Source organism: Thiosocius teredinicola, assembly GCF_002009425.1.
GTDB lineage: Bacteria > Pseudomonadota > Gammaproteobacteria > Chromatiales > Chromatiaceae > Thiosocius > Thiosocius teredinicola.
This window is the reverse complement of the sequence record NZ_CP019936.1, coordinates 514,859-571,051: the sequence shown is the minus strand read 5'-3', so window position 1 is coordinate 571,051 and position 56,193 is coordinate 514,859. Positions and strand designations below refer to the sequence as shown.

Genomic DNA, 56,193 nt, shown 5'->3' with positions numbered 1-56,193 from the left:
TCTCAGGCGTACAGCTCGCCGCCTTCGCTGCCTACCAACACCATGTCGACGGGATCGAGCGCATCGGCGGCTTCACCAACCCCTTGTTCTTTGCGATGTTCGCCTTCAGCGTCGGCAGCCTGAACCTGTTCCTGTCGACGACAGCCACAGCGCGTTGGTCGAGAATTGGTTTCCTGATCGCAATGCTCGGCGCCTTCTATGCGGTCGCCCTGACCCAGAGTCGCGGCATCGCGATCGCCGTGGTTGTCGTCGTACCGTTGTTTATCGCCTGCGTGGCGCGCCAGACCGCTCGACGACGCCATGCGGCAGGTTACATGGCCGTCGTCGCCCTCCTGCTGACCGTGCTCGCCGTAGGCGGAATCACCGAACGCTTCCGGCTGGGGCAGGAAAACCTGCAGGTCGCCGGCGAGTCGGCACAGTCATCGCTGGCCGATCAGAAAAACTCTGTCGGCTTCCGCCTGATGATGTGGCGGTTCGCCTTCGACCAGTACCTGCACCATCCATTGTTCGGCCTGGGCAAACAGGGATTCGAAGACGCCAGGGCCGACTATGTGCAGCAAGGCGCCGTGCATCCGGCCATGCACGAGCTGTTCATCGTCGCCCACACCCACAACCAGTACCTGCAGGAACTGGTCATGCGCGGCATCCCCGGCCTCGCCGCGCTGCTGTTCCTGTTCGGCTCCTGGCTGGCGTTGAGCCGCGATCTGGCACGACAGGCCCGCTGGGCCGGTTTTGCCCTGGCCGGGCTGGTGCTCGGTTTCGCCGTGTTCGGCCTGACCGAGGTCACGCTCAAGCACCCCTACAAGATCTACACCCTGGTGTTCCTGGTGTTGACCATCTATCAGATGGTCCGGCCATCGGGCAGTGCGCGAGCCGCGCAGAGCACAGGCGATGCCTGACCGTTCCGCGATGCGACCGGCCAACTTCATCTGCCTGAAGTGGGGCACCAAGTATCCCGCAGCCTACGTCAATCGCTTGTACCGCATGGTCGAGCGCAACTTCCCCGGGCCTTTCCGCCTGCATTGCCTGACCGACGACGACACGGGGCTGGATCGCAACATCGTTGCCTTGCCCCTGGCACCTGAAGAACTGGTCGGCTACTGGAACAAGCTGGCGCTGTTCAAACGCGAGCTGCACGGTCTGAGCGGCAACCTGATCTATCTCGACCTCGACCTGGTCATCGTTGGCGACATCGGCTTTCTGGCCGAACAGCCGGGTGAATTCATCATTGTCCGCAACTGGTCGCGACGACCGATGTGGAACAGTTCAGTGATGCGTTTCCCGGTCGGGGCCTATGCCCATATCTGGGACGAGTTCAGTCGCAATCGAACTCAGATTCTGGATGCCATGAACGGCGATCAGGAATGGATATTCGAATGCGTGCCGAATGCCGCCACCTGGCCTGCCGAGCGTATCCTGTCTTACAAAAAGAGCTTGGCGTCCAAGGCGTTTCCGGCATTGCACAAGCTCGGGCTCGGGCGCCTCGGACTGAGGGCACCGGCCTGGATGGACACCCCGCTACCCGACCAGGCCGCCATCGTGCTGTTTCACGGCAAGCCCGACCCGGAAGACGTCGCCGGCGCACCGTTCGGCCCGTGGAAACGCGCCTCGTTCGTCGCGCGTTGCTGGAGATAGCGGGCAGCGTCGCACTTCAAGCCGCTGCCGAGGCCTGGGTTGTATGCCTCGCGTGCAGCCGTTCATACATCGCAATCTCCCGACTGAGCGATGTCGAGAGCTTGAAAGGGTTCTCGGCGACCGGCTGCGGGCGCTCGCGCAGCACCCAGGCGATCTTCTCGGCCACCGCCGCTTCGTCGCCCACACCGACCCCGCCGGCCGGAAACATCTGCGCCAGCACCTCGGCAACCCCGCCATGGGCGTAGCCAACCACCGGAATGCCGAGGCTGAGCGCCTCGAGTACGGTTCGACCGAAGGCCTCCGGTTTCTCCGACAGCGACAAGACAACGTCCGACATCGCCAGCACATAGCGCAGGTCGTCGCGATTCTCGGTGAACAGCACGTGTTGCCCGAGCTGTTGCTCGGCGACAGTGGCACGCAGTGCTTCGGCGTATCCGCGTCTTCGCGGGTCCTCGCCGCCGACGATCAAGCCGGCGACATCCTTTCCCTGCCGACGCAGGCGGGCGATCACGCGGATGAAGGCCCGGTGCCCCTTGAGCCGGGTGATCCTCCCGGGCAGGGTAATGACCTGCTTGCCGCGCAGTTGGGGGAAACTCGCAAACCAGTCCGCCAGCCAGCCGGCCGGAGGCACCACGCCGGGCCGGTACAGGCCGGTATCGACGCCACGCTGAATCACCTCGATCGCAGCGGCATCCGCACCCGGGTAGTTCTGCTCGACATACCGTTTGGCGCTCTCCGACACCGCCGTGACCTGGTCGCCGCGGGTCATGATCGCGCTGTAGCGGTTGACCGAGTAGAAGCCGTGAATCGTGGTGACGAAGCTCGGGCGCACGGCCGCCGACATGGGGCGTAATGCCGAATAGGCCAGCCACGCAGGCAAGCGCGAGCGCGCATGCACCACCTGGACGGATTCAGCCGTGAACAGTTCGCGCAGCCGGCGTCGGCACAACAGGCTGCGCAACGACTTTTCGCCGACCGGCAAGGTGATGTGCTCGCTACCCTGATCGAGCAGCGGCTTAAGCAGGCGGCCGCCGCGCGAGATCACGATCGATCGGTGATTACGCTCTACCAGCGCCGCGGCAACTTCGAGCGTGCCCCGCTCGACCCCCCCGGCATCCAGGGCCGGCAGCAGTTGAACGACCGTCAGTCGCTGTGAGTTCGGAGCAAAGTTCGGCGCGGACACACGGTACCATCGGCAAGATTCGTCGCCGAATGATCGTGCCGGCAGATTGCAGGAAAATGAAACCGGAACAGGTCGTGCCGGCGAGCGTTTTCGCTGGTGTCCGCCACCGACCGTGCTACTCGATGTTCTGCACTTGCTCGCGCATCTGCTCGATAAGCACCTTCATCTCGACCGACACCGCGGTGGTCTCGCTGTCGGCCGACTTCGAACCAAGGGTATTGGCCTCGCGGTTGAGTTCCTGCATCAGGAAGTCGAGCCGGCGGCCGACGGGCTCGTTTTGCTTGAGCACCCGCTTGACCTCGTCCAGATGGGTGCGCAGCCGGTCCATCTCCTCGTCGACATCGAGCCGCTGCGCCAGCAGGGCCATTTCCTGCTCCAGGCGCTCTTGGTCGAGATTCTCAGCCACTTCGGCGAGCCGGTTCTTCAGGCGGTCGCGCACCGCGGCGATGACCTGCGGCATGCGTTCACGGGCGATCTTCACCTGTTCGCCCATCGATTTGAGGCGTTGGGAAATTAAATCCGCCAAGCGCGCGCCTTCGCGCTCGCGTGCCTCGACCAAGCTATCCAGGGCCAGCTCGAACTGCGTCATGGCGGCCTCCTGGATGGGTGTGAAGTCCTGTTCGCCGCTCTCCATCACCCCCGGCCAGCGCAAAACATCCATGATGCTGGGGTGGTGCGAGCTGTGCAGGCGATGCGCCATTTTGTCGGCGGCCGCAAGAATTTGGTCAACCAGCCGCTCATTAATCTGCAGCTCGACTGCACCTTTGGAGGCAGGCTTGAAACGTAGATTACATTCGACCTTACCGCGGCCCAGTCGGGCGGTTACGCGCTCACGTACGGCCGGCTCGATGCCGCGCAGTTCTTCGGGCAACCTGACCGTGGCCTCCAGGAACCGATGGTTGACGGAACGAATCTCCCACGTGAGTTCACCGTTCTCATCGTGTCCTTGTTGGCGCGCAAACGCCGTCATGCTTCGAATCATGCTTACCTCAGGTCCTGCGGCGACATCCCATCGATGCCGGGCAATGGGTGTATGATACGGGCCAACGCTTAGCAACGCACAGATATCCATTTCGTAGCATGTCCCCTCGCCCACGTGACAGTCTCCCGATCGGCACCGTGCTCGACTGTTACCGCATCACTAAGCTGATCGGCAGTGGGGGGTTCAGTCTGATCTACCTCGCCGAAGACGAGGACAACCACGACGAAGTCGCGATCAAGGAGTATCTGCCCAAGCGCTTCGGCGTGCGCAACACCGGTATGCAGGTCAGCGTCGCCAAAGAGGAAAAGCACGAAAGCTTCCAGCGCGGACGCCGCCTGTTCTACCAGGAAGCGCGCGTACTCGCCGACATGCGGCACCCGAACATCGTTCACGTACGCAACTGTTTCTTGGCGAACAACACCGCCTACCTGGTCATGAACTACGAGCCGGGCAAGAACCTCGGCCGCTACATCAAGAAGCGCCAAGGCGGCTTGAGCACCAACTTTCTGATGACGGTGTTCCCGCCGCTGCTCGACGCGCTCGAGCTGATTCACAGCCGCAACCACCTGCACCTCGACATCAAGCCGAGCAATATCCACCTGCGCCCGGGCGGCAACCCGCTGCTGCTGGATTTCGGCGCCGCCTATCACCTCGATGATGTCGGCCAGAAGAAGGCCCAGGTGGTCACTCCCGGCTTTTCGCCGATCGAGCAATATTACGCCGCCGCGCAGGTCGGCCCGTGGACCGACGTCTACGCCATCGGCGCCACGATGCGCGCCTGTATCGAGGGCAAACCGCCACCCACCGCGGTCGAGCGCCACGCCAACGATACGCTGATTCCGGCCTTCGAGATCTTCGGCGAACGCTACCCGCGCGAGATCCTCGAAGCGATCGATTGGGCCATGCGGCTCAACCCGGACGAACGCTGTCGCACCGCGGCAGACTTCAGAGATGCGCTTCTCGGCCGCACACCTATACCGAAAGCCACTTCTAGTACGAAGCAGAAAGCCGGATGAACGTACCAGAAAAACCATTTGACCTGGCCAAAGCATCCGTTGTCGGAGACCGCAGCGGTAACCAGGATCGTTGTGTCGTCTTGTATACGGGCGACACCGTCGTGCTGTGCCTGGCCGACGGCCTGGGCGGCCATCCACGCGGTGAAGTCGCCGCGCAGCTGCTGGTCGACGTCTGTGAATCGATGTTCCGCCAGGTACCGGTACCACTGGCCGATCCGGAGCAGTTCATCCTGCAGGTGATCGGCAAGGCGCATCACGCGATCGTACGTTTCGGGCGTCGCCAGAACCCGCAGATCGCACCGCGCACCACTGCGGTGATCGCCGTGATCCAGCGTGGCGTCGCACATTGGGCGCATGTCGGCGACAGCCGCCTCTACCTGCTGCGCGACCAACAGATCCACGCCCAGACGCGCGATCACGCCTTGATCCGCTTCGTGCGCCAGAGCGCCAGCGAGACCTCGCGACCGCGTTCGAGCCTGACACGCTGCCTCGGCGGCGTGCCGCAGCCACCGACCACGACCTACGGCATCCCGACCCCGTTGCAGCCCGGCGATACAATCCTTCTGTGTTCCGACGGCTTGTGGGGACAGGTATCCACCCAGGCGCTGGTGCAGTCGGTCAGCGATTCGTCGGTGACCCTGGCGGATGGCCTGAACGGCATCGTTGGCGAGGCCGTCAAGGCGCCGCGCAGCGACAATGTATCGGCTGTAGCCCTGCGCTGGCGCGGTTTCCGCACCCAGGTGGACGAGGCGCAGGCCGATGCCGAAACCGACGACGCGCCGCCGCAGGCGACGCAGTCGAGTTCCTGATATCGCCACCCCGATCGCGACACCCAATCTCATACATTAAGGAAAAGCCATGCGACCCAGTGGACGTCAGCCCGATCAGATGCGGCCGGTTTCATTCACACCCAACTTCACGATGCATGCGGAAGGCTCGGTGCTGGTTGCCTTCGGCAACACCAAGGTGATCTGTACCGCGAGTGTTGAGAACCGCCAGCCGCGCTGGCTCAAAGACGAGAACCAGGGCTGGGTGACTGCCGAATACGGCATGCTGCCGCGTTCGACCCACAGCCGCATGGGCCGCGAGGCCGCCCGTGGCGGCCAGGGCGGGCGCACCATGGAAATCCAACGCCTGATCGGCCGCGCACTGCGCGCGTCGGTCGACCTCGGCAAGCTCGGGCCGCGCACCGTCACGCTCGACTGCGACGTGATCCAGGCCGATGGTGGCACCCGTACCGCATCGATCTCCGGCGCCTTCGTCGCGTTGAACATGGCGCTGCGCAAGCTGCGCGTCGATGGCGAGCTCGAAGTCGACCCGGTGATCGGCAATGTTGCCTCGGTGTCGGTCGGCATCTACGGCGGCACCCCGGTACTCGACCTCGACTACGCCGAGGACGCCAGCGCCGAGACCGACATGAATGTCGTCATGAACGATCAGGGGCATTTCATCGAGGTGCAGGGCACCGCCGAAGGTGCGCCCTTCAGCAGCGACGAGATGGCGGCGATGATCGATCTGGCCAACCAGGGCATCCAGCAGATCATCGAAGCACAGAACAAAGTGCTCGAAGACTGATAACCTCTGCCCGGTGCGCGGCGATAATGCCGCGTGCTGCAAACCCCAACTTCAAATCCAACGATGCGGAGCGGACGCATGTCTCAGCGCGTGGTGCTGGCGAGCAGCAACAAGGGCAAGGTCAAGGAATTCAGCGAACTGTTGGCCGATCAATCGATCCTGGTCGTGCCGCAGTCGGATTTCGGCATACCCGATGCCGACGAAACCGGCCTGTCATTCGTCGAGAATGCGATCCTCAAGGCACGCAATGCCGCGGCACACACCGGCCTGCCGGCGATTGCCGACGACTCCGGTCTCGAGGTCGACTACCTCAACGGCGCACCCGGCATCTACTCGGCACGCTATGCCGGCGAACATGGCGGGAGCGATGCGAACAATCGCAAATTGCTGGAGGCACTCGACGGCGTCGATGAGGCGCAACGCACGGCGCGTTTCCAATGCCTGCTGGTCTTCCTGCGCCATGCCGACGATCCCACGCCGCTGATCTGTCAGGGCACCTGGGAAGGCCGTATCCTGAACGCGCCGCAAGGTGAGGCCGGGTTCGGCTACGACCCGCTATTCTATGTGCCGGGTGAAGGTTGCAGCGCGGCCGAACTCGCGGCGGAGCGCAAGAACAGCATGAGTCACCGCGGCCAGGCGCTACAGTGCCTGCTGGCGAAACTGCGTCAGGTCGGTTGACGCGTCACCACTGAAACAGGATCCACTGGTTGACGTTGTCGCGCACCGGTTCGCCGGGGCGATACTCGAGTTCGCCGTCGCCATCGAGATCGACAAAGTGGTAGGGCGGACCGACGACCGGCTTGACGCGCACCAACACCAACTGACCGTTGCGCCGATACTCGTAGATCGTTTCCTTGTCGGTGCGGCGAATCGTTACCTCGGGTTCGAGCGGTTCGCCGTCCTGCAACGGCGGCGGGGGCGGCGGTGCATCGATGACCTCTTGCGATTCACCTTCATCGGCAGCCCAAACACCACCGGCAAGCAGCATTGCGGCCAGTACGGACAGCCAGTGTTTCCCGATTGTTTTTCTGTGCAGCAAGCGCCCCACTCCAGTTTCTACCAAGTGACTCTTCATCCGTATTCAGTTTGACACGATTTGGTGCAGTGAAACGAGTTCCAGTTCGCCGGAACCCGGATTGTGCCGCGACGCCAAAGGCTGCGCACGCCCTTTCGGCAACGCACGCCAACCGTGCCGAGTCCAATCAAAGTTCGAGCAGTATCTCTTGCTCCGCCGCGGACGGTTCCAGGCTGCGTGATTCGTAGTGAGCGAAGATCGCCTTGACGATGGCCTCCGGCTCGTCGCACACGATCATCAGATCGAGGTCGGATGCCTCGATGGTGCCCTGGGCCACCATCGCGTGGCGGAACCAGTCGAGCAATCCCGCCCAGAATGACGAACCCACCAGGATGATCGGAATCTTCCTGCTCTTGCCCGCCTGAACCAGGGTGAGAATCTCGGCCAGTTCATCGAGCGTACCGAAACCGCCGGGCAGAACGACATAGGCCGACGCGTACTTCACGAACATGACCTTGCGCGCAAAGAAGTGACGGAAGTGCAACGAGATATCCTGGTAGGCATTCGGCGTCTGCTCGCGCGGCAACTCGATGTTGACCCCGATGCTTGGCGACTTGCCGCTCTGCGCCCCCTTGTTGGCCCCCTCCATGACACCGGGCCCACCGCCGCTGACCACCGAAAAACCGGCATCGGACAACTGCCGCCCGATCTCCTCGGCCAGTTGGTACCAGCGGTTGTCGGGGGCGATCCGCGAGGAGCCGAAGATACTCACTGACGGGCCCACCACGCTCAGGCGCTCAAATCCCTCGACGAATTCGGCCATGATCTGGAATATCCGCCAGGATTCATGCTGCAGGCTTGCGCCGGTGGCGCGCCGCTTCATTCTCGAGTTGACGACATCGTTCATAGCCGGTTTTCGGTTCCTTTTCGTAGCCCAAACACCCGGGTTAACTATGACATACCTGCGGTGCGTGCGACGCGCTCGAACAGCCGCCCAACGTGTGCCTTGGCCGGCCGCCGGCACGTCGGTAGGATGTAGTGCTTTGCACCTCCACCGGCCGACCCGGCCGTCGACATCGAGGACGACTATGAAAGCCACCGTTATCGGGCTCGGCGCCATGGGCGCGGGCATCGCCGGCAATCTGTTTCGCGCCGGCCACCTGAGCCACGCCTGGAACCGCTCAGCGCAGCGCGCCGAGGACGCCGCATCGCGGCATGGCTTTGCCGTCGCCGACTCACTGGAATCGGCCGCGTCGCAGGCCGACCTGGTGATTACCTCGGTCTCCGCCGACAACGACCTGATGGAGGTAATCGACCGCCTGGGCAAATGCATGACCGCCGGCAGTGTCGTCATGGACACCTCGACCGTCAGCATCCATACCGCCCAGGAGGTCTCCGACCGCCTTGGCGCACATGGCATCCACTTTCTCGACGCCCCCGTGTCCGGCGGCAAGGAAGGCGCCGAGAAGGCGACGATGGTGATGATGGTCGGCGGTGACGCGGCGATACTCGACCAGGTACAACCGGTGCTATCGAGCATCAGTCGCAAGGTCGTGCACATGGGGCCGGTCGGCAGTGGCCAGGCCACCAAAGCGGTCAACCAGATCATGTGCGCCGGCATCAACCAGGCGGTCACCGAGGCACTGGCGTTCGGCCAGCACCAGAAACTGGATATGGACAAAGTGGTCGACGTGGTCAGCAGCGGTGCGGCGGGCAACTGGTTTGTCGAACACCGCGGCCGAACCATGACCCAAGGCAGCTTTGAGCCGGGGTTCCGCGTCGCCCTGCACCATAAAGACCTGACGATCTGCCAGAGCATGCTGGCGGTCGACAGCGTGCAGCTGCCGATGGTGGAGATGACCCTGGTGCACTACGAGCGCCTGATGGAGGCCGGCTACGGCGACGAAGACATCTCCGCGTTGTATCGCGTCAAACGGCCACTCTTCAGCGAAGAGGTCTAACCGAGTTTCCGTGCAGGCACGCTGTATCCGCCGATGAACGATCTCAACCCGAAACAACGCGAGGCTGTGCGCTACCTCGACGGGCCGCTGTTGGTGCTGGCCGGCGCCGGCTCGGGCAAGACGCGCGTGATCACCGCCAAGATCGCCCACCTGATCGAGAAAGCGGGTATCGCCGCACGCAATATCACGGCGGTCACCTTCACCAACAAGGCAGCGCGCGAGATGAAGAACCGCGTCGGCAAGCTGCTGGGCAGTGACGCCGCCCGCGGCCTGACGATCTCGACCTTCCACACCCTCGGGCTGAATATTCTGCGTCGCGAACTCAAGGCCGCGGGCCTGCGCAGTGGATTCAGCATCTTCGACGAGCAGGATGTCGACCAGCTGCTGCGCGAACTGGCGAAGAAGAACGACGCCGACAAAGACGCCCTGCAACGCGCTCGTTGGCAGATCTCGGCATGGAAGAACGATCTGGTCGATCCCGAGCAGGCGATTGCCGTCGCGGCGACCGACATCGAAGCCTTTCAGGCTGCATTGTATGGCGCGTACCAACGCGCACTGCGCGCTTACAACGCGGTCGATTTCGACGACCTGATCCTGCTGCCGGTCAGCCTGCTGCGCGACGATGCCGAACTGCGCGAGCGCTGGCAGAACCGCATACGCTACCTGCTGGTCGACGAGTACCAGGACACCAACGGCGCACAGTACGAACTGGTCAAACTGCTGGTGGGCGTGCGCGGTGCACTGACCGTGGTCGGCGACGACGACCAGTCGATCTATGCCTGGCGCGGCGCACGACCGGAAAACCTGGCACGACTGCGTGACGACTTTCCGCGTCTGCATGTGATCAAGCTGGAGCAGAACTACCGCTCGATGCGCCGCATCCTGCACGCCGCCAACACCCTGATCGCGAACAATGAGCACGTGTTCGAGAAAAAGCTGTGGAGCGAGCTTGGTCCCGGCGATGAGTTGCGGGTGATCAACTGCAAAGACGAAGAGGACGAGGCCGAGCGGGTGGTCAGCGAGATCATCCATCAGCGCTTCAACAGCGGTGCGCCTTACAGCAGTTTTGCGATCCTGTATCGCGGCAACCACCAGTCGCGGCCATTCGAAAAGGCGCTGCGCACGCAGAACATTCCCTACTTCCTCAGCGGCGGCACCGCGTTTTTCTCGCGCAACGAGGTCAAGGACGTCATGGCCTATCTGCGCCTGCTGGCCAACCCGGACGACGACAGCGCATTCCTCAGGGTGATCAATACACCGCGGCGCGAGATCGGCACCGGTACGCTGGAGAAACTCTCACAGTATGCCGGCACACGCGGCACCACATTGTTCAACGCGATCGGCGAATTCGGTCTCGAAGACCAACTGTCGGCACGCGCATTGAGCCGCCTGCGCGAGTTTGCCGACTGGCTGCAATCCGCGGCCCGTGCCGCCGATGGCGCACCCGCGGTCGACACCCTGCGGCAGCTGTTGAGCGACATCGATTACCGTGACTGGCTCAACCAGTCGAGCAACAGCGACAAGATCGCCGAGCGCCGCTGGGAGAATGTCGAAGAACTGATCAACTGGCTCGCCAAGCTGCAGGCCGACGAGAACCGTGGCGATACGCTTGCCGAGATGGTCAATCATCTCGCGTTGATGGACATCCTCGAACGCCAGGACGAAGAGAGCAACGACGACCGCGTGGTATTGATGACCCTGCACGGCGCCAAGGGATTGGAGTTCCCGCACGTCTACCTGGTGGGCATGGAAGAGGAACTGTTGCCGCATCGCAGCAGCATCGAGGAAGACAATATCGCCGAGGAGCGTCGTCTGGCCTACGTCGGCATTACGCGCGCCCAGACCACCTTGGTCATGACCTGCGCCGAACGTCGACGACGCGCCGGCGAACTCACCCGCTGCGAGCCGAGCCGCTTCCTGGCCGAACTGCCGGCCGACGATCTGCGCTGGGAAGGCCGCGGGGCGACCATGAGCGTGGAGGAGAAGAAGGCGCGCGGCAACGCGAACCTGGCCAATCTCAAGGCCATGCTCGGCAACTGATCGCCGAACGATACCCACAAAAAAGCCCGGCACCAGGCCGGGCTTTTGTTTAGATCGAGCGTAGCGCTTACTGCGATTCGCTGACCATGTAGCTGACTGCTGCCTTGATGTCGTCATCCGGCAGCTGCACCTGACCACCCTTCGGCGGCATCGCGCCCTTGCCGTTGATGGAACTGGCGAACAGTGTCTCCATGCCCTGCGCGATGCGCGGTGCCCACGCTGCCTTGTCGCCTTTCTTAGGCGCACCGGCTGCACCGGTGTCGTGGCAGGCAAAGCAGGCGGTCGCGTAAACCGTTTTGCCTTTCGAGACGTCGCTCGGCGAGGCCTCGGCAGCCAGGGTAGCTGCAGTCGCTTCTTGCGGTACAGCCGGTGCCTCGGCCATCGCCGGGGCAACTGCCGCTGCGGCAGCAGGCGCTGCGGCGGGCGAAGCGCTGTCTGCTGCCGGCGCTGATTCAGCCGCCGGTGCCGATGCCGCCGCATCCACCTCGACACCGCTGTCGGTCAGCATGGTGACGATAGCACTGCGCAATTCTTCGTCGCTCGCAGTCGAACCGCCTCTTGGAGGCATCGAGTTTTTGCCTTTGATGGCGCTGGCCAGAAGGCCATCAACGCCGCCTTCGGCGTTCATGCGCTGCACCCAGGCGTCTTTGTCGCCGACCTTCGGTGCGCCCAGCACGCCGGCCCCGTGGCACGAATTACAGGCCGATGCGACGATCTCTGCGCCGCTTTTCGGTGCTGCGGGCTCTGCGCTGGCAGAGGCGACGTTGACCGAGCCGACCGGCTTGATGTTTTCGAGAATAACCGCGCGTAAACGGGGATCCTGGCCACGCTCTTCTTCGACCGACCCGGTGATCTGGTTAGCCAGGATCAGGATGATGATGGTGAAGACGACCAGCGCCCCAAGGACCATCAGGAACATACGCAAAAAGGCGGTGTCGTTTTGTGCTGACACGATTATCGCTCCTCGGATTTTATGCGGCCGCCAGGCCATACCCTGATAAAAAACGGGGCAGAGTATAACGGCTTGCAGGGAACGACGGTACTCCGAAGGAGTCTGACCCCGGTTCAGGCGCGGTAATCGCCCAATTCCATCAGCTTATCGAGATTGAGAATCTCTACCCTTTGGCGCTCGGCGCGCACGATGCCTTCGAGGCGCAGTTTGCGCAGCACGCGGTTGGTATGCACCGGGGTCAAACCGTTCAACTCACCGAGCATTTCCTGAGTCAGCGGAAACGGCATGCTGAGCGTTTCGCGGTCGACCTCGCCGCGCAGGTCGAGCCGGTGATAAAGATCGGCAAAGGTGTGCGCGATCCGCTGTTCGGCAGATTTCCGGCCGAGGCCCAACACGTTCGTTTCACAATGCGAGAGATAGCGCGCCTGGATGTTGGTGATCTGATGGCCGATGTCGCTGTGTGACGCGATCATCTCGTGCAGATCGCTCTGACGGAAACCGCAGGCAATCACATCGGTCACCGCCAGGGCACTGTGGCTGTACTGGGCATCTTCACCGGGCACATAGCCGACGAAGTCGCCCGGCAATGCCACGCGCAGGCCCTGTCGACTGCCGTCCGAGTCGTTGCGGTACTGCAGCAACCAACCGTCGAACAGCGTGAACGCCATGCTCGCCGACTGGTTCTCGTGATACAGATGTCCGCGCGCCTGTAGCTTGTATTGCGCGGTGCGTCGCTTCTCGGCGTCTTCGAGGTATGCGTCGGAAACGACCTGGAACAAGGCCTTTTTACGAACGGGACAATCCGGGCACCGGGTCGTTGCCGACCGAAGCTCGGTCAGCTTGTTATTAAGCACTGTTTCCCCTCTCTTAACGTGTTGTGAGCCCATTGTGGGGCCGGCTATTCAGCCTAGGTCCAGCGCACCTGCACAAGCGCCGCCTCGGCGGAAACATGTGTTTATCTTTCACAACTTAGTCTAGATGGACCTTATACTTTTGTCGTTGTGACTTCGCAACGCCCCGCCTTCTGCGATGCGCGCGTCGGATCGTGTAGACTGCCCCGGTTTCCGTCGCCAGCGCCTTAAATGACAAACGCACAAGCCGAATCCGCGCTCCACATCGATGCCTTATGCTGTGTTCGCGGCGACAGGACATTATTTCGTGATCTCTCCTTCGACGTGCACAGCGGTGAACTGCTGCATCTAAAGGGCCACAACGGCAGCGGTAAAACTACCTTGCTGCGTGCCCTCGCCGGCCTGTTGTTACCCGAAGCCGGTGAGATCCGCTGGCAGGGAAAGAACATCCGCAAGCTGCGTGAAGAATACGCGCGACATGTCCTCTACATTGGCCATCTCAACGGCATCAAGGGCGACCTGAGCGCGGTCGAAAATCTGCGTATCGCAGCGACGCTCGATGGCTTTGCGCTCGAAGAGAACAAGGCATGGGAGATCCTCGCCGACATCGGCCTGCGCGGGCACGAAGACCTGCCGACCAAGCACCTGTCGCAGGGCCAGAAACGCCGCGTGGCACTGGCCCGCCTGCTCGCCAACCAGGCACGAATCTGGATCCTCGACGAACCGTTCACCGCACTCGATGTCGCGGCCGTGCAGATGCTGCAGGACGTGGTGCGTCAGCACGTCGAGCAGGGCGGCATCGCCATCGTAACCACCCACCAGGAGGTCGCGATGATCGGCGAGCAGACGCGCACCATCGTGCTGGGGCAGCGCGATGCTTGAAACCCTGTTCTGGATCATCCGCCGCGACCTGACCATCGCGCTGCGCCGCCGCGCCGACATCTTCACCACGCTGATCTTTTTCGTGATCGTGGTCAGCCTGTTTCCGCTCGGCATCGGCCCGGAGTTGGAGACGCTGCGCCTCATCGCGCCGGGCGTGGTCTGGGTCGGCGCCTTGCTGGCCTCGATGCTGGCGCTCGAACAGATTTTCTCGGCCGACCACCGCGACGGCACACTCGAGCAGATGCTGCTGTCGCCACAACCGGTCTCCGTGCTGGTAGTCGGCAAGGTGCTGGCCCACTGGCTGGTCAGCGGCGTACCGCTGGTGCTGATCGCACCACTGCTCGGTCTGCAGTACGACCTGTCGTGGGAAGCATTGCAAGCGCTTATCATTTCGCTGCTGCTGGGCACGCCCACGCTCAGCCTGATCGGCGCGATCGGCGCCGCGCTGACGCTCGGCCTGCGCTCCGGCGGCGTATTGCTCGCGCTGCTCGTGCTGCCGTTGTACATCCCGGTGCTGATCTTCGGCGCGGGTGCCGTCGAGGCGACCGTGTCGGGGCTGGGCGGTCAGGCCCATCTGTCGATGCTGGGCGCAATCCTGGTCGCCAGCCTGGTACTGGCGCCATTGGCGGTTACCGCGGCATTGCGCGTTGCCGAAGACTAAGCCAGGGCGCATGGCGATCGAACTATCGGGTTTTGCGCCTGTCTTGTGTGTCCGGTAGGCTCTGGGCCGCGTCTGCCATCAAGCAGGCCGATTCGGCACTCAATCCCTGTCAGATCAAGGACTGAGCACGAAATTCGGGCAAAATAGACGGCCCCGGTAGTACCCGGTCGGTGACCTAGCGCACTGACCGTCAGCCGGGAGCAGATAAAGATTTCGAGGCATCATGTCTTCCCGACTCATCAACTGGTTCAAATTTTCGTCACCGACGACCTTCTACCCGCTCGCCGGCAAGATCTCCTGGGTCGCCGCGATCATTGCCATCGCGCTGATCGGCTACGGGCTCTACATGAGCTTCTTCGTCGCCCCGACCGACTACAAGCAGGGCGAGGGTTACCGCATCATCTTCGTGCATGTACCGGCATCGTGGATGTCGATGTTCATCTACGTGATCATGGCCGGCTGGGCCGCGCTGGGCCTGGTGTTCAACACCCGCCTGTCGATGATGATGGCGCAGGCCCTCGCGCCGACCGGCGCGATGTTCGCGTTTCTCTCGCTGTGGACCGGCTCGTTCTGGGGCAAACCCATGTGGGGCACCTGGTGGGTGTGGGACGCGCGCATCACGTCGGAACTTATCCTGCTGTTTTTGTATCTTGGTTACATGGCGTTGCGTTCGGCGATCGACGATCCGCGGCGCGCCGACCGGGCGAGCGGAATTCTGCTGCTGGTCGGCGTGGTCAATGTGCCGATCATCTATTTCTCGGTGAAATGGTGGAACACGCTGCACCAGGGCTCGACCATCAAGCTGAATGAAGAAAGCACGATGGACGACACGATGCTGACCGCAATGCTGATCATGACACTGGGCTTCTGGGCCTATTCCATCGCCGTCGCCATGGCGCGCGTGCGCACCGTTATTCTCGAGCGCGAACGGTCGTCGACCTGGGTGCGTGAACTGGTCAACGAGGGTCGCTGAGATGATGGAATACCTGGACATGGGCAAACACGCCCTGTACGTGTGGGGCTCGTTCGGCGTCACCGCGCTGTTGATGATCGCCGAACCGTTGCTGCTGCGCGGCCGTTCGAGGCAGATCAGAAAGCGCATCGCCCGCATGGCACGATTGGATAAAGAGGTAAATCAATGAAAGCCAGACACAAGCGGTTCGCTATCGTCATCGCCGGGCTCGCCGCCCTGGGTGTTGCCACTGTGCTCGTGCTGTCGGCATTGAATGACAACATGTCGTACTTCTTCTCACCGACCCAGGTGGCCGCCGGCGAAGTGCCGCCGGATCACGTGTTTCGATTGGGCGGTCTGGTCGAAGCAGGCAGCGTCCAACGCGAGGAAGGCGACCTGACGGTGAACTTCGTCGTCACCGACACCGCCAAACGCGTCGCCGTCGCCTACAGCGGCATCCTGCCGGACCTGTTCGCCGAAGGTCAGGGTGTGATCGCACAGGGCAAGATGGGACCGGACAACGTCTTCATCGCCGAGGAAGTGCTCGCCAAGCACGACGAGACCTACATGCCGCCTGAAGTCGCCGCCGCCGTCGAGGCCGCCGGCAAGATGGATCAGCGCCACCCCGGAGGCCAGGTACAGTGATCCCCGAACTCGGTCAGATCGCGCTGCTCATAGCGCTCGCACTGTCAGTCATCCAAGCCGTTTTCCCGCTGATCGGCGCCCAAACCGGCACCACCAGCTGGATGATGGTCGCGATCCCCGCGGCGCGCCTGCAGCTGTTGTTCGTGGCGGCCGCCTTCGGCCTGCTGACCTACAGTTTTCTGACCCACGATTTCAGCGTGGCCTATGTCGCGCAGAACTCGAATACACAATTGCCCACGCAATACCTGTTTTCCGCCGTGTGGGGCGGTCATGAGGGCTCGTTGCTGTTGTGGGCGCTGACCCTGTCGCTGTGGACCGGCGCAGTCACCGTATTCTCTCGCAGTATTCCGCTGGTGATGATCGCGCGCGTGTTGGGCGTGCTCGGCCTGGTCGCGGTCGGTTTTCTGCTGTTCATGCTGATGACGTCGAACCCGTTCGATCGACTGGCCGTGCCGCCGCCGGACGGTCGCGACCTCAACCCGCTGCTGCAGGACTTCGGCCTGATCATCCATCCGCCGATGCTGTACATGGGCTATGTCGGATTCGCCGTTCCGTTTGCATTCGCCATCGCCGCGATGCTCGGCGGCCGCCTGGATGCCGCTTGGGCACGCTGGTCACGTCCGTGGACGAATCTGGCCTGGCTGTGCCTGACGCTCGGCATCACCCTGGGCAGCTGGTGGGCCTACTACGAGCTGGGCTGGGGCGGCTGGTGGTTCTGGGATCCGGTCGAGAACGCCTCGTTCATGCCGTGGCTGGTCGGCACCGCGCTGATGCACTCACTGGCGGTGACCGAGAAACGCGGCGCGTTCAAGGCCTGGACCGTGCTGCTCGCGATCTTCGCCTTCTCGCTCAGCCTGCTCGGTACCTTCCTGGTGCGCTCGGGCGTACTGACCTCGGTGCACGCGTTCGCCTCCGACCCGGAACGCGGCGTGTTCATCCTGGCGTTCCTGGTGGCGGTCGTCGGTTCATCGCTGCTGCTGTACGCGATTCGGGCGAACGACATCAAGAGTTCGGTCAGCTTCGAGCTGCTGTCACGCGAGACCGGCCTACTGGTCAACAACGTATTGCTGGTGGTCGCGGCGGCGAGCATTCTGCTCGGCACGCTGTACCCGCTGTTGGTCGACGCCCTGCAGCTCGGCAAGATCTCGGTCGGACCGCCCTACTTCAACAGCGTATTCATTCCCCTGACGGCACCGTTGGCGGCGCTTGTCGGGGTCGGTGCCTTGGCGCGCTGGAAGCGCGACAGCTTCAATCATCTCTGGCCGAAACTGCGGATCCCGCTGGTTGTCGCGCTGGCGGTCGGCATCGCCTACCCCTTCGTGTTCACGCCGTCGTTCAGTATCGCCGCTGCGGCCGGTATGGTTTTGGCGATCTGGGTGACCGCATCGACGATCGTAGCCATCCGCGATCGCCTGGGTCCACATAAGAACCTGCGCCACATCCCGCGCGGCTTCTGGGGCATGGTGCTCGGTCATATCGGCCTGGCCGTTTTCATCGTTGGTGTCACGCTGACATCGCTGTACTCGACCGAGAAAGATATCCGCCTGACCCCCGGCGAAAGCTACGAGATGGGCGGCCACGTATTCGAATTCCACGGCGTCGAGGTCACCAAGGGCCCGAACTACACCGCCTATCGCGGCGACCTCACCGCAAGCAAAGACGGTGAACTGGTTGCCCGCATGCACCCCGAAAAACGTATCTACCTGGTGCAGACCATGCCGATGACCGAGGCCGCCATCGACCCCGGCCTTACCCGCGACCTGTTCGTCGCACTGGGTGAAGATCTCGGCAAGGGTGCCTGGAGCCTGCGCATCTACCACAAGCCGTTCGTCCGCTGGCTGTGGCTGGGCGGCCTGATCATGGCGATCGGCGGCGGGCTGGCGGCTACCGACCGACGCTACCGCGCGCTGGCCAAGCGAGCGCGTGCAGCGGACGGTGCGGCGGCCGGGGCCACCGCATGAATCGAGCTGTTATCCCGCTGGTCATCTTTCTCGGTCTCGGTGGCCTGTTCTGGTACGTGTTGGAGCAGATGAACGAGGGTGAATACAACCCGCGCGAGGTGCCCACCCAGTTCATCGGCCGCACGGCGCCCACGTTCGAGCTGCCCGACCTGTATGCCCCGGAAGGGAAGGTCCGCTCGGCCGACATGGCCGGCAAGGTGTGGCTGCTCAACGTCTGGGGTACCTGGTGCCCGGAATGCTGGAAAGAACACAACTACCTGCTGCACCTGGCGAAGAACGAGCAGGTGCCGATCATCGGCATCAACTGGCGCGACGATGCCGAAGAGGCCAAGGCCATGCTGGCGCGCCTGGGCAATCCCTTCTTGAAGGTCGGTTTCGACCCGCACAGTGACGCGGTCATCGATTGGGGCGTCTACGGCGCACCCGAGACCTTCCTGATTGACGCCAATGGTGTGGTCCGGGCGAAGCATGCCGGTGCCATGCGGCCGGATATCTGGGAAAGCGAATTCAAACCCCTGTTCAACCCGTCGGAGGCCGGATCGTGAAGCGTTTGCTGGCCGGCCTGCTTGGTCTGACACTGGCGTTCGCCGCGCATGCGCGGGTCGAGGTGCATAACTTCGACAGCCCCGAGCAAGAGGCACGCTACAACAAGTTGATCGCGGAGCTGCGCTGCCTGGTCTGTCAGAACCAAAACCTCGCCGACTCCAACGCCGAGTTGGCGGTCGACCTGCGCCGCAAGACTTACGAGATGGTCAAACAAGACCACAGCGAGAAAGAGATTGCGGATTTCATGGTCGATCGTTACGGCGAGTTCGTGCTGTACCGACCGCCACTGAACCGCAATACCCTGCTGCTGTGGGCCGGCCCCTTTCTGATCCTGCTGATCGGCCTGGTGCTGTTGATTCGCACCATCCAGAAGCGCCGTGCCCAGCAGGCCGTCGCGGTAAACGCCGACGCACTCAAGACCGCCGCGACATTGCTTGACGACGATAACGACAAGAGAGCCCCATGACCCTGTTTTGGATTATCTCCGCCGCCATGATCCTGGCGGCCTTGGCTGTCCTTGCGCGTACACTGTTGCGCAAACACCAGGCTGGCAGCGACAGCACGGAGCGCTTCAACGTTGAGATCGCGCGCGAGCACCTGGCCGAACTGATCAAACAGAAAGACGCGGGTGAACTGTCGGACGAAGAGTTCGCCCAAGCCAAGCACGACCTCGAACTGGCGCTGGCCGAAGACCTGGAGAACACGCAGCTCAATCCGTCGGCCGACCAGCAAGCTACAGGAGGCACGACCGCGCTGGCCATCGCAGCGGTGCTGATTCCGCTGGTTGCCGTGCCGCTGTATTTCAAGATCGGTTCACCGCAACTGATCGACCAGGCGCCGGTCGCGCAAACCGCCGGAGGTCATGGCGGCGAGCAGAACATGCCGCCGATCGACGAGTTGGTCACCAAGCTGCGCGAGCGCATGGAGGCCCAGCCGGACGATCCGCAAGGCTGGTTCCTGCTCGGTCGCACCTACATGCGCCTGCAGAACTACGCGGATGCGGTGATGGCGTTCGAACGTGTCGTGGAGCTACTGCCTGAGGAGAGCGCCGGCCTGTTGTCGCTGGCCGATGCCCTGACCATGCAGAACGGCCGGCAGGTAACGCCGCGCGCCAAGGAGCTGCTGGAAAAGGCCCTGCAACTCGACCCGCAGAGCATCACGGCACTCTGGCTGCTGGGCAACGCAGCGGCTTCCGAGGGCGACAACGCGAAGGCGCTCGACTATTGGCAACGCGCCTACCCGCTGCTTGCCGATGAGCCGTCGATGCAGGCCGAACTCCGGCAGATCATCGCCGAGGCGGGCGGCGAAGTCCCCGCCTCGCCGGCCGCGCTACCGCCGATCATGGCGCAGGCGCCGGCCGCCGCTCCACAAGCCGCGCAAACGGAAGACGTGGGTGGCGCCAAGGTGAAGGTTGCGGTCGCATTGGCACCGGCCTTACTCGAGAAGGCCGCACCGGGCGACACCGTGTTCATTCTGGCGCGCGCGGAAAAAGGTCCGCCGATGCCACTGGCGGTGGCACGTCATCAGGTTGCTGAGTTGCCGCTGGAGGTGACGCTGACCGACGCCATGGCGATGATGCCGGCCATGAAGCTGTCGTCATTCGAGCGCGTGAAGATCTCCGCGCGTATCTCGAAAAGCGGGCAGGCAGGGACGCAGCCGGGCGATTTGGCGGCAGCCGACGTGGCCGTCGACAGCGCAAATCCGCCCGACGTCGTTGAACTGCTGATCGATCAGGTCGTTCAGTAACGGTTGCATGCTCGATCAGTTTTCGGGTTCGAAGAAATGGCGCTCTGTCCTTACTCCATGTAGGTCAGCGCTTCTTCGCCCGGGTTCGGCAGACCGGCGATCTGCCACAACTGGCGGCAGTTACCGAAGGCCTTCTTCACCGCGTCACGGTTGACACCCAACTTGCGGCACATGTTGCGCATCGGCGGCAAGGCGCCGAGGCGGAAATACTTGTCGCGAATGTAATCAATGATCATCCACTGTGTGGTGCCCAACTGGCCCAGACCGTTACGGTCGGCCAATTGCTGCGCGATGGCGCGGTTCCACGACTTACGCTCGATCAAAAAACCGTATTCGTCGAGCGGAAGTGACGCGACCCCGGCCCCGAGCCCCTGGGTCGTTACTGCTACTGACATCTCTCTTCTCCTGGTTTCCGGCTTGATGGTTTAACGAAAAATGGTGCGACCAGCGCCGGAAATGCTGCGCCGCACCAAACTTCAACTCAAGCATAGCCCGTTTTTTTGATGTGGCTATTTAATTTGCCTATTCGGTTCATTGACGGCCACACTAGATGGATAGTCGTCCGATTAACGATGAGCTTGAGGTGAGTTACTCTTCACCGGTGAAATCGATGCATAAGCTGTGCCCCGAGCGACAAAATTCGATGACATGGCCCGTGACTCCCGGCCCCGTCGCCCAGCTCCGCGCCCCTTCCCCAGACTCGGCTCGCCATTGATATGCGTGGCGAGCGGATACGCGTGCGGGGTTTGGTACAAGGTGTCGGGTTTCGACCAACCGTTTGGCGGGTGGCGAACGCGCTTGGCCTGCGCGGCAACGTCATCAACGACGGCGAAGGGGTGTTGGTCAACGCCTGGGGACCGAACGGCTCGCTAGACGCCTTCTGCGACGCGCTGCACAGCGAACGTCCGCCGCTGGCGCGGATCGATTCGATCGAACGCATCGCAATCGACGATACGGCGCCGGAAGAAGACGGCTTTAGCATCCAGGCGAGCGAGGCAACAGCGGCACGTACCGGCATCGTGGCGGACGCGGCGACCTGCGAGGCCTGTCGCCAAGAGCTGTTCGCCCCCGACGATCGCCGCTACCGTTATGCATTCACCAATTGCACGCATTGCGGGCCGCGCCTATCAATCGTCAAGGGCATCCCCTACGACCGCGCCAACACCAGCATGTCGGTATTCACGCAGTGCCCTGCCTGCCAGGCCGAGTACGACGACCCGGCCGATCGCCGCTTTCATGCACAACCAAATGCCTGCCCGGAATGCGGTCCGCAGGTGTGGTTGGAAGATGCCAAACACCGCCTGATCGCCGACAGCACCACCTTTCAGGACGCAATAGCCGCGGCTGCCGCGCGTCTCGCCGCCGGCCAGATCGTCGCAGTCAAGGGTATCGGTGGATTTCATCTGGCGTGCGACGCGAGCCAGGCGGAGGCAGTCGACGAGTTACGCAAACGCAAGCGCCGCGATGCCAAACCGTTCGCGCTGATGGTCGCCTCGGTCGAACAGGCAGCGCGTTTCGTCGCGTTGGACGATACCGAAAAAGCCCTGCTATCGAGCACGGCCGCACCAATAGTGCTCGCCGAACGCCGCGCAGATGCACCTGAACTGCCGCACGCGTTGGCCCCCGACCAGACACAACTCGGTTTCATGCTGCCCTACAGTCCGCTGCACCAGCTGCTATTGGCCGACTGGCAGGCGTTCAAACCGGGCATGCCGTTGGTTATGACCAGCGGCAACCTGTCAGACGAACCCCAGTGCACCGACAACACCGATGCATCCGATCGCCTGCGCGAGATCGCCGATTGCTGGCTGGTGCACGATCGCGAGATCGTCAATCGGGTCGATGATTCGGTAGTGCGTGTCGACCTCGACAGGCCGCGCTTTCTGCGCCGCGCGCGCGGTTACGCCCCAGCGCCGATCGCCATGCCACAGGGATTCGAAGCGGCGCCGCCCCTGCTGGCGCTCGGCGGTGAGCTCAAGAACACCTTCTGTCTGCTGCAGGACGGTAATGCCACGCTGTCTCAGCACCTTGGCGATCTTGAGGATGCTCGCACCAGCGACGCCTGGGAACGCAGCCTGGCGCTGTATCGGTCGCTGTTCCAGCATTCCCCGCAGGCGATTGCCGTAGACCTGCATCCGGACTACCGCTCGACGCGTTACGGGCAGGCGCTTGCCGAACGTGAGAATCTCGAACTGATCGAGGTACAACATCATCATGCGCACATCGCGTCGGTGCTGGCAGACAACGCCTGGCCGCTCGATGGCGGTCCGGTGCTGGGCATCGCCCTCGACGGGCTCGGCATGGGAACCGACGGCACCTTGTGGGGTGGCGAGTTCCTGAAGGCCGATTACCTGGATTTCAGCCGGGCCGGATTCCAACAACCGGTGCCACTGCCCGGCGGCACCAAGGCACTGCTCGAGCCGTGGCGCAATACCTGGGCGCATCTCGCGACCCAGGTGGGCTGGCAGCGCGTCTGTAGCCTGTGGCCCAACGTAGAGATCGTCGAGTGGCTCAGCGACGGCAAGCCGCTGGCGGTGTTCGAGCAAATGGTAGAGCGCGGCCTGAATTCACCCTTGAGCAGCGGCGTGGGCCGCCTGTTCGATGCGGTCGCGGGCGCGCTCGGGCTGTGTCGCGAGTTGATCAGCCACGAAGGCCAGGCAGCAATCGCACTGGAGAACGCCGCACGTCGCGCGCCCGATGAACAAGGCGCCTATCGATTCCCGCACACCGAAGAAAAACTCGAACTCACGGCATTCTGGGAAGACCTGTTGTCGGATCTGCGCGCCGGGGTCGACGTCGAACGCATCAGTGCGCGATTCCACAACGGACTGGCCAAGGGTATCGGCATGTTCGCCATCGCGCTGTGCGACCGGATGGACCTGGACACCGTGGCGCTCTCCGGCGGGGTTTTTCAGAATCGCACGCTGTTCACCCGGCTGCACGACTACCTGTCGCACTACGAACTGAAGCTGATGTCGCATTCGCAGGTGCCGAGCAATGATGGCGGCATCTCACTTGGGCAGGCCGCCATCGCAGCCGCCCGACTGCTGCGGCGATGAACCCCGGCGACAACTGCGGCTCGATTGACCGGCGACAGGGATTGTCCGTCTCAAGTCTGCTGCAATATCACCACATATTCGCCCGGAGACCGACGTGCTCAGTGTCTTGATTCTGGGACTGCTCATCGGCCTACAGCATGCGACCGAGGCCGACCATCTCGCCGCCGTCGCCAGCCTGACAACCCAAAGCAAGAGCCTGCGCGATGCCGCCAAGCACGGCGGCGCATGGGGGCTCGGTCACAGCCTGATGATTTTTATTTTCGGCGGAACCGCCCTCGCCGTTGGCAGCGCGATGGACCAGACGCTGGCACTGTGGCTCGAAACTGCCGTCGGCGGCATGCTGGTTCTGCTGGGTGCGGATGTCTTGCGCCGTATGCTGCAACAGCGCGTGCATTTTCACCGTCACCGCCACGGCGAACAGACGCACTTTCACGCCCACAGTCACGCCCCCGGCGGAGCACATGACAACGACCCGCACAACCACAGGCACGCCGCACGCACGCCGTTACGCTCGCTTGTCGTCGGTATGGTGCACGGCATGGCGGGGTCGGCGGCGCTGATCGTGTTCGCGCTTGGTTCGGTCGAATCCCCACTGGAAGGCCTGATGTACTTGGTCACGTTCGGTATTGGTTCGCTGCTCGGGATGAGCGCAATGGCTGTCGTCATCAGCCTGCCCCTGCAGTGGTCGGCACGCCGACTGACCTGGGCCCACAACAGCCTTACCGCGATGATGGGGCTGTTTACCATCGGCCTGGGCATCTTGCTGCTGCACCAGACCATCGGCGCTTTATCGAATCCGCCCCTTCCGGTCTGAACGCACACCCGCCGCGCGAGCGGCACCGAATCGCAAGAATCACGCTTTCGATTGAGATAGCCCACGCAATCGGCGAGAATGTCGGCCGCTGATGTTCGCCTTCGGCAACGGCTGCAATTCAGCGCCGGTCGAAAGGTCGAGACAATGAGTTCACAAAGCGCCCGTAGCTCAGCTGGGTGAGGCGCGGTCGCCGCAAGGCGAGGCAAGGCCATTTAACATGGCGTTGCCAGTAACGAACGCCCGAGCCGGTAGGCTTGGGCCGGGGAAGCCGCGCAGCGGCGTGGGTACCGCCCTGCCGTTCGCAGAACGGCCGGAAGCTCGATCAATTTCGAGAGACAATCAGTTCACAAAGCGCCCGTAGCTCAGCTGGATAGAGTACCGCCCTCCGAAGGCGGGGGTCACAGGTTCAAATCCTGTCGGGCGCGCCATTTCTTCAGAATTGGTCGCCCTGTTATTCAGATGGGAATTCGAACGACGTTCGAACGGGCGCACCAATCACATCGGCGATTGATCACGCCTCGTTATCGTTTGGCGCTCGGATCATTTTCCCAAAACGGTCAAGACACGAGAAACCCCGGAGCGAATCCGGGGCTGATCTCAAACAGATCGCACCCACGCATTCGGCGCACCAGGAAACGAGCCCCGGCCAACGCGCCGCGTATCTTGCGTCCTCATGCGATCGCATTCAGGCATCGGCCATGGTTTCCGTATGCCAAAGCCATCGGACGAGTACCGATACTCTCGCAGATCTTGCGCCGGACCGTTTCGTTACTGCTGACTCTTGCCCATGCATACACCCTGCGCAAATCGACTATCGGCGGTTGTTGGCCAAAATGCCGGCCCGCAACTCGCGGACCGAGTTGGTCTACAAAGTCTCCGGTTGACGCGATCCGAGAGGCGGCATCTACTGGACTGGTGCGGATCGGTTCGAAGACTTGGCGGAGAGAACACCCGCTATCTACGACAACGGTCTATGTAACAGATCAAACGGTTAGATCATTTCGATGTTCTTTCGCGACTACAGTCTCAAATGCCCTTTCTGCGGACACCAAACCGCTGATCGTGTCCATAGGACGTTCTTGGAAAGGTTACTGCTGAGAAATCCAAAGTTTCGTTGCCACAAGTGCAAACGGAAATACTTCAGAAAGATCGAGTAACCCTCAGTATGTCGAATTCTCAAAGAGGGGCGGTACCGCTGAATCCGTAGCCGATGGATCACAAGGCGGTCGAACGCTCTAGAGATCATTTCCTCCAGCTACGCCCCTTAACGCCACTTCTCTACAACGAACGCTTTTTATCCCACGACACGCACGCTGCCGGCCAACGTCGAAATCAAAAACGTGAACACTCACGACATTTTGTGTCGTTGTTAACAGGCTCGCTTGAGCAAGCGGGGTTCGTTGGCTGCAGCCTTGCCGCATGACAAGCAGGGAGTTAGCCTAACACTGAAGTCTCAACGAGCGAGCCGATACAGGATGATTCGTGCACAACTGAGCATCGTCATTGTGCTCATACTGAGTTCATTCCCAACGTGGGCCGAAAGTGATTTCGTCTGGGTTCCAGAGAAAGATTCAGACGGCAGAGTGCTACAAGAAAGCCTCCACAAGCTTCAGCTGAACACATGGTACGAAGTTGCCGATACCTCACTCGTGCCGTTGCAGCGAAAACTTGAGTCGGCCATGGGCAAGCGTTTCAAAACGCTCAACCACGGCAACGGCTCAATACGAGAGACCTTCAGCGCGTGGGTCAGCGGCGATCTCGGGGACGATGGCAAATTTTACATACCCTGGGGAGGAGGACACGGCAATACGAGCCTGAATGCCATCTGGTCGCTCGATATCGAACATATGGGCGGTGACGATACCTGGGTCATCGAACAGCTTCCCTCCGATCCTGACCGACCAGGATTCGAATGGTCCAACGAATACAGAAAATCCAAGAACTTCACCAATTATCGCCCCGCACTCAAAAAGCCGGCGGACATACTGCCGGACGGCATGCCCACCTCGCGCCACCAGTACAACGGCGTGTGGTTCGACACGAAACGCAAAACCATCAACCAATCGCGCGGCCATCTCTGGTCGTTCAACACCGTCAGCAAAGAAACAACGGGGAAGGTCTGGCACGTAAAGGGCAAAAACAGGTATCCGGACATCTACGGAAATCTGTTTTACAACGAGTTCCACGACACCGTGGTCGGCCATCTTCGCTACAAGAAATACAGTCGCCACGATCATATTCGCTATGACCCGAAGACCCATAAGGTGCGACTCCAAAAGGGCGTACCGTGGAGCCTCGGCGGTTCCACCTGCGGCACCCGCTATAAAGACAACATTCTTTATCTCGGCTATGCGAACGGTAGTGCACGATGGGCAATTTACGACCTGAAAAAGGAATCCATTAAAAATGGCAAGTTCAAGGGCGTTGCCTTTGACTGGAAAAACGAGATGCCTGCTTGTGTCTATATCCCGGAATGGGACAAGGTGCTCAGGCGCATGCAGCAACCCAAGATTCAAGGCCGATGGTTCACTTTCGATCCAAACGACAAGACCGAGGGACGCTACACGCCTGACGGCAAGCCACCGCCCTATGACCGCTATCCCGGCAAAAAGGTGTTTTACTACGCGCCATGGAAGAGCGTGATTTACATCACCACTCCCAAGGTCAAAAGCAATGCGGTCTACGTGATGCGGGTAGGTTGATCGATAGCCCAATGGCAAAACTGCTGGATCAGCCGCATGCGAACACAACGCCGACCCCAGCCATCGACCTACAACAGCCCACGATAGCCTTTGATGAGATCCCTATCGGACAATACTTGGTCGCTTTTGCGCCCAAAAAAGTAAAACGCAGAAGCCGAGTCATACGCACACGCCTTCTTGGCGAGCACGCGATCGAAGCGAGAAAACGGAAACGCGACAAAACGAGCCAAGCTGCGCAGCTTGGCATGCGTGCGAGGATTGTCGGAAAACCCCGCTATGAAACGCTCAATGCTCCATGCCAGAACCATTCCCTGGCCATTGGCTACGCCGCTGCGCTCTTCGGTGAACCTTCGGAATAGGCGGCGATGCCCAAGATGGGTGAATCGGGTGAAGTCGTAGCGCCCCATGTGCACTTGCTGCATGAAAGGTGTGATCGCGTAAACGAATCCTTGGGGTTTCAATACGCGATGTATCTCGTTAACGCAGCGATAAGGGTCCGCAACATGTTCGAGCACCGCAGCCGCAATCACGACATCAAAATAGTTCTCAGGGAACGGGATGTCGTGAGCATCGCAGACCAGTTGCGTCAACTCACCAACAGCGACATCGCTATAAACGATGTCACCGCTCGCCGTAGCTTTGATCTGTCGATCACCCGCACCCAGGATCAACGCCTTTGGTGCATGACCTAAGCTGGCCTGGACTTCCTCCAGGGCATCCTTGGGAAAGTAATCGCTGACTGACCGCGAGATGGAGGGAGTGAGTTTTGCCAACCAACGCTTCACCTTGTCAGCCAGGGTGTTTGGCTTCTCTGACGGCTTGCGCAGATCCATGGTTGTGACATGTCGAGATTGAAAATCTTCGATGGCAAAGACACTGTTCCCTTCGTTGATCAGCACTGGGCAACCATCGATAACTGGGAAGCAGTTTGAATGATCATGATTGCTGCAATGAAACGCTGAGTCGCTCAGTTGCATTCCAGGCGACTTGCATACGGGACAGATTAAGCCTTGCGCAATATCCGGCTTTATTTTTAGTTCGTCCATTCTTGAATTCGCATGACCGTGCTGATTCAAGGTTTCAGTATGTCAAAACCTTCCTTACCCGCCAACACGTTGCAAGGAATCGAACACATCCAGCCCGGCAAGTCGCGCCACAATGCTTACATTTGGCGCGATGACCAATTGATTCATTGCGACTGATGGGCACGCGCAAGGACCAGAATGGAAATAAACTAGAGAACACACCAGAAACGAAGTAAATACATGTAATCAATCGATCTTTCGCTTTTCTCTTCGTTTCTGTCTATTTCTTTCAAGCATGCTTGGGCGATCCCAAGAGCGGGGGTCAAAGCTTCCAGATCTCTTTCGTGCACACCATCTCCCGCGTCCACCCAGTGGCGCTCGCGTCCTTCTTTCGATTGGAGTGGAGCTGCGTCGAACGCAATCCGAAACCTAGAAATGCCTGGCCGGCGGCGCCTTCAGCCCCCGCATCGCATCAGCGAGCTTCAATATGCGCGACCGGTCGAGCGCGCCCGACAAGGCATACCCCATCTGACCCTCGGTCCAGAACAGCACACCGACACCGTCATAAAAGGCATAACCGAATGCATTGTCGTTGCGCCCCCATTCGCCCTTGCGTTGGTACAGGGTCACGCGCAGACCCTGTTCGTTCTCGTACATGAACTGTGCGGCCATGCGCCCGGTCGACGGCAGCAGCCGACCACCGAGCAAACGGAAACCTTGCGAGCCAAGGTCCGGCGCCTGCAACGGCGTATCCAGACGGTTCGACAACCAGGTTTCAAGGTGTTCTGCCTGCTCGGAGTCGATCTCGACCGGGTGTGTCTTGTCGGTTGTGAACACCACATGCGCGAATGCCGCCGGACTGACCAGATCGACCATCACCGGCGATGTCGCATCATCGGCAATAACATGGCCCAGCCAGCCGGCGGCGAAACCAACAGCCATCACAACCCCTGCCGCCGCCATTCGCCACGCATTCGACAGTCGCCGCACCGCAGGGTGGAAATCTTCCACCGCCGGCTCGCTTGCCGGTTCGTCAAATAGCGCATGCAAACCTTGATTGATCTGCACATAGGAACGCACCAACTGCGCCGCTTCGGTGTTCTCCTGCAGATAGGCTTCGACCACGGCGCGACGTTGCGGCGACAGTTGCCCGTCGGCATAGCCGTGCAGGTCGTCATCTGTGATTGGTCTCGTCGTCTCGTTCATTTCACGGCCCTCAGCGACACTATGCTGTCGAAACCCAACAGCTCACGCAATTTCTGTCGGGCGCGGTGCAGACGAGACATGACGGTGCCGAGCGGCACGTCGAGCATCAGCGCAACCTCGGAATAAGAAAGCCCCTCCAGCGAGACCAAGAGAAGCACCTGTTTTTGGTCGGGCGAAAGCTTTGCAAACGCGGACTCCAGGTCACGCAGATGCAACGAATCAGCAGCCTGATCGCGTTGCGGCAGCGAAGCCGCCACGTCATCCAACGGTACCGCCTGCGGCGTTCGCGCCGAGCGACGCACGTTGTTGACATAGAGGTTGTGCATGATCGCGAACAACCATTTGCGCAGGTCGCTGCCCGGCTGCCACATATGCATCCGGCTCCAGGCGCGCGCAAGGCAATCTTGAACGAGATCGTCCGCCTCGTCCTGCGTACCGGTCAGCGCGCGCGCATAACGGCGCAGACTGGGAATCTGCGCCGTCATGTCCTTGCGAAATCTATCGTTCACGACAACCGTAGGGCATCAGTGCCTCCATTCATCATCGATCGCTCACAACGTGGGCGATGCCGCGGCCACTTAGGCTAGGGAAAGACGGCCGGCGTAGTGAACACCCAGTCGCGGTCTTTAACCGGGGTATGACAAGCAATGCACTCGGCCTGTGCTGCGGTGGCATCATTGCCGTAGGGCTTTAGCTCCGTGCCGACCCAGCGCGCATAACCCCATCCGTCATTGGCCGCCCATTTTTTCGAATCCTTGTACATGAACTCGGCGTGTGAGAAGTCACCCGGTACGATCGCCGCAGCCCAGTGCGGATCGACTTTTTCTTTCCACACCACCTTGCCCAGGATCGCGCCATCGGGCCAAGGATTCGTGTTGCCTTCCCTTGCCGCTTTTACCGCAATATCGTTACCGAGAATCACCCGCAGACTCTTGTGATCGGTGCGGTGCGAACTGGAGATCACCCGCCAGTCTTTATAGTCTTCCGGCATGAGCAGCCCATTGGCGGCGGGTTCCGCAGCCAGGGTAGCAATCGGCATCCACAGCATGGCGCCAAGCATCAACGATCGAATCGACAAAGGCATAGTTGTTTCCTTGTGTTGCTTGAATTCACAGACACCCGCCCCTATGGCGCCGGGTCACTAACGACAAGAACACCGCAATGCCGGCTTTATTCCAATTTTTTTGCCCTGAGATCACGACAAACGCTCTGATGACATTTTTGAAACAAAACGATGTCGGCGCCGGTCTTCTTGCTTCGGGTCGGGCAAAGGCATCGAGTCGCGACGGCAATTCGGGAGAAACCACGGAATGAAGACACTGTTCGCAGCACTGAGCGCATTGCTGCTCGCCACCAACGCCATGGGCGCGGACGCACCGTCCACCTGCGCAGGCACTTTGGCGGTGCAGGTGCTTGGCTCGGGTGGACCGATCGCTGACGACGACCGCGCCTCCAGTGGCTACCTGGTCTGGTTGGACGGCAAGGCGAAGGTGATGGTTGATGTCGGCGGTGGCGTTTTTCTGCGGTTCGGGCAGTCGGGTGCGGACATCGCAGACCTCGACGCCATCGTGCTCACGCATCTGCACACCGACCATGCCGCCGACCTGCCCGCCTTGCTGAAAAGCGGCTATTTTTCCTCACGCACTCGCCCACTCCCGATCATTGGCCCGACCGGTAAGAGCGGCTGGCCGGCGACCTCTGAGTTTTTGCAGGCGTTGTTCGGCCAGGATCGCGGCGCGTTCCGCTACCTGGCAGGCTACCTGGATGGCAGTGATGATTTGTTCGAGGCCATACCGACCGACGTCGACGCGACGATCACGCAACCGCTAATCGTTTTACAGACGGACGACATCAAGGTGAGTGCCGTCGGCGTGCGGCATGGCATCGTTCCGGCTTTGGGATTGACGGTGGAGGCACGCGGCAAACGTATCGCGTTTTCCGGCGACCAGAGCGACGACAACCCCGCCTTTGCCGCACTTTCGAAAGACGTCAATTTGCTGGTGATGGCTCACGCCATCCCGCAGGAGGCCGGCCATGCCGCACGCAGCCTGCATGCGACGCCACGCCGTATCGGCCGACTGGCAGCCGACAGCGGGGTTAAAAAGCTGGTGCTGTCGCACCTGATGGCGCGCAGCCTGCGCACGCTGGAACAAAACAAGGCGCTCATTGCCGAGGCCTATCGCGGGCCTATGAGTGTGGCCCGCGATCTGGATTGCTTCACGCTGATCGAATAACCAAGCAGAGTTATGAACCAATGGCGAGCTTCTGCTCTTTCAATTCGTTGTTAAAGCGCTTGGCCAGCAGTTCCTTGTCGTTTTCCGACAACACCTTGCCGGCGAGTTGAAATACCTCGCGCTCCTCTTCCTCGAGGTGGTGCAACAAACGGTGTTCGAGCTTCTTCGCGGTAACCAGCCAGCCCGGCGATGAAAACTCGGTTTCTTCCAGCTGTTCAATAAACTCGTCGAGTTCGTGATGCTCGGCCACACTGTGCCGGGCCTTTTCGATCGTCATATCCGACGCCATCAGCGGTACATAAAAATGGCGTTCTTCCGCCGCCGCATGCGCCTGCAGTTCGGCCTTGATCTCATCGAACAGCCGACGGCGGGTTGCGCTGTCGCCTTCCGTGTTGACCAGGTCGTTGATCAGGGCACGCTGTACATCGTGGTCGGCCCGAAGTGCTTCGAAGATTGTCATTGTTCGCTCCTCTCCGTGTTGAATTGGCACAACGGATATTGCAGAGCACATGCCAAGCTTCGCGCTATTCGCGGAAATGCTGATAAGTCCTTGCGGTTCAGCCCCATCGCCAGCCCTCAGATACAACGAGCGGTGCTGGTCGTGCTGCATTTGAGCCACCGGCGTTGAAATTGAACCGCTGCACAGTCGCACCGAAACGGTCTGCTGACGGTTCCGGTGCGCGTGGACAACTCAAGGCATTGCCGGCGTCGGCAGCGGAGTCAGCTGACGATAGAAGTCCGAGAACACCATATCGTCGTGCGCGTTGGCCTGATGGCAAGCCGCACATGCCTCTGCCGGCGCGACCTCGGCGGCCGACGCATAGGGCGGCGCATGGTGGCCGAAGTTGAAAAAGCCCCAGCCGTCGGTCGCGGCAAAACGCCTGCTGTCCTTGACCGACACGTCGAGCCCGTTGGGTTCATCCGGAAAATAACCGCGCCCGGATGCCTCCAACCGCGAGCCATCGTCGAAAGTGCCCTTCTTCACCAATTGCAGCTCTTTGACCAGCACCGTTCCCTCCGGCCATTCGCCAGTGCGCTGAAAGTGTCGATAGGCGGCGCGGTCAACGTACACGTTGTGGAACTCGGGGAAGCCCGCCTTTCCGTCATTCAACGCATGCGGCGTCAAAGGCGCACCGATAAACACCCCTTCGCGAAAGTTGCTCGGCTGTAGCAATCGACCTCGCTCGTCAAATACAGGTCCCGATTCGACGTTGGGGTAGTCCGCCGACACAATCGTCGAAGTGAACGACACAATGGCCAGGCTGCCAATGGCGCCGAGGCGGCATATCAGTTTGTTGGTTTGCATATTCTTCTCCTCTACGCGCGAGCGGTCAGGCTGCGTTATCGAGTGACAACAAGGGAAAGTCGACGGCCGTACCGGCCACCTTGTTGAGGTAGTTGGTCATCACGTTGAGCGCGACATGGGCGATGATCTCGACGATCTGCCGGTCGCTCAGGCCGGCGGCCTTGGCCACGGCAAACTCCTCGGCATCCAACTCACCTTTCGACCGGACCAGTTTCAACGCGAACGCGGTGATCAGGTTCTCGGTGGGATCTTGCGCACCGCCGATGCGCGCCTGGGCGATATCGGCATCGTTGAGCCCTTGACCCTTGCCGATCGCCGCATGCGCGCTGAGGCAATACTCACAGGCGTTTTCTTGCGCGACTGCAATCGCTATGGATTCGCGTTGGCGAGCCGTCAACGCGCCGCCGGCGAGCGACTCGTTCAACGCCAGATAGCCGCGCAGCGCCGCCGGCGCATGCGCAAAGGTGGTGAAAATGTTCGGCAGCACACCGAGTTTTTTGCGTACGCCGGACAGGACGTCGGCGGTTGCCTTGTCGATGTCGTTCAGCGACACGGGTGAAATTCTGGTCATGATTCTCGATCTCCTGAATGTTTGACGTTCGCCCCACGATCGGGGTGACGGAAGCATGGCCTGGAATGTGATACGATTTGTGCCTAATCGTCGCTATTTTTATACCGATAGTCTCGCATGCAAGATCGACTCGTTTCTCTGCTCAAATGGTTTTCGTTGCGTGCCCACGTCTTCCAGACGGGCCCCGTGTGCCGCTCAACGCTGTTCGAGGCCGAAGATGGATTCGGTTATCTGCACATCGTGCGCGACGGACGCCTGCGACTGGAGACTGCCGGCCGTGCACCGGTAGAGATCGCCGAGCCGACGCTCGCTTTCTACATGAGCCCGACCACTCATCGACTGGTACCCGCGGCATCCGGCACCGAAACCGTGTGCGCCTCATTCGAGTTCGACGGCGGCCTACGCAACCCGCTCGTCACCGCCCTCCCCGACCTGATCCTGTTGCCGCTGATCGACCTGGCAGACCTCGATGCAACCCTGCACCTGCTGTTTCGCGAAGCCGGCGAGGTGCACTGCGGACGCCAAGCGATACTCGACCGACTGGCCGAGGTCGTGATCATTCAGTTGCTGCGAGACCTGATGGACAAGGGCCGACTCGACATCGGCCTGCTGGCCGGCCTCGCCGACCCACAGCTGCTCAAAGCGATCAACGCCATGCACGACGCGCCGGCCGAACCCTGGACGCTGGCCACTCTGGCCAAGGTTGCAGGCATGTCGCGCGCACGCTTCGCCGCCCGCTTTCGCGAGAAGGTCGGGGCGACCCCACTCGCCTACCTGGGCGATTACCGCGTCGGCGTCGCACAATCTATGCTGCGCCGCGGCAATTCGATTCAGCGGGCCGCCGACGCCACCGGCTACGCCAGCGCCAGCGCCTTTTCGCGTGCATTTAGCGCGCTTACCGGCGTATCTCCGCGGCAATGGTTGAATCGCCTGGGCGACCCACACTAAGATCACGAACCACGTTCCCCCGGGGGGAAGCCACCGTAGAGTGAGGCCTCCGGAAACCGTGCCGGGTTCACGTTATCGGCGATAGCCGGGGTCGCTGCTGCCTGCTCAGGGTTCAGTCGACCGGATTCGGGCCGTCACATAATGAACGCAGGACAGGGTGCCGATCACTAAACGTCAGAGGCGTTTCACCGAGCTTGACGCTCGCCTGGACTTGCGACCGATTAATGACAAGGGAGACTTTGCAGTGCGTAAACTGATCGTTGTTGGTTGTGCCCTGGCAATTGCGGCGTGTGCGCCGGTGCAGGAAAAACCGACCCCAAAAGAAACACCGAAGCAAACCTACAGCTATCCTCGATTCGACGGCTTGGCAGCACTCTCGGAAACGGCTTCGCCGGAGCGCGACGGCATTCGGGAAAAGTATCGCTACGACCGCAGTATCAAGGCCACTGCTCACAAGGGCCTGCGTTATTACTTCTACGAACCGAACCGCAAGCGCAACGTGGTCGGCTTCTCGTTCAACAACAGCGGCTCACCCAAGGTCAACCCGGTCGGAATGAAGAAGAAAGGTCCACGGCGCGAATACGCCTTCCTGTTCGCCGACCGTGCGCGCGAAAACATCTATCTGGCGGTCAACGACGACGTCAAGATTTCGGGTCGTTTCAGCCACGACAATATGTTCCGCGAGGTGCATTTCTTCCCACGCAAACAGCTGCCTTCGTTGACCTCCGACCACAGCAAGGGCGTGTTCAAAGTAACCCTGCCTACCGGTGAACCGGTTCTGTTCGACCAGGACACCTACGAGCTGGTCGGCGGAGCGATGAAAGAAGGCCCGATCGACTTCAATCGCAGTCGTCACGCACGCCGCAATCCGGACGTACGCTATACCGGCAAGTACCTGGCCATCACGGTCGCGCAACGCGGGGAAGCACCGCGCCGTAGCAGTGTATGGGGACAGCAGAAATTCGCTGAGGCGCACTATCCGGCGAAGTACAAGAAGAGCTGCCGTCTGTCGCCCAAGCACATCTGGGATCAGCGTCCCAAGCGCGGTGACAACGATCCGAAGCTGACCATGCTGCACAAGACCGACGACGCCATCTTTGCGGTCGTCGAGCGTCAGTGCGGTTGGGACCTGTCTGCTCTCAAGTCGGGCTCTTCGCACGTGGCGGACGCCGCCAGCAAGTAGATCTGACCAAACTGTTCGATCTGCCGGCGCTTAGTTTGCCGGCAGATCGACACGCACCGGTTGTTCTTCCGGTGACTTTTCCAACACCGTCATCCCGTCGCTGTCGGCCTTCGCATCGGCAGGCCGGCCATCAGTCGTCAGCTCTTCGACAGACTTAGCCTCCTCGCCCGTGATCCACCCACGGATCCCGCTGGCCCAATCACCGATCTGATCGCCCATCGCAACCACCGTGTCGACCACGCCGGCTTTGACGCTGCGTTGTTGTTCGACAACGGTAACTGCGGAAAACAGCACCATCAGCAACAGCGCCACCAGTGCCCACAGACCGAACAAGGCGATGCGCCTGCCCCAGCGGCCCAAGGAGCCCATGGCTTGGTCGGCGTCATCGTGCCCATGGGTGCGCGCCGGTCGGCGGAAGCTATCGTTGCGCAAAGCGGTCAGCGCAGCACCGACCTCCACCACCTGGTGATCCATCAGGGCCGCCATGGGCGCGGTCTCGTCATTGTCAACACTGATCGACTCGACCTCGCGGTCGGGTAGCACGGCTTCGTCGTAGTCGACCGGCAGCCGGGGGGATCGTTCATCGGCCAGGTCGGCCATCGACCAGTTGATCAGGGGATCGCGCTCGCGCCCGCCCAATTGCGGCAGCGGCCGCGTTTGATCGCGATCATCTGCGGCGGAGCGGTCGACGGCCGGCATCCGGACCTCGGTCGCGTCGTCGTCGCGCGCCAATTTCGACAGCCGTTCATGTTCCTTGGCGGCACTGGGATGCAGAAAGAAGGTGCCGGTGTCGTTGCAGGGGTCTGACGACTCGGCGTCGTCGTCCACATCGGGCTCGCTGCCGACAAACACGCTGGACGCCCACAAGTCGTCATCGGCATCGTCGAACAAGGTTTCGGTATCTGGGTCGGCAAGATCGGCAAGGTCGCGATCTACTGCCGGTGTCGTCTTGGCAGCCGCTTTTTTGTTGCTTTCAGTGTTCTCGGCAACAGGTGCCGCCGCGGCATCTGCTTGTGATGGTTCGGCTTTTTTCGGCGACGATTTTGCGCCCGCGGGCGACTCGTCGGCGGATTTACCCTTGCCTTCGAGCAGCACGTTTTCGCCATCCCGCACGAGCGATGCAGCAGAACGCCCGACCGTCCACCCCTTGGGAAAGAGGTCTACTGGTTTGTCCGGCAGATCTTCATCCTTCATGAGATCGCTTACCATGGGAATTCACCGCTGAATGCTGATGCGGCGGAATGTACGAAAGTCGCCTTTTGTTTTCCAATACCTAGATTCCAGTTTATTGTCAAAGTTCGTAAAAACCGGAAAATACGGAAATTTCATTATGTTTGTCAGCCACTTACAAAACACGAAGTAACCGAGTGAGTTGCTGCGGCAATCCTCGGCACCGACGCAATCCCTAATTGAAGATACCCGAAAACGGTGGTGCGGCGTATCTCCGTATTAAGAAATCAGAAAATGTTTATGAATTGAGGAAGATCAAGGCGAGCATTCGGCGCATCAACCAGACTAGATCCAACGCCTCATGTCGACTCAGTGACGTGTTGCGTGGGATCTCACTCCTCCTGACTATCGAGTTGGCCCGCCGTGTTCGAACGGCGGGCTTTTTCTTTGGCTATCGTCGGTTCGAGCTTTGCTCGGCAACCAGCTGCAACACAGCATTCGCCAGGTCATCGCCGAGTTCGCCGAGCAACGTGCTGATCGTTGCCGCGTAGTCGCTGTACGCGGCCCCCGTGCTGAGCGCGGTGTAGGTCGATTGATCGGTACCCACGATGGCACCGCTGCGGTCGTCGACGATCGACCAGGCGACATCGAGCCGCAGCTCGCCGCCCAAAGGCCCATCCAGGCGACGGATATCGAGCGCGATCCGGTAGTCGGTATTGCTGCCGACCCGACTCGGGTAGTCATAGATGCGATGTGTGCCGAGGCGGCCGTTGAGGCGATGCGCCAGCACACCGGCGATCTCTTCCTCGAGCGACCCGCCCCAGCGATTGAACTCGTCGACCTTGAGGCGGTTGCCGCCTTCGCGGGTAACGATCTGTGGCCGGTCGAGGTACTGCGGCATCGAGATCGGCCCCAGGGCCAATGTCAGATCGCGGCGGCTGTCGGGTTTGATCGCATAGTCCGGGTCCAGCGTGTAGAAGCTCGATGGCGGCGTGGTCGTGGTGCAGGCTGCGAGCGACAGCAGACCAGCCAGCACCCAGGGAAAGGCAAATCGAACCATCACTGTTGCACTGCTCCTTTGCCGCGAATCAACGCCTCGGGATGGCGCTCGAGATAGTCGGCCATGATACGGAACGAGCGAGCCGCCGCGCTCAACTCCTGCAAAGCGCGCTGCGCCTGCGCCTGCAATGCCGAATCCGGCCGCAGCACCTGATTGAGCCCGGCCAGCGCCTTCTGTGATTCGGCCAACGTCTTGTTGAGCTCGCTCGCGGTCTCACGATCGAGGCGGACAAGCAGACGATTGGTGGATTCGAGTGTGGCGCGCATCGCGGCAAGACTACCGCTGAATTCCTCGCCCATCGAGTCCAACGGCAGCTTCGCCAGCTTGGTCATCAGGCCACGCAGTTCGTCGAACGCGGTCGGTACGGTCGGCAGCTTCGGCGGCTTGCCTTCGGTCCAGGCAATCTCCTGCTTCGGGCTGTCGGGATAGAAGTCGAGATCGACGTACAGGGCGCCGGTTAGCAGGTTGCCCGATTTCAATTGTGCACGCAGCCCGTTGGCGACCAGTTCATCCCAGATGCCCCTGGTTGCTTCCGCACTCAACTGTTCGGCGTCCATTCCGTCAACGCCGAGCCGCTCGGGCTCGATGAAGATATCGACCGGGATGTGCGTATCCTGGTTGGCCGGATCGAGCTCCAGGTGCGCACGAACGACCTCGCCCACGCGAATCCCCCTGAACTCGACGGGCGCGCCGGGCAACAGCCCACGAATCGATCCTTCGAACGCCACGCGCCATTTCTGGCGATGTTCGAAGCGCCTTTCGAGGGCGATGTCGCGCGTCGGGTAGAGGATAAACTCGGTGTCTTCCGCTGCTGGAGCCTCGGTGGCGACCTCGGGTGGATTACCGAAGGCCACGCCGCCCAACAGCATCGATGCCAGCGAATCGGTTTTGACCTGCAGGCCATTGGCATCGAGCGATACCGCCATACCCGAGATGTTCCAGAAACGCGTATCCGGAAACACCTTTTTATCGTGCGGGGTGTCGACGAAGATATGCACGTCGACCCCGCGTGGTTCGCGCATCTCGAAGCCGACGACTCGCCCCACCTCGATGCCGCGATACAACAAGGGCGACCCGATGCTCAACGAGCCGAGGTTTTCGGTGCGCAATACGAAGGTCTTGCCGGGATCGGTCGCGGTGACGATCGGCGGTGATTCGAGGCCTTGAAACTCGCGACGTGATTCGCCGTCCGGCGTCAGATCGACACCGATGAAGGTGCCGCCGAGCAAGGTGCTCAAGCCCGAGATCTGCCCGCCGGACAGACGCGGCCGTACGACCCAGAAACGGGTCTTGTCGTTCAGATAATCGGAGACATGATTGACCAGGCGTGCGTTGACGATCACACCACTCAGATCCGGGTTGAGTTCGATCGACTCGACCACGCCCACATCGACATCCTTGAACCTGACCCGCGTTTTACCGGCCTCGAGTCCTTCGGCGGTCTGAAACCCGATCGTAACCAAGGGGCCCTGCTGCTGGTAGGCGCGGTAACCCAGCCAGACCGCCGCCATGACGGCGATCAACGGGATCAGCCATACCAGGGATACGGTGCGTCGCTCGTCGACGACCGCTTCGGGCAGTTCGTCACTCGGTGGTGTGTCTTGCGGCATGGGCTCTGACGTTATCCCAAATCAGGCGAGGATCGAAGGTCTGCGCAGCAAACATGGTCAGTACGACGACGCCGGCAAAGAACACGGCGCCCAGGCCGGCCTCGATCTCGGCGACGTTGCCCAGGTGCACCAGCGCAACCAACACGGTGACCACGAACACATCGACCATCGACCAGCGGCCGACGAATTCGGTGAAACGGTAGAGACGCAGACGCTCCATCGCGCGTCCGGGCGATCGCCGCTGCACCGAGATCAACAGGTAGGCCAGTATCAGGATCTTGACCACCGGAACGAGAACGCTGGCGACAAAAACAATCAGCGCCAGCGGCCACATGCCGTGCACCAGCAGATACTCGGCACCACTGAGAATCGTGTCGGAACGGGTTTTGCCCAACGAAGTGACATGCATGATCGGCAACAGGTTGGCCGGGATGTACAACATCATCGCCGCGACCAGGAAGGCCCACGACCGCGACACGCTGCGCGGGATGCGATGGTGCAGTTCGACACCGCAACGCGGGCAGCTCAGCCGCGCTGTCAACACCTCGGGATGGCGACTGACCAGGCCGCAGGTATGGCAGGCGAGATGGTTACCCGCGAGGCTGTGACTGGCGGCACTCATGCAACCCGCTCCCACAGCCGTTGCGGATGCACCTGGGTAGCGGCCGCGCTCAACACGAACACCAACAGGCCCAGCGACCATGCCGCAGGGCCGGCGACGATCGTCGCCTGTTCGGCCAGTTTCACGCCGGCGACCAGCACCCCGAGCAGAAAGATCTCGAGCATGCTCCACGGCAGGATGGTCTGTACCAGGCGCAAGGCCTTGGCGAACGCCGGCGGCCGCCTGCCCAAGGCCAACGGCAGATACAGGTAGATCAACAGCGAGATGTGCAGCAACGGCGCGATGATCGTGGTGAACAACACGACGCTGGCCAGCAACGGCATGTCCTGGTTGAACAGTTCGCGGATACCGGCCAGCAGATAGGTGCTGTCGTGGCGGCCGTGCAGACCGAAGTCGAGCAGCGGAAAGGCGTTGCTCAGAACGAACAGCACCAGCGCCGCCAAGCCCAAAGCCAGCGGCGCAGCGATCGCGTCCCTGCCGGCATGGTGCAGCACGCAGCCGCAGCGCAGACAGCGCACACGTCCGCGCTCCCGCTCGGCCGGCAGGCGTTGCAGCTCATCGCATTCGTGACACGCGACCAGGCTGTGCTTGCTGTGAAAATGGTCCACCATACGCGCGCCAGCGTACCAAACCTCGGGGTTCGGTGTCCGGCACGCGTTGTACTGTCAGGCGATAGTGACCTGATCCGACAGGTAGACATCCTGGATGGCATTGAGCAACTTCACGCCCTCGTCCATCGGCTTTTGGAACGCCTTGCGCCCGGAGATCAATCCCATGCCGCCGGCGCGCTTGTTGATTACCGCGGTGCGCACCGCCTGGTGCAGATCATCCTGGCCCGACGGCCCGCCCGAGTTGATCATGCCGATGCGCCCCATGTAGCAGTTCGCCACCTGGTAGCGCACCAGGTCGATCGGGTGATCGCTGGTCAGATCCTCGTAGACCTTCGGGTGCGTCTTGCCGAATCCGACCGCCTTGTAGCCGCCGTTGCAGGTCGCCTGTTTCTGCTTGACGATGTCGGCCTCGATCGTCACCGCCAGGTGATTTGCCTGGCCGGTCAGGTCGGCCGACTCATGGTAATCGACGCCATCCTTCTTGAACGCGTTGTTGCGCAGATAGGCCCACAACACCGTCACCATGCCCAGCTCGTGCGCCCGATGAAACGCCTCGCTGATCTCCATGATCTGACGCCGCGACTCGGGCGCGCCGAAGTAGATGGTCGCACCGACCGCGACCGCGCCCATGTCGAATGCCTGCTCAACGCTGGCGAACAGGGTCTGGTCGAAGATGTTGGGATGGGTCAGCAACTCGTTGTGGTTGATCTTCACCAGGAACGGGATCTTGTGCGCATAGCGCCGACCGACCGAACCGAGCACGCCGAGCGTCGATGCCACCGCGTTGCAGCCGCCGGCCATGGCGAGCTGAATGATGTTTTCCGGATCGAAGAACATCGGGTTCGGCGCGAACGATGCACCGCCCGAGTGCTCTACACCCTGGTCGACGGGAAGGATCGAGAGATAGCCAGTGCCGCCGAGACGACCATGGTCGATCAGCGTCTGCAGACCTCGCAGCACACCCGGTTTGCGGTCGGACTGCGAGACGACCCGGTCGACATAGTCCCCGCCCGGCACGTGGATGGTGTCTTGCGGAATGGTTTCACAACGGTGGGCAAGCAGATACTCGGCCTCGTCGCCCAACAGGCTCTGGATATCGGTCATTTTCGTTTACCTCTGGTACTACCTTTTTAAAGATAGGCGGCAAAGGCGAACGGTCTGATGAAATCCCGCCGACGACAGAATTAATGTGGATTTATGTCCGGCCGAACGGCCGGAATATACTTTAAATTCTGGACTTTACCTGGCGACCCTGAGACACCGGGGCGCAAAGCGACAAAATATGCGCCCCGGTTGTACCGGCTTTGCCTTATGCCGGTACCAGGTAACGGCCGGCGGCCGCAATGGCGATCGTGACCAGGCCGATAATGGTGTTGATGCCGACCAGCATACGGATCTGCGCCAGGGCCTTGCCGCCCGCGGGCCAGTCCTGCGCAGCTACTGCTTTCTTCAGTCGCCCGAACGGTGCAAAGAAGACATGGAAGAAGATCAGCATCATCAGGATGCCGAGGCCGAACATCGCGTGAACGTACAGCGCGACGGCGCCCATACCGCCGAAGAAGCCGAAGATCATCCACAGCCCGGTCGCCAGGATGACGGCAATACACACCCACACCCACGGAAAAAAGTTGCGGAATACGCCGACCCACAGCGTGAGCCGTACCGGAGGCTCCAACTGACTGGCCGCCACCGGACGCAGCACCACATAGGCGAAGAACATCCCGCCAACCCAGATCACCACCGAGATCACATGCAGCAACACCGCTGAACCCAACATACAGAACTCTCCGACGCTTAGTTTGGTTTCCCCGCATTTTACGGTGATAAGCGGCCAACGACAGCCACATTGGCTCAAGGTTAATATCTCGGCAAAGATCATTTAACGGATATCGACATGAGTAACACCGACCATCACGTCGCGGTGCTGGGCGCCAGCCCCAAGCCTGCGCGCTATGCCAACCAATGTATCCGCCTGTTGCAACAGCACGGATATCGCATTACTCCGGTGCACCCGCGATTCGACGAGATCGAGTCTTTGCCGGTCACCCACAGCCTCGATGCGATCGACAGCGAAGTCCATACCCTGACGCTGTATGTCGGGCCCAAGCTGCTCGAACCACAAGCCGACGAGATCGTGCAACTCAAGCCCGGGCGCGTGATCTTCAACCCGGGCACCGAGAGCAGCCTTATCCAGTCGAAGCTGGACGACGCCGGTATCGAATGGTTCGAGGCCTGCACCCTGGTGATGATCAAGACCGGCCAGTTTTGATGTCGCTCCGCGCGTTCACCATGCGCTTCGCACACGTAGTCCGCCGGGCCGGTCTCCGGTGCGGAGACTAGCCGGGTGTTTCTCGGTCTCGCGCTGGTACTCGGCGCTTTGCTGTGGGCGCGCGACATTCGGCGTCGGCCGGCGACAGCCGAAAAAAGTCTGCGCGGACCCTGGATCATGGGCGGCGTCGGCGTGGTTGTGTTCCTGTTCTATCTCTGGCTGGTGACGCACGGAGCCTTCGGCACATGAGCCGCCACAGACCACCGGCGCCTGCCAAATCGCCCTACATCACGCGCGACGGCTGGACCGCCCTGCACGAAGAACAGGATGCGTTGTGGAAGAAGCGCCGCAAGGTGGTCAAGCACTTGTCTGCCGCCGCAGCCGAGGGCGACCGCTCGGAGAACGCCGAGTACATCTACCGTAAGAAACAATTGCGCGAACTCGATCGGCGCATCCGCTACCTGCAAAAACGCATTCCCGACCTCAAGGTGGTTGATGCACACCCCGAAGGCACCGACCAGATATTCTTCGGCGCCTGGGTCACGCTGGAAAACGAGGAAGGCGACGAGATCGTCTACCGCATCGTTGGCGCCGACGAGTTCGACCCCAAGCGTAACTGGATCAGCATCGATTCGCCGATGGCGCGCGCGCTGCTCAAGCGCAGAATCGACGACGAGGTCACGGTGCACACGCCGGGCGGCGCGGTGACCATGTTCGTGCTGCAGGTTCACTACGTGAATCCCGTGGCGACGAACTGAAAGCGCCGCTGCAAATCGACCGTTCTTGCCCACTTGCACACGCCGGCGGCGAATTTGTCTTCGTCTCTACCCGCGATTAGACTGCGGACGGCTTAGCCATTCGGGCTTTTCCGTTTTCGATCACGACTGCACACTGGATGTACACGCCATGGCCAGCGGAATTTTCGCAATCTTCGACGACGTCGCGACCCTGCTCGACGACGCAGCCGTACTCAGCAAAGTCGCAGCCAAGAAAACCGCCGGCCTGCTGGGAGACGATCTGGCGGTCAACGCCGAGAAGGCGACCGGTTTTCACGCCAGTCGAGAGCTGCCGGTAATCTGGGCGATCACCAAGGGATCGCTGGTCAATAAAGCAATCATCCTGCCGATCGCCTTTCTGCTGAGCGCCTACGTTCCCTGGCTGATCGTGCCGATCCTGCTGCTCGGCGGGGCCTACCTGAGCTACGAAGGCGCCGAGAAGGTCTGGGAATGGTTCTTCCCGCACGAGAAGCAAGTAGTGGCTGCAGAACAGACGGCCGAACCGAAAGAGATCGTTGAGCGCGAGGCGTCAAAGATCAAAGGTGCGATCCGCACCGACTTCATCCTGTCGATCGAGATCATCGTCATCGCGCTCGAAACCGTGATTGAACAGACCCTGATGATTCGCATCCTCGTCGTCAGCTTCATTGCCTTGCTGGCAACCGTCGGCGTGTACGGTGTCGTGGCGCTGTTGGTACGCATGGACGATACCGGCGTGTACCTGATCGACCGCGCCAAAGAGACAACCGGCTTTGCCTCCAAGTTCATGCACTTCAGCGGCAAGAACCTGGTGGTGGCCCTGCCCAAGGTGATTCGTCTGCTTGGCGTGATCGGCACGATCGCGATGCTGCTCGTCGGCGGCGGCATGTTCGTGCACAACATCGATTGGGTGCACCACGCGCTTGAGATGCTGCCGTCGCTTGCGGCTGAGCTGTTGGTCGGCCTGATCGTGGGCGCCGTGCTGTTCGGCGTGATCCACGCAATCAAATCTGCCAGGCAATTGGCGAGCGACGAAGTGTAGAATCCAGCAGCATCGACCGCGGGGGACTACCGCACATGCCGACATTCGATCCACGACTCGTCGCCCACCGCGGCCAACCACTGCAGATACCCGAAAACTCGCTAACCGGCTTCGAAGCTGCGTTGGAGGCCGGCGCGCAATGGGTCGAAACCGACGTACAAATAACGGCCGACCGGGTTCCCGTGCTGTGTCACGACTCATCGACCCTGCGGCTTACCGGCGTCGACTACCAGGTCGTCGACACCACCTTCGATGTAATCTCTCGACTTTCGGCGGGTTATCCGAAGCGCTTCGCGGATGCATTCTCACAACTACGGATTGCCCCGCTATCGACCTTCGCCCAGCTGGTAGCGCAATGGCCATCGGCCCACGCGTTCGTCGAGATCAAGCTCGAGGCAATCGAGGCGTTTGGCGAACAAGAAACTGTCCGCCTGGTTGTCGATGCACTCAAGGCGGCGATCGGCCAGTGCATCATCATCTCGTTCGACTATTCGACGCTCCGCTACGTTCGCAGCGAGACATCATTACCGATCGGATTCATTCTCACGGAATGGTCCGACGCCGAACAACAACGTTGTCTGGACCTCAGACCCGATTACATTTTTGTAAACCACCTGCGGCTCGAAGAAGGCACGCCACTCTGGCAAGGCAACTGGAAGTGGGTGGCGTACACGGCCAATGAACTGCCGTTGATCCGACGCCTGCTGACCTCGGGCTTCGACCTCGTCGAGACGGACGACATCAGACGGGTGGCGGTGCAACTCGGCGCAACAGACAGCCGCTGAGCCGCTTTGTCACTTGCCGACACTGGTGCGCTCTTGTCGGCCATGGGCAACACAGGGTTGAACTTAGGTCGGCAAAGGGCGACTCGCAACGGCAGTGAACGAAGGTCCATCGTCGCCCTTGATTTGTTGCCATTCTTCGTCGGTGAACAAGCGGGATCGCGTGAGAAAGCGTTTGCCTTCTGGCCCTTCGAGCGAAAACATCCCGCCACGTCCGTCGACCACATCGATGATCAACTGGGTGTGCTTCCAGTAGTCGAACTGTGATGCACTCATGTAGAAAGGCGTATCGCCGATCTCACCGAGCAGCACGTCCTGGTCGCCCACCTGCAGTTCGCCACGCTGGTAACACATCGGCGCACTGCCGTCGCAACAACCGCCTGACTGGTGAAACATCAAATCACCGTGGCGCTTCTTCAACTTCTCGATCAACGCCAGGGCCGCATCAGTCGCGGTTACGCGTCGCGTATCCATGACAACCTCCATCGATCAGAACAAATAGCCCCTCTTCGCCGCAACGAAGAGGGGCAGCCACTATCGACTATGCTTCAATCGACTCAGAAGAAACCCAGCGGTGATTCGCTGTAGCTCACCAACAGGTTTTTGGTTTGCTGGTAGTGGTCGAGCATCATCTTGTGATTTTCACGACCGATGCCCGATTGCTTGTAACCACCGAATGCTGCGTGTGCCGGGTAGGCGTGGTAGCAATTGGTCCATACGCGTCCTGCCTGGATCGCACGACCTGCGCGGAACGCGGTATTCGAATCGCGCGTCCAGACGCCTGCGCCAAGACCGTATAGGGTGTCGTTGGCGATCTCGAGCGCTTCATCGTAGTCCTTGAAGGTGGTCACCGATACCACGGGGCCGAAGATCTCTTCCTGGAAGATCCGCATCTTGTTGTTGCCTTTGAATACGGTCGGCTTGATGTAATAACCGTCTTCCAGTTGGCCTTCGAGCTGGTTGCGCTCGCCACCTGCCAGGCACTCTGCACCTTCCTGACGACCGAGATCGATATAAGACAGGATCTTGTCCATCTGCTCCTGCGATGCCTGTGCACCGATCATCGTGCTCTTATCCAGCGGGTTGCCCTGCTTGATAGCTGCAACGCGCTGCAATGCACGCTCCATGAACTGGTCATAGATCGACTCGTGGATCAACGCGCGCGACGGGCAGGTGCACACTTCGCCCTGGTTCAATGCAAACAACACGAAGCCCTCGATGGCTTTGTCGAAGAAGCTGTCGTCTTTCTCGCACACGTCCGGGAAGAAGATGTTCGGCGACTTGCCGCCCAGCTCCAGCGTTACCGGGATCAGGTTCTGCGATGCGTACTGCATGATCAAGCGGCCGGTGGTGGTTTCACCGGTGAACGCAACCTTGGCGATACGCGGCGACGAGGCAAGCGGCTTGCCGGCCTCGACACCGAAGCCGTTCACCACGTTGACCACGCCGGGCGGCAACAGGTCGGCGATGAGCTCCATCACAACCAGGATCGACGCCGGGGTTTGTTCCGCCGGTTTCAATACCACGCAGTTGCCGGCGGCCAACGCCGGCGCCAGCTTCCAGGTCGCCATCAGGATCGGGAAGTTCCACGGGATGATCTGACCGACCACGCCCAACGGCTCCTTGAAGTGATACGCATAGGTCTCGTGGTCGATCTCGGAGATACCGCCTTCTTCAGCGCGCACGCAGGCAGCGAAGTAACGGAAGTGATCGATTGCCAGGGGGATATCCGCGGCGAGCGTCTCGCGGATCGGTTTACCGTTGTCCCAGGTTTCGGCGGTGGCAATCAGTTCGAGGTTTTCTTCGATGCGATCGGCAATGCGGTTCAGGATCACTGCGCGTTCTGCCGGGGACTTTTTGCCCCACGCGTCTTTGGCCGCATGCGCGGCATCGAGTGCACGTTCGACATCATCGGCGTTGGAACGCGGTACCTCGCAGATCGGGCGGCCGGTGACCGGCGAGATGTTCTCGAAGTATTCACCACTCTCCGGTTCTACCCACTGCCCATTAATGAAATTCTGATAGCGTTTCTTAAACGGCAGTTCGGCACCCAAGGTGCTGACTTCGACGACGTTGGTTGACATAGTTTTTTCCTCCTACGGATAGCCGGCAGCCCATCGGCTACCGCCTGCCGCAATCGCAGAAACCGTGCCACGACGGCATATGCTGCAGTACACAAAAAGCGCAATCGTCAACAAAACAACCGCTTAGTGTGGTGTTGCGCTACGTGGTCGACAGCAGTAGTCTCGGGTATCCGCTTGGCCGTATCGATAAGCACAATACGAGTGTCGCAACATGCGACACCATGACCGTCGCGCAAAGCGACGGCGACAGTGACAGGAGGAATAACCGATGCCGACTTTCGGTCCCATACCGGCCGACACGGATGCCGCACGCCGCCTGTTTTTCGACAAGGGACGCAGTCCTAATGGATTGGTGCCGGACGTCATCGAGCGTTCATGGCAGCGCTGTGCGCGTCGCCTGGACAACGCCGACGCACCGCCGGCAGAACATGTCGATTTGTCGCTGCTGAATGAACGCCGCGAGATGCGTGGTCAGCTTCGTCGGATCGTACGACCCGAGATGGATGCACTGGCTGAACTGGTTTCGGACGGTGACAGCCTTGTTGTGCTTGCCGACCGCGATGGTCTCATCCTGGATGCCGTTGGCGCGTTGAACTTCTTGCGCACCGCTCAACAGGTAGCGCTGCAGCCCGGCGTGTACTGGTCGGAAGACGGACGCGGCACCAACGCGATCGGCACGGCGCTCGCAGAACAACAAGCCGTCTCGGTACGTGGCAGGCAACACTACCTCGAAGCCAACGGCATCTTGAGCTGCGCTGCCGCGCCCATTCTGTCGCCGCGTGGCGAGATGCTCGGCGTACTCGATGTATCGGGTGATTCGGAGAACCTGCATGCACAGGCGCTCGGCATGGTGCGCCTTGCGATTCAGATCATCGAACATCGCTTGAGCCTTACACAGGCGCAGAACAACGGCGTGTTGCGTTTCCATCCTTCGCCCGAATTGCTGAACACCCATCGCGAGGGCGTGTTGCTGCTCGACGAGGATCGTATCGTCGGCGCAAACCGGGCCGCGCTGCAGTTGCTCGGAGCGGATTGGCAGGACCTTCTCGACACCAGTGCCGAGCAATGGCTGCAACTTCCGGCCAGCAATCAACCGAAGGTGATTCGCGGCCGCGACGGCCAACAGATGCACGGCGTTGTGCAGCAAGAGCGCAAATCACCGGTGGCTATCAGGCCACTGCAGGCACCAACCGGCGAGCCCTGTTATTTCGACGATGATTGCGCTGCCAAGCTCACCGATGCCAAGCGCGTGCTGGACGCCGGCATTGCGGTCTTGGTCAACGGTGAAACAGGTACCGGCAAGGAAGTATTTGCACGCCAACTGCACGCCGTCAGCGCGCGCAGCCATGGCGCGTTCGTTGCGGTGAACTGCGCCGCCTTGCCTGAATCTCTGATCGAATCGGAACTGTTCGGCTACCAGGGCGGGGCCTTTACCGACGCACGGCGCAAAGGTATGCCGGGGCGTATCCGTGAAGCCGATGGCGGCATCCTGTTTCTCGATGAGATCGGCGACATGCCGTTGGCCCTGCAGGCCCGGCTGTTGCGCGTGCTGCAAGAGAAGAATGTCGTCCCGCTTGGCGGCGGCCAACCGGTCAGCGTCGATTTCGCACTGGTGTGCGCCACCAACCGTGATCTGCAGACCATGGTCGAGGCCGGCGAGTTTCGCGCCGACCTGTTCTACCGCATCCAGGATTTCACGCTGAACCTGCCACCGCTGCGTGAACGTAACGGGCGCCCACGCCTGATCGAATCGTTGATGCGGGATCTCGGCAAGGGCGAAATCGCGCTCGATGACGAAGCAGTTCAGGCACTGAGCGATTACGACTGGCCCGGCAACCTGCGCCAGCTGACGAGCGTGCTACGCACCTTGATTGCGCTTTCCAGCCCGGGAGACATCATTGCCGTCGAACGCCTGCCGACCGAGATTCGCAACCGGCACAAACAACAGGCGGTAGAGCGGCAAGCGGACAACACCTTGCAGACCAAGACGCGCGATGCGATTGAACAGGCATTGGTCGAATGCGACGGCTGTGTGAGCGCAGCGGCACGCCAGTTGGGTATCCACCGCAGCACCATTCATCGCTGGATTGCCAAGCACAGGCATTGACTGCAGGTATTCTTGGCCGGCAGTCATCATCGACTGCCGGCAGCGCGGCTAGCGGATATGGCCGGTACTCGCCGCGACGAGATAAGCCACGCTGAACACGACCAGCCCGGCACTCCACACCTTGAGCCACAACACCCGCCCTCGCATGCCCAGGTACAACAGGCCCAGGCCGATCAGCAAGGCCAATGCGACGGTGAAATTGAGCATGAAATGCAAACCGTCGGATTGCGAATAGACCGGCAGTTCGCCATCACTTTGTCCAACCGACTCCTCGTAGCGCATCAGATGAGCTCCGGATCCGAGATCACATCGACCAGTGCCGGCCCGTCGTAGGCGATGGCACGTTTCAGCGCCTCCTCCAACTCATCTTTGCTGCTCACGCGGATACCGAGGCCACCGCAGCTCTTCGCATAGGCGGCGAAATCCGGGTTGCGCAGACCTGTCTGCCAGACGGGCCAGTGGCCGGCGCGTTGCTCTTTGCTGATCTTTCCGAGCTCGTCGTTGTTTAGCAGGACATGGGTGATGTTCATGCCGTATTTCACGGCCGTCGTGAACTCCGCCATGTACTGCCCGAAACCGCCATCGCCGCTGATCGAGATCACCTTGCGACCGCGGTAGGTACTCTGCGCCTGCGTCGCCGCCCAGGCGCCCATCGCCGCCGGAAAGGCGAACCCGATTGACCCGAGGTAACCGGACATCAATACGCGTTGCCCCCGGGCCTCGAAATAGCGACCGAAGGAATAGGTGTTGTTGCCGACATCCACGGCCAACACGGCATCGCTCGGCGTCACCTTCGACAACACTTCGAACAACAATGCCGCACTCAGCCCCTTATCGCTTTCACGCTCGCGGCGCGCGGCCTTCTCGTCGCGCCAGATACGCCAGCGTTCGGCAAGGTCGTCGCGCTGGTCCGCTGAGCCGGTATCCTCCGGCAAGGCGCGCCACAACCATTCGGCAGTCAACCCGATTTCCCCCAACAAGGGAATTTCGACCGGATGAAACTTGCCGAGCGTCATCGGATCGAAGTCGACCTGAATGATCGGCTTGTTGGCCGCAATGCCGGTGTGATTGGAAAAACTCGCACCGAACACGATCAACAGGTCGCTTTCGTTCATGCACCAGCTTGCCACCGGCGTACCGCTGCGGCCGAGCACACCGGCAGCCAGCGGATGATCGTCGGCTATCTGCCCTTTCGCCTTGAATGTCGTCAGCACCGGCGCATGCAGCTTCTCCGCCAACGTCAGGATCGGTTCCATCCGTCCCACGGCACCGTAGCCGACAATGATCGCCGGCCGCTTTGCCTGCTTGAGTTTGTCGAGCGCGAGCGCCAGACCTTCGGTCGCCGGCAGCATGCCACGATCGCCCAGCCGGCCTTGCGAGCTGCCCGCCGGGGCATCCTCGTCCACTGCCTGGGTCTGCACATCGTCGGGAAAGATCAGGTGGGCGACGTCACGCTGCACGATGGCGTGCTTGCACGCCAGGTTCATCAACTCGGCATGTCGCGAGTCACACATCACGGTCTGGCTGAAGCGGGCGGCCGGCGCATAGGCCGAGGCCAGATCGATCTCTTGGAATGCGCCGGGGCCGAGCACCTGCGCATCGACCTGCCCAGTCAATGCCAACACAGGTGCGCGGTCGACCTTGGCATCCCACAGGCCGGTCAGCATATTGGTCGCACCCGGGCCGGCGATGCTCATGCACGCTGCGGGCACGCCGCTGAGTTTGGCGTAGCCCGACGCGGCAAAAGACGCGGCACCCTCGTGGCGTATGCCGATGTATTGCAGCCGGCCTTTGCCTTCCTGGCGGCGTAACGCATCGGCCAGGCCGAGATTGGAGTGGCCGACCATGCCGAACACGTGGGTCACACCCCAGTTCACCATGGTCTCCACCATCAGATCGGTCACCGTGCGCTGGTGTACGTCCGACTCCTTGACCGCAACATAGATGCCGTCGTCGCGCTGCTCGACCGGGAAGGTCGGCACGCCGTCATCATGTGAGCCGGGCGATTTGCCGGTCAGGGGATGAAAGTCCCACCCGTGCCAAGGGCAGCGCAGCCAGCAGTCTCCGCCTTCGTCTTCGCACTCGATGCTGCCCTCGCCCAGCGGGCCGCCCTGGTGTGGGCAGGCGTTGTCCAACGCACCCAGCTCGCCGTTGAACAGCGTCAACGCGATGCTCTGGCTGCCCGCCTGCACGGCAAGTACGCCGCCTTCGCGCAGGTCATCGCGCTCGGCCACCTTGTACCAAACGGTCTTCAAGCCGTCCTGCTCTTCCAGCTCGGCGTCGCTGATCTTCTTGTGCGAACCGTCGCACAGCGGCGGACTGCCGGTCTGCTTGCATTGGCAGAAGTAGTAGCTGTCGTCCTTGTCGGCGGTGAACTTGACCGGGGTGAAATCGGTCCCCTGGTGCGAACCATCGCAAAACGGCTGGTTCTTTGAACGACCGCATGAACACCACCAGACGGTTTCGCCGGCCTTCAGTTCAACGGCTTTGGGCTTGGTATCCGCGATATACGGTTTGGACATGACTGTCCTCCGTGATCAAAGCATCTTCGCTTAGTGTAGAAAGAGTTCGTAAAGTGTCAGGCCGATTTCTACCACGATCAAAATAACGATATACCACTCGACGCGCAGGGTGCGTTGCGCCTGCACCAGATCGAGCAGGGTTTCTGCGGTGGTGCTGATCAGATTGAGCTTGCGGTCGAGCGCACTGCGCCGCTCGCGGATCTCGAACTCCTGCTCGAGGCGGACGAACAGACGCTCACGGTCGGGATGCTCCCAGATGATGTCGGGTTTCTCGCCGATCTCAGCACGCCCGACCATGCGGTGTTGTACCCGCAGCATCTCGCCGATATGCGCCACCAGGCTGCGTGACTGACGGATGCGATGGCTGCCGCTGCTCAATTGTTCGGCCAGGGGTTCAACCCGATCGAACGTCGCCGCCACCAGGTGCTCGTGGTGGTCGAGCACAACGCTCTTGGCCAGCACATCGGCGACCACCTGCAAAGTCGGCAGTTCATCGTTGTCGAGCAACAACACGCCTTCATGCAACAACTCGCTGCCGCTTTCGACAGTGAACTCCAAGGTCTCGAACTCGCCCTGGTCTATCGGCTCGGACACATACGGTCGCAAGGCGTCGATGAATTGCGTCTGCCCGATCGGCGACACGTCGAAGAACACGACTACACCGAAGCGCAAGACGACGGCCAGGCCGCCGCCGCTGACTTCGACGGCAACCGGCGCTCCGGACAGATGCGGCGTCTGCAGCAGTGGGCGAACGTTGATGCGATGACCGAGCAAAACCGCATGGGCCAAGCGCGGAGAGGGGTTTTGCGACATAGGCGGTGAGCTCCTTGCACGCAGCGGGCAGCGCGGACTTTAGGGCCAAACCCCGGCTTGCTCAATGAATACCTGTATGGTCCTATTATTTCACTTGCGTGCCTGCCATTTCTGTCCGTAAATACGCGCTCACTTTTTGCCCTGCCTGGAGCTGCTGCCAACGGTGTCGATCCGCCCCGCAACACTTGAAGATCTCGACGCGATGGTCGCGCTCGAAAATCGCTGCTTCGACGACGATCGCATCAGCCGCCGCCAGTTCCGTCACCTGTTGAACAAGGGTCATGCCGCCTTGCTGGTGGCCGACCACGAGAGCGCCATTGTCGCCAGCCTGGTCGTGCTGTTCAGCCGTGGAACGGCGACCGCGCGGCTGTATTCGATCGCCGTCGCGCCCGAGGCGCGCGGCAAAGGCATCGCCAGCAAGATGGTCGAGCGCGCCGAGGCCGAGGCGTGGCGCGAAGAGCGCGCCTGGATGCGGCTGGAGATCCGTAAGGACAACGCGGCATCGATCGCTCTGTTCGAATCGCTCGGCTATCGCCGTTTCGGCAGCTTTGCCGACTACTACGCCGATCACATGGACGCGTGGCGCTACGAGAAGGCACTCGACGCGCGACTCAAGCCGCGCCTTGACCGCGTGCCGTGGTACGAACAGACGCTCGACTTCACCTGCGGCCCGGCCTGCCTGCTCATGGCCATGCAGACGCTGCGCCCTGAGACCCAGACCAGTCGCATCCAAGAGATCAAGCTGTGGCGCGAAGCGACCACCGTGTTCATGACCTCCGGGTTGGGCGGCTGCGGCCCCTACGGCTTGGCGTTGGCCGCGCACAAGCGCGGCTTCGGCGTCGAGATATGGGTTAACGATCGTGGTATCCAGATGATCGACAGCGTCCGCAGCCCGGAAAAAAAGGAAGTGATAACACTGGTGCAGCAAGACATGGAACGCGAGATCGCCGAGTTTCGCATACCGGTGCATTTCGATGTGCTGGGTGCCGACGCCCTCGAAGCGGCATTCGACGACGGCGCCGTGCCGATCGTGCTGATCAGTTCGTGGCAGATCTACAACGAGAAATCGCCGCACTGGGTGGTGGTCAGCGGTTTCGATGAACACTTCATCTATGTCAACGATCCGTTCGTCGACTACGACGACGGCGAGACGTCGATTGATTCGATCAACATGCCGATCGGTCGCAGCCAATTCGCACAGATGGCGCGCTACGGTAAGAAAGGTCTGCAGGCAGTGGTACTGATAAAGGCGGAGGATGCCCGATGAGCGACCATGTCATTCTTGTCGATGCAATGAGTCAGTGGAAAAACGATTTTCCCGACTACCCGGTCGTGGCCGTGCGCGACTACCTGGTCGACCCGACATGGTCGAACAAGCGAAATCTGCGCGTTCTCAATCTGTGCCGCGACACCGAATACCACAGCCCGGGGTACTACGCCTCGCTGCTTGCTGAGGCGCGCGGGCACAAGGTGATCCCTGCCGTCCGCACACTGCAGGATCTCAGTCGCAAGGCTCTGTACGGCAGCGAACTGGCCGATCTCGACAAGCGCGTCGCCAAGCTGTTCCGCGATCAACCCACCGAGGTCACGCGGTTCGAGTTGCTGATCTGTTTCGGCGAATGCGAGGTAAAAGGTTTCCGCCAACTGGCGAAGGCACTGTTCGAGACCTTCCGCTGCCCACTGATCAAGGTCGAATTCAAGCGCGGCAAGGTGTGGCATATCAAAGGCATCCGCAGCGTCGGGCTCAAGGCCTTGAAGGCCAACCAGGAAGACCTGTTTTTCGAGGCGATGGCCGGCTACCTGCGCCGCCCGTGGCGCTCGGTGCGCGGCAAGCGCAACATGCGCTACGACCTGGCGATCTTGTACGACCCGGACGAAACCCTGGCACCGTCCAACCGGCGCGCGCTGGCGCAGTTCATCCGTGCCGCGCGAACGCTGGGCATCGACGCCGAACTGATCACCTCACGCGACTATGGCCGCATTGCCGAGTTCGATGCGCTGCTGATCCGAGAGACCACCAACGTCAACCATCACACCTACCGCTTTGCTCACCGTGCGGCATCGGAAGGGCTGGTGGTGATCGACGACCCCGATTCAATCCTGCGTTGCACCAACAAGATCTATCTGGCCGAACTGCTGGCACGGCAAAAGGTGGCGATCCCGCCGAGCGTTGTGGTCAGCCGTGACGAACTCGATCGTGCCGAAGAACAGCTCGGCTACCCCATGGTGCTGAAGATCCCCGATGGCGCCTTCTCCACCGGGGTATTCAAGGTGGCGGACCGCACCGCATTCGAGGAAAAGGCCGCGCAGCTGTTTCGCGATTCGGAACTGATCCTGGCGCAGGCCTACACCCCGACCGATTTCGACTGGCGTATCGGCCTGCTCAACGGCGAGGTGCTCTACGGCTGTCGCTACTATATGGCGCGCGGCCACTGGCAAATCGCCGACCATTCGAAAGGCAAGGTGCGCGAAGGTGGGTTCGACACATTGCCGCTCGACGAATTGCCGAACGCCGTCGTGCAGACGGCACTCAAAGCGGCCGCTGCGATCGGCAATGGACTGTATGGCGTCGACCTGAAACAGATCGGGCGCAAGGTGATGGTGATCGAGGTCAACGACAACCCCAACATCGACGCCGGTGTCGAGGACAAGGTGCTCGGCATCGAACTCTATCGGCGCATCATGCGCGAGTTCCTGCGCCGCCTGGACGCCCGCGGTCGTTGATCGCTAGTTCCTCGACGGCAGACTCCCAACCGCACATCGCCATCTTGCGCTCGCGGCCCCAGTGGTAGATGCCGAACTCGCCGCTCTCTCGCAGTACGCGGTGACAGGGGATCAAAAAGGCTACCGGGTTGCGCGCCACGGCACTGCCGACAGCACGCGCCGCTTTCGGCATGCCCAGCAGGTCTGCAAGCTGCCGGTAACTGAGCAGGCCCGCCGAGGGAATCTGCAACATCGCGCGCCACACCTGGATCTGGAAGTTGGTACCGCTGACCCACAGCGATAAATTGCCGTTCGGTGGTTGCCCGGCCGCAAAGATGCGTTTCAGCAGTTGCCCGCTCGCCGACGTGTCTTCAATCCAGTTGGCCTGGGAC

General features: G+C 61.2%; 58 protein-coding genes and 1 tRNA gene (2 of these 59 only partly in view). 32 read left to right on the top strand and 27 right to left on the bottom strand.

Annotated features, from left to right (window positions below):
- On the top strand, positions 1 to 899 hold the 3' portion of the coding sequence (locus tag B1781_RS02705; protein ID WP_125931843.1) for an O-antigen ligase family protein. The gene continues 406 nt to the left of window position 1, outside the view; the window shows 899 of its 1,305 coding nt (coding positions 407–1,305); its start codon lies off the left edge, out of view; the stop codon is at positions 897 to 899.
- Positions 892 to 1,635 carry a hypothetical protein gene (locus tag B1781_RS02700; RefSeq protein ID WP_125931842.1) on the top strand — a complete coding sequence of 248 codons (744 nt, stop codon included), beginning with the start codon at positions 892 to 894 and terminating at the stop codon, positions 1,633 to 1,635. The genes B1781_RS02705 and B1781_RS02700 overlap by 8 nt, the downstream gene beginning before the upstream one ends.
- Positions 1,636 to 1,651: 16 nt before the next feature.
- Here the strand turns inward: B1781_RS02700 and B1781_RS02695 are convergent, their stop codons facing one another.
- Together B1781_RS02695 and B1781_RS02690 are read right to left on the bottom strand one after the other, a co-directional pair.
- Positions 1,652 to 2,818 carry a glycosyltransferase gene (locus B1781_RS02695; protein ID WP_078118206.1) on the bottom strand — a complete coding sequence of 389 codons (1,167 nt, stop codon included), beginning with the start codon at positions 2,816 to 2,818 and terminating at the stop codon, positions 1,652 to 1,654.
- A 115-nt stretch (positions 2,819 to 2,933) separates the two neighbouring features.
- On the bottom strand, positions 2,934 to 3,800 hold the full coding sequence (locus tag B1781_RS02690; protein WP_078118205.1) for a YicC/YloC family endoribonuclease: 867 nt from the start codon (positions 3,798 to 3,800) through the stop codon (positions 2,934 to 2,936).
- 98 nt (positions 3,801 to 3,898) lie between these two features.
- Here B1781_RS02690 and B1781_RS02685 point away from each other — a divergent pair, with 98 nt between their 5' ends.
- The 4 genes from B1781_RS02685 to rdgB all read left to right on the top strand — a co-directional run bounded on the left by B1781_RS02685 (position 3,899) and on the right by rdgB (position 7,069).
- Entirely contained in the window at positions 3,899 to 4,816 is a 918-nt protein-coding gene (locus B1781_RS02685; RefSeq protein ID WP_078118204.1) for a serine/threonine protein kinase, read from the top strand.
- The gene (locus B1781_RS02680; RefSeq protein WP_078118203.1) at positions 4,813 to 5,625 is read left to right on the top strand and encodes a PP2C family protein-serine/threonine phosphatase; all 813 of its coding nucleotides are present in this window, start codon (positions 4,813 to 4,815) and stop codon (positions 5,623 to 5,625) included. Before B1781_RS02685 ends, B1781_RS02680 begins: the two co-directional genes overlap by 4 nt.
- A 49-nt stretch (positions 5,626 to 5,674) precedes the next feature.
- Positions 5,675 to 6,391 carry a ribonuclease PH gene (rph, locus tag B1781_RS02675; RefSeq protein ID WP_078118202.1) on the top strand — a complete coding sequence of 239 codons (717 nt, stop codon included), beginning with the start codon at positions 5,675 to 5,677 and terminating at the stop codon, positions 6,389 to 6,391.
- A gap of 78 nt (positions 6,392 to 6,469) precedes the next feature.
- Positions 6,470 to 7,069 (top strand): RdgB/HAM1 family non-canonical purine NTP pyrophosphatase, encoded by a 600-nt coding sequence (rdgB, locus tag B1781_RS02670; protein WP_078118201.1) that lies wholly within the window; start codon positions 6,470 to 6,472, stop codon positions 7,067 to 7,069.
- A gap of 4 nt (positions 7,070 to 7,073) precedes the next feature.
- Here the strand turns inward: rdgB and B1781_RS02665 are convergent, their stop codons facing one another.
- A complete protein-coding gene (locus tag B1781_RS02665) occupies positions 7,074 to 7,430 on the bottom strand; it encodes a DUF2782 domain-containing protein (protein ID WP_164513227.1) in 357 nt (118 codons plus the stop codon).
- A 163-nt stretch (positions 7,431 to 7,593) separates the two neighbouring features.
- Positions 7,594 to 8,313, bottom strand: coding sequence for a TIGR00730 family Rossman fold protein (locus B1781_RS02660; protein ID WP_078118199.1), 720 nt, complete (start codon positions 8,311 to 8,313; stop codon positions 7,594 to 7,596).
- 181 nt (positions 8,314 to 8,494) lie between these two features.
- On the opposite strand from B1781_RS02660, the gene B1781_RS02655 reads away from it, so the two are divergent.
- Together B1781_RS02655 and rep are read left to right on the top strand one after the other, a co-directional pair.
- Positions 8,495 to 9,367 carry an NAD(P)-dependent oxidoreductase gene (locus B1781_RS02655; protein WP_078118198.1) on the top strand — a complete coding sequence of 291 codons (873 nt, stop codon included), beginning with the start codon at positions 8,495 to 8,497 and terminating at the stop codon, positions 9,365 to 9,367.
- A 33-nt stretch (positions 9,368 to 9,400) separates the two neighbouring features.
- Complete coding sequence (gene rep / locus B1781_RS02650; RefSeq protein WP_078118197.1) at positions 9,401 to 11,407, top strand: DNA helicase Rep; 2,007 nt, start codon at positions 9,401 to 9,403, stop codon at positions 11,405 to 11,407.
- Between the two features lie 67 nt (positions 11,408 to 11,474).
- Here rep and B1781_RS02645 read toward each other — a convergent pair whose 3' ends face one another.
- Positions 11,475 to 12,359, bottom strand: coding sequence for a c-type cytochrome (locus B1781_RS02645; RefSeq protein WP_164513226.1), 885 nt, complete (start codon positions 12,357 to 12,359; stop codon positions 11,475 to 11,477).
- 113 nt (positions 12,360 to 12,472) lie between these two features.
- Positions 12,473 to 13,213, bottom strand: a complete 741-nt coding sequence (locus B1781_RS02640; protein WP_164513225.1) for a Crp/Fnr family transcriptional regulator — start codon at positions 13,211 to 13,213, stop codon at positions 12,473 to 12,475.
- A 228-nt stretch (positions 13,214 to 13,441) separates the two neighbouring features.
- On the opposite strand from B1781_RS02640, the gene ccmA reads away from it, so the two are divergent.
- From ccmA to ccmI, 9 genes are all read left to right on the top strand, one after another.
- Positions 13,442 to 14,092, top strand: coding sequence for a cytochrome c biogenesis heme-transporting ATPase CcmA (ccmA, locus tag B1781_RS02635; protein ID WP_078118194.1), 651 nt, complete (start codon positions 13,442 to 13,444; stop codon positions 14,090 to 14,092).
- Positions 14,085 to 14,753: a heme exporter protein CcmB gene (gene ccmB / locus B1781_RS02630; protein WP_078118193.1), complete on the top strand. Its 669-nt coding sequence runs from the start codon at positions 14,085 to 14,087 to the stop codon at positions 14,751 to 14,753. The genes ccmA and ccmB overlap by 8 nt, the downstream gene beginning before the upstream one ends.
- A gap of 223 nt (positions 14,754 to 14,976) precedes the next feature.
- Complete coding sequence (locus B1781_RS02625; protein WP_078118192.1) at positions 14,977 to 15,726, top strand: heme ABC transporter permease; 750 nt, start codon at positions 14,977 to 14,979, stop codon at positions 15,724 to 15,726.
- Between the two features lies 1 nt (position 15,727).
- Positions 15,728 to 15,895 carry a heme exporter protein CcmD gene (gene ccmD, locus B1781_RS02620; protein ID WP_078118191.1) on the top strand — a complete coding sequence of 56 codons (168 nt, stop codon included), beginning with the start codon at positions 15,728 to 15,730 and terminating at the stop codon, positions 15,893 to 15,895.
- Positions 15,892 to 16,350: a cytochrome c maturation protein CcmE gene (gene ccmE / locus B1781_RS02615; RefSeq protein ID WP_078118190.1), complete on the top strand. Its 459-nt coding sequence runs from the start codon at positions 15,892 to 15,894 to the stop codon at positions 16,348 to 16,350. The genes ccmD and ccmE overlap by 4 nt, the downstream gene beginning before the upstream one ends.
- Positions 16,347 to 18,311, top strand: a complete 1,965-nt coding sequence (locus B1781_RS02610) for a heme lyase CcmF/NrfE family subunit (protein ID WP_078118189.1) — start codon at positions 16,347 to 16,349, stop codon at positions 18,309 to 18,311. Before ccmE ends, B1781_RS02610 begins: the two co-directional genes overlap by 4 nt.
- Entirely contained in the window at positions 18,308 to 18,856 is a 549-nt protein-coding gene (locus B1781_RS02605; RefSeq protein ID WP_078118188.1) for a DsbE family thiol:disulfide interchange protein, read from the top strand. Before B1781_RS02610 ends, B1781_RS02605 begins: the two co-directional genes overlap by 4 nt.
- Positions 18,853 to 19,323 (top strand): cytochrome c-type biogenesis protein, encoded by a 471-nt coding sequence (locus B1781_RS02600; protein ID WP_078118187.1) that lies wholly within the window; start codon positions 18,853 to 18,855, stop codon positions 19,321 to 19,323. The genes B1781_RS02605 and B1781_RS02600 overlap by 4 nt, the downstream gene beginning before the upstream one ends.
- Positions 19,320 to 20,603, top strand: a complete 1,284-nt coding sequence (ccmI, locus tag B1781_RS02595) for a c-type cytochrome biogenesis protein CcmI (protein ID WP_078118186.1) — start codon at positions 19,320 to 19,322, stop codon at positions 20,601 to 20,603. The genes B1781_RS02600 and ccmI overlap by 4 nt, the downstream gene beginning before the upstream one ends.
- A 50-nt stretch (positions 20,604 to 20,653) precedes the next feature.
- Here the strand turns inward: ccmI and B1781_RS02590 are convergent, their stop codons facing one another.
- Positions 20,654 to 20,998 carry a TusE/DsrC/DsvC family sulfur relay protein gene (locus B1781_RS02590; protein ID WP_078118185.1) on the bottom strand — a complete coding sequence of 115 codons (345 nt, stop codon included), beginning with the start codon at positions 20,996 to 20,998 and terminating at the stop codon, positions 20,654 to 20,656.
- Between the two features lie 321 nt (positions 20,999 to 21,319).
- On the opposite strand from B1781_RS02590, the gene hypF reads away from it, so the two are divergent.
- The 4 genes from hypF (at position 21,320) to B1781_RS02570 (ending at position 27,178) form a co-directional block, all read left to right on the top strand.
- The gene (gene hypF, locus B1781_RS02585) at positions 21,320 to 23,662 is read left to right on the top strand and encodes a carbamoyltransferase HypF (RefSeq protein WP_078118184.1); all 2,343 of its coding nucleotides are present in this window, start codon (positions 21,320 to 21,322) and stop codon (positions 23,660 to 23,662) included.
- A 94-nt stretch (positions 23,663 to 23,756) separates the two neighbouring features.
- Positions 23,757 to 24,476 carry an urease accessory protein UreH domain-containing protein gene (locus B1781_RS02580; RefSeq protein WP_078118183.1) on the top strand — a complete coding sequence of 240 codons (720 nt, stop codon included), beginning with the start codon at positions 23,757 to 23,759 and terminating at the stop codon, positions 24,474 to 24,476.
- Between the two features lie 351 nt (positions 24,477 to 24,827).
- A tRNA-Arg gene (locus tag B1781_RS02575) sits at positions 24,828 to 24,904 on the top strand.
- Positions 24,905 to 25,951: 1,047 nt separating this feature from the next.
- Complete coding sequence (locus B1781_RS02570) at positions 25,952 to 27,178, top strand: hypothetical protein (RefSeq protein WP_078118182.1); 1,227 nt, start codon at positions 25,952 to 25,954, stop codon at positions 27,176 to 27,178.
- Between the two features lie 68 nt (positions 27,179 to 27,246).
- Here the strand turns inward: B1781_RS02570 and B1781_RS02565 are convergent, their stop codons facing one another.
- The 4 genes from B1781_RS02565 to B1781_RS02550 form a co-directional block, all read right to left on the bottom strand.
- Positions 27,247 to 28,224: a methyltransferase domain-containing protein gene (locus B1781_RS02565; protein WP_078118181.1), complete on the bottom strand. Its 978-nt coding sequence runs from the start codon at positions 28,222 to 28,224 to the stop codon at positions 27,247 to 27,249.
- 408 nt (positions 28,225 to 28,632) lie between these two features.
- Positions 28,633 to 29,409, bottom strand: a complete 777-nt coding sequence (locus tag B1781_RS02560; protein WP_078118180.1) for an anti-sigma factor family protein — start codon at positions 29,407 to 29,409, stop codon at positions 28,633 to 28,635.
- Positions 29,406 to 29,894 carry an RNA polymerase sigma factor gene (locus B1781_RS02555; protein WP_078118179.1) on the bottom strand — a complete coding sequence of 163 codons (489 nt, stop codon included), beginning with the start codon at positions 29,892 to 29,894 and terminating at the stop codon, positions 29,406 to 29,408. Before B1781_RS02555 ends, B1781_RS02560 begins: the two co-directional genes overlap by 4 nt.
- Before the next feature lie 98 nt (positions 29,895 to 29,992).
- Complete coding sequence (locus B1781_RS02550; RefSeq protein WP_125931840.1) at positions 29,993 to 30,493, bottom strand: cytochrome P460 family protein; 501 nt, start codon at positions 30,491 to 30,493, stop codon at positions 29,993 to 29,995.
- A 226-nt stretch (positions 30,494 to 30,719) separates the two neighbouring features.
- On the opposite strand from B1781_RS02550, the gene B1781_RS02545 reads away from it, so the two are divergent.
- Entirely contained in the window at positions 30,720 to 31,643 is a 924-nt protein-coding gene (locus B1781_RS02545; protein ID WP_078118178.1) for an MBL fold metallo-hydrolase, read from the top strand.
- A 10-nt stretch (positions 31,644 to 31,653) separates the two neighbouring features.
- Here the strand turns inward: B1781_RS02545 and B1781_RS02540 are convergent, their stop codons facing one another.
- The 3 genes from B1781_RS02540 to B1781_RS02530 all read right to left on the bottom strand — a co-directional run bounded on the left by B1781_RS02540 (position 31,654) and on the right by B1781_RS02530 (position 33,520).
- Entirely contained in the window at positions 31,654 to 32,253 is a 600-nt protein-coding gene (locus B1781_RS02540; RefSeq protein ID WP_334223860.1) for a hemerythrin domain-containing protein, read from the bottom strand.
- A gap of 81 nt (positions 32,254 to 32,334) precedes the next feature.
- The gene (locus B1781_RS02535; protein WP_078118176.1) at positions 32,335 to 32,949 is read right to left on the bottom strand and encodes a cytochrome P460 family protein; all 615 of its coding nucleotides are present in this window, start codon (positions 32,947 to 32,949) and stop codon (positions 32,335 to 32,337) included.
- Positions 32,950 to 32,974: 25 nt separating this feature from the next.
- The gene (locus tag B1781_RS02530; RefSeq protein WP_125931839.1) at positions 32,975 to 33,520 is read right to left on the bottom strand and encodes a carboxymuconolactone decarboxylase family protein; all 546 of its coding nucleotides are present in this window, start codon (positions 33,518 to 33,520) and stop codon (positions 32,975 to 32,977) included.
- Between the two features lie 117 nt (positions 33,521 to 33,637).
- Between B1781_RS02530 and B1781_RS02525 the strand changes: the two genes are divergently transcribed.
- Together B1781_RS02525 and B1781_RS02520 are read left to right on the top strand one after the other, a co-directional pair.
- On the top strand, positions 33,638 to 34,468 hold the full coding sequence (locus B1781_RS02525) for an AraC family transcriptional regulator (protein WP_078118175.1): 831 nt from the start codon (positions 33,638 to 33,640) through the stop codon (positions 34,466 to 34,468).
- 244 nt (positions 34,469 to 34,712) lie between these two features.
- Complete coding sequence (locus B1781_RS02520) at positions 34,713 to 35,651, top strand: hypothetical protein (RefSeq protein ID WP_078118174.1); 939 nt, start codon at positions 34,713 to 34,715, stop codon at positions 35,649 to 35,651.
- Between the two features lie 30 nt (positions 35,652 to 35,681).
- On the opposite strand, the gene B1781_RS02515 is transcribed toward B1781_RS02520, so the two are convergent.
- The 7 genes from B1781_RS02515 to B1781_RS02485 form a co-directional block, all read right to left on the bottom strand.
- Positions 35,682 to 36,860: a hypothetical protein gene (locus B1781_RS02515; protein ID WP_078118173.1), complete on the bottom strand. Its 1,179-nt coding sequence runs from the start codon at positions 36,858 to 36,860 to the stop codon at positions 35,682 to 35,684.
- 412 nt (positions 36,861 to 37,272) lie between these two features.
- A complete protein-coding gene (locus B1781_RS02510) occupies positions 37,273 to 37,881 on the bottom strand; it encodes a PqiC family protein (protein WP_078118172.1) in 609 nt (202 codons plus the stop codon).
- Positions 37,881 to 39,491, bottom strand: a complete 1,611-nt coding sequence (locus B1781_RS02505; RefSeq protein WP_078118171.1) for a PqiB family protein — start codon at positions 39,489 to 39,491, stop codon at positions 37,881 to 37,883. Before B1781_RS02505 ends, B1781_RS02510 begins: the two co-directional genes overlap by 1 nt.
- On the bottom strand, positions 39,466 to 40,113 hold the full coding sequence (locus tag B1781_RS02500) for a paraquat-inducible protein A (RefSeq protein ID WP_078118170.1): 648 nt from the start codon (positions 40,111 to 40,113) through the stop codon (positions 39,466 to 39,468). Before B1781_RS02500 ends, B1781_RS02505 begins: the two co-directional genes overlap by 26 nt.
- Positions 40,110 to 40,724, bottom strand: a complete 615-nt coding sequence (locus tag B1781_RS02495) for a paraquat-inducible protein A (RefSeq protein WP_078118169.1) — start codon at positions 40,722 to 40,724, stop codon at positions 40,110 to 40,112. The genes B1781_RS02500 and B1781_RS02495 overlap by 4 nt, the downstream gene beginning before the upstream one ends.
- A gap of 54 nt (positions 40,725 to 40,778) precedes the next feature.
- Positions 40,779 to 41,828: a class I fructose-bisphosphate aldolase gene (locus tag B1781_RS02490; protein WP_078118168.1), complete on the bottom strand. Its 1,050-nt coding sequence runs from the start codon at positions 41,826 to 41,828 to the stop codon at positions 40,779 to 40,781.
- Positions 41,829 to 42,033: 205 nt separating this feature from the next.
- Entirely contained in the window at positions 42,034 to 42,501 is a 468-nt protein-coding gene (locus B1781_RS02485) for a CopD family protein (RefSeq protein WP_078118167.1), read from the bottom strand.
- A gap of 117 nt (positions 42,502 to 42,618) precedes the next feature.
- Here B1781_RS02485 and B1781_RS02480 point away from each other — a divergent pair, with 117 nt between their 5' ends.
- From B1781_RS02480 to B1781_RS02465, 5 genes are all read left to right on the top strand, one after another.
- The gene (locus B1781_RS02480) at positions 42,619 to 42,993 is read left to right on the top strand and encodes a CoA-binding protein (RefSeq protein WP_078118166.1); all 375 of its coding nucleotides are present in this window, start codon (positions 42,619 to 42,621) and stop codon (positions 42,991 to 42,993) included.
- A 75-nt stretch (positions 42,994 to 43,068) separates the two neighbouring features.
- The gene (locus B1781_RS23085) at positions 43,069 to 43,242 is read left to right on the top strand and encodes a hypothetical protein (RefSeq protein ID WP_164513224.1); all 174 of its coding nucleotides are present in this window, start codon (positions 43,069 to 43,071) and stop codon (positions 43,240 to 43,242) included.
- Positions 43,239 to 43,751 carry a transcription elongation factor GreB gene (gene greB, locus B1781_RS02475; RefSeq protein ID WP_078118165.1) on the top strand — a complete coding sequence of 171 codons (513 nt, stop codon included), beginning with the start codon at positions 43,239 to 43,241 and terminating at the stop codon, positions 43,749 to 43,751. The genes B1781_RS23085 and greB overlap by 4 nt, the downstream gene beginning before the upstream one ends.
- Before the next feature lie 148 nt (positions 43,752 to 43,899).
- Positions 43,900 to 44,790, top strand: a complete 891-nt coding sequence (locus B1781_RS02470; RefSeq protein WP_078118164.1) for a DUF808 domain-containing protein — start codon at positions 43,900 to 43,902, stop codon at positions 44,788 to 44,790.
- 35 nt (positions 44,791 to 44,825) lie between these two features.
- Positions 44,826 to 45,575, top strand: coding sequence for a glycerophosphodiester phosphodiesterase family protein (locus B1781_RS02465; RefSeq protein WP_078118163.1), 750 nt, complete (start codon positions 44,826 to 44,828; stop codon positions 45,573 to 45,575).
- A gap of 63 nt (positions 45,576 to 45,638) precedes the next feature.
- On the opposite strand, the gene B1781_RS02460 is transcribed toward B1781_RS02465, so the two are convergent.
- Entirely contained in the window at positions 45,639 to 46,046 is a 408-nt protein-coding gene (locus tag B1781_RS02460; RefSeq protein WP_334223859.1) for a DUF779 domain-containing protein, read from the bottom strand.
- 83 nt (positions 46,047 to 46,129) lie between these two features.
- Positions 46,130 to 47,656 carry an aldehyde dehydrogenase gene (gene adh, locus B1781_RS02455; protein WP_078118161.1) on the bottom strand — a complete coding sequence of 509 codons (1,527 nt, stop codon included), beginning with the start codon at positions 47,654 to 47,656 and terminating at the stop codon, positions 46,130 to 46,132.
- Between the two features lie 268 nt (positions 47,657 to 47,924).
- Here adh and B1781_RS02450 point away from each other — a divergent pair, with 268 nt between their 5' ends.
- Complete coding sequence (locus B1781_RS02450) at positions 47,925 to 49,763, top strand: sigma-54-dependent Fis family transcriptional regulator (RefSeq protein WP_078118160.1); 1,839 nt, start codon at positions 47,925 to 47,927, stop codon at positions 49,761 to 49,763.
- A 48-nt stretch (positions 49,764 to 49,811) separates the two neighbouring features.
- On the opposite strand, the gene B1781_RS02445 is transcribed toward B1781_RS02450, so the two are convergent.
- The 3 genes from B1781_RS02445 to B1781_RS02435 are packed head-to-tail and all read right to left on the bottom strand — an operon-like array spanning position 49,812 to position 53,098.
- The gene (locus tag B1781_RS02445; RefSeq protein WP_078118159.1) at positions 49,812 to 50,045 is read right to left on the bottom strand and encodes a hypothetical protein; all 234 of its coding nucleotides are present in this window, start codon (positions 50,043 to 50,045) and stop codon (positions 49,812 to 49,814) included.
- Complete coding sequence (locus B1781_RS02440) at positions 50,045 to 52,285, bottom strand: thiamine pyrophosphate-dependent enzyme (RefSeq protein WP_078118158.1); 2,241 nt, start codon at positions 52,283 to 52,285, stop codon at positions 50,045 to 50,047. The genes B1781_RS02445 and B1781_RS02440 overlap by 1 nt, the downstream gene beginning before the upstream one ends.
- 30 nt (positions 52,286 to 52,315) lie before the next feature.
- Positions 52,316 to 53,098, bottom strand: a complete 783-nt coding sequence (locus B1781_RS02435; RefSeq protein WP_078118157.1) for an RMD1 family protein — start codon at positions 53,096 to 53,098, stop codon at positions 52,316 to 52,318.
- A 163-nt stretch (positions 53,099 to 53,261) separates the two neighbouring features.
- Between B1781_RS02435 and B1781_RS02430 the strand changes: the two genes are divergently transcribed.
- Together B1781_RS02430 and B1781_RS02425 are read left to right on the top strand one after the other, a co-directional pair.
- Positions 53,262 to 54,365, top strand: a complete 1,104-nt coding sequence (locus B1781_RS02430) for a GNAT family N-acetyltransferase/peptidase C39 family protein (protein ID WP_334223858.1) — start codon at positions 53,262 to 53,264, stop codon at positions 54,363 to 54,365.
- Complete coding sequence (locus B1781_RS02425; protein ID WP_078118156.1) at positions 54,362 to 55,822, top strand: RimK family protein; 1,461 nt, start codon at positions 54,362 to 54,364, stop codon at positions 55,820 to 55,822. Before B1781_RS02430 ends, B1781_RS02425 begins: the two co-directional genes overlap by 4 nt.
- On the opposite strand, the gene B1781_RS02420 is transcribed toward B1781_RS02425, so the two are convergent.
- Positions 55,779 to 56,193: the 3' portion of a methylated-DNA--[protein]-cysteine S-methyltransferase gene (locus B1781_RS02420; protein ID WP_078118155.1), read on the bottom strand. The gene runs 509 nt beyond the window's last position; 415 of the gene's 924 nt are visible here — the last part of the coding sequence; the start codon falls outside the window, past its right edge — the gene reads right to left on this strand; its stop codon occupies positions 55,779 to 55,781. The two genes, B1781_RS02425 and B1781_RS02420, sit on opposite strands and share 44 nt — an antisense overlap.

Bases quoted from the DNA above. Each gene is read 5' to 3' on its own strand.
- B1781_RS02700 (WP_125931842.1), top strand. From the start codon at position 892: ATGCCTGACCGTTCCGCGATGCGACCGGCCAACTTCATCTGCCTGAAG.
- B1781_RS02690 (WP_078118205.1), bottom strand. From the start codon at position 3,800: ATGATTCGAAGCATGACGGCGTTTGCGCGCCAACAAGGACACGATGAG.
- B1781_RS02685 (WP_078118204.1), top strand. From the start codon at position 3,899: ATGTCCCCTCGCCCACGTGACAGTCTCCCGATCGGCACCGTGCTCGAC.
- B1781_RS02680 (WP_078118203.1), top strand. From the start codon at position 4,813: ATGAACGTACCAGAAAAACCATTTGACCTGGCCAAAGCATCCGTTGTC.
- rph (WP_078118202.1), top strand. From the start codon at position 5,675: ATGCGACCCAGTGGACGTCAGCCCGATCAGATGCGGCCGGTTTCATTC.
- rdgB (WP_078118201.1), top strand. From the start codon at position 6,470: ATGTCTCAGCGCGTGGTGCTGGCGAGCAGCAACAAGGGCAAGGTCAAG.
- B1781_RS02660 (WP_078118199.1), bottom strand. From the start codon at position 8,313: ATGAACGATGTCGTCAACTCGAGAATGAAGCGGCGCGCCACCGGCGCA.
- B1781_RS02655 (WP_078118198.1), top strand. From the start codon at position 8,495: ATGAAAGCCACCGTTATCGGGCTCGGCGCCATGGGCGCGGGCATCGCC.
- rep (WP_078118197.1), top strand. From the start codon at position 9,401: ATGAACGATCTCAACCCGAAACAACGCGAGGCTGTGCGCTACCTCGAC.
- ccmA (WP_078118194.1), top strand. From the start codon at position 13,442: ATGACAAACGCACAAGCCGAATCCGCGCTCCACATCGATGCCTTATGC.
- ccmB (WP_078118193.1), top strand. From the start codon at position 14,085: ATGCTTGAAACCCTGTTCTGGATCATCCGCCGCGACCTGACCATCGCG.
- B1781_RS02625 (WP_078118192.1), top strand. From the start codon at position 14,977: ATGTCTTCCCGACTCATCAACTGGTTCAAATTTTCGTCACCGACGACC.
- ccmD (WP_078118191.1), top strand. From the start codon at position 15,728: ATGATGGAATACCTGGACATGGGCAAACACGCCCTGTACGTGTGGGGC.
- ccmE (WP_078118190.1), top strand. From the start codon at position 15,892: ATGAAAGCCAGACACAAGCGGTTCGCTATCGTCATCGCCGGGCTCGCC.
- B1781_RS02605 (WP_078118188.1), top strand. From the start codon at position 18,308: ATGAATCGAGCTGTTATCCCGCTGGTCATCTTTCTCGGTCTCGGTGGC.
- ccmI (WP_078118186.1), top strand. From the start codon at position 19,320: ATGACCCTGTTTTGGATTATCTCCGCCGCCATGATCCTGGCGGCCTTG.
- B1781_RS02590 (WP_078118185.1), bottom strand. From the start codon at position 20,998: ATGTCAGTAGCAGTAACGACCCAGGGGCTCGGGGCCGGGGTCGCGTCA.
- hypF (WP_078118184.1), top strand. From the start codon at position 21,320: ATGCGTGGCGAGCGGATACGCGTGCGGGGTTTGGTACAAGGTGTCGGG.
- B1781_RS02570 (WP_078118182.1), top strand. From the start codon at position 25,952: ATGATTCGTGCACAACTGAGCATCGTCATTGTGCTCATACTGAGTTCA.
- B1781_RS02565 (WP_078118181.1), bottom strand. From the start codon at position 28,224: ATGGACGAACTAAAAATAAAGCCGGATATTGCGCAAGGCTTAATCTGT.
- B1781_RS02560 (WP_078118180.1), bottom strand. From the start codon at position 29,409: ATGAACGAGACGACGAGACCAATCACAGATGACGACCTGCACGGCTAT.
- B1781_RS02555 (WP_078118179.1), bottom strand. From the start codon at position 29,894: ATGACGGCGCAGATTCCCAGTCTGCGCCGTTATGCGCGCGCGCTGACC.
- B1781_RS02550 (WP_125931840.1), bottom strand. From the start codon at position 30,493: ATGCCTTTGTCGATTCGATCGTTGATGCTTGGCGCCATGCTGTGGATG.
- B1781_RS02545 (WP_078118178.1), top strand. From the start codon at position 30,720: ATGAAGACACTGTTCGCAGCACTGAGCGCATTGCTGCTCGCCACCAAC.
- B1781_RS02540 (WP_334223860.1), bottom strand. From the start codon at position 32,253: ATGCAGCACGACCAGCACCGCTCGTTGTATCTGAGGGCTGGCGATGGG.
- B1781_RS02535 (WP_078118176.1), bottom strand. From the start codon at position 32,949: ATGCAAACCAACAAACTGATATGCCGCCTCGGCGCCATTGGCAGCCTG.
- B1781_RS02530 (WP_125931839.1), bottom strand. From the start codon at position 33,520: ATGACCAGAATTTCACCCGTGTCGCTGAACGACATCGACAAGGCAACC.
- B1781_RS02525 (WP_078118175.1), top strand. From the start codon at position 33,638: ATGCAAGATCGACTCGTTTCTCTGCTCAAATGGTTTTCGTTGCGTGCC.
- B1781_RS02515 (WP_078118173.1), bottom strand. From the start codon at position 36,860: ATGGTAAGCGATCTCATGAAGGATGAAGATCTGCCGGACAAACCAGTA.
- B1781_RS02510 (WP_078118172.1), bottom strand. From the start codon at position 37,881: ATGGTTCGATTTGCCTTTCCCTGGGTGCTGGCTGGTCTGCTGTCGCTC.
- B1781_RS02505 (WP_078118171.1), bottom strand. From the start codon at position 39,491: ATGCCGCAAGACACACCACCGAGTGACGAACTGCCCGAAGCGGTCGTC.
- B1781_RS02500 (WP_078118170.1), bottom strand. From the start codon at position 40,113: ATGAGTGCCGCCAGTCACAGCCTCGCGGGTAACCATCTCGCCTGCCAT.
- B1781_RS02495 (WP_078118169.1), bottom strand. From the start codon at position 40,724: ATGGTGGACCATTTTCACAGCAAGCACAGCCTGGTCGCGTGTCACGAA.
- B1781_RS02490 (WP_078118168.1), bottom strand. From the start codon at position 41,828: ATGACCGATATCCAGAGCCTGTTGGGCGACGAGGCCGAGTATCTGCTT.
- B1781_RS02485 (WP_078118167.1), bottom strand. From the start codon at position 42,501: ATGTTGGGTTCAGCGGTGTTGCTGCATGTGATCTCGGTGGTGATCTGG.
- B1781_RS02480 (WP_078118166.1), top strand. From the start codon at position 42,619: ATGAGTAACACCGACCATCACGTCGCGGTGCTGGGCGCCAGCCCCAAG.
- greB (WP_078118165.1), top strand. From the start codon at position 43,239: ATGAGCCGCCACAGACCACCGGCGCCTGCCAAATCGCCCTACATCACG.
- B1781_RS02470 (WP_078118164.1), top strand. From the start codon at position 43,900: ATGGCCAGCGGAATTTTCGCAATCTTCGACGACGTCGCGACCCTGCTC.
- B1781_RS02465 (WP_078118163.1), top strand. From the start codon at position 44,826: ATGCCGACATTCGATCCACGACTCGTCGCCCACCGCGGCCAACCACTG.
- B1781_RS02460 (WP_334223859.1), bottom strand. From the start codon at position 46,046: ATGGATACGCGACGCGTAACCGCGACTGATGCGGCCCTGGCGTTGATC.
- adh (WP_078118161.1), bottom strand. From the start codon at position 47,656: ATGTCAACCAACGTCGTCGAAGTCAGCACCTTGGGTGCCGAACTGCCG.
- B1781_RS02450 (WP_078118160.1), top strand. From the start codon at position 47,925: ATGCCGACTTTCGGTCCCATACCGGCCGACACGGATGCCGCACGCCGC.
- B1781_RS02445 (WP_078118159.1), bottom strand. From the start codon at position 50,045: ATGCGCTACGAGGAGTCGGTTGGACAAAGTGATGGCGAACTGCCGGTC.
- B1781_RS02440 (WP_078118158.1), bottom strand. From the start codon at position 52,285: ATGTCCAAACCGTATATCGCGGATACCAAGCCCAAAGCCGTTGAACTG.
- B1781_RS02435 (WP_078118157.1), bottom strand. From the start codon at position 53,098: ATGTCGCAAAACCCCTCTCCGCGCTTGGCCCATGCGGTTTTGCTCGGT.
- B1781_RS02425 (WP_078118156.1), top strand. From the start codon at position 54,362: ATGAGCGACCATGTCATTCTTGTCGATGCAATGAGTCAGTGGAAAAAC.